The organism is Sphingopyxis sp. 2PD, assembly GCF_005503695.1.
Lineage (GTDB): Bacteria > Pseudomonadota > Alphaproteobacteria > Sphingomonadales > Sphingomonadaceae > Sphingopyxis.
Genome location: NZ_SCMU01000009.1, coordinates 55,442 through 110,692, shown reverse-complemented (window position 1 = coordinate 110,692; position 55,251 = coordinate 55,442). Strand labels below are relative to the sequence as shown.

58 protein-coding genes and 1 pseudogene (2 of these 59 only partly in view) are annotated in these 55,251 nt (G+C 65.4%); 23 read left to right on the top strand and 36 right to left on the bottom strand.

The window, feature by feature from the left end:
- From FFS18_RS09370 to FFS18_RS09315, 12 genes are all read right to left on the bottom strand, one after another.
- On the bottom strand, positions 1–1,106 hold the 5' portion of the coding sequence (locus FFS18_RS09370; protein WP_137870583.1) for an acyl-CoA dehydrogenase family protein. It extends 214 nt beyond the left edge of the window; 1,106 of the gene's 1,320 nt are visible here — the first part of the coding sequence; the start codon lies at positions 1,104–1,106; its stop codon lies beyond the left edge, outside the window.
- A 93-nt stretch (positions 1,107–1,199) separates the two neighbouring features.
- Positions 1,200–2,543, bottom strand: a complete 1,344-nt coding sequence (locus FFS18_RS09365; protein ID WP_137870582.1) for a phosphotransferase family protein — start codon at positions 2,541–2,543, stop codon at positions 1,200–1,202.
- Between the two features lie 110 nt (positions 2,544–2,653).
- A complete protein-coding gene (locus FFS18_RS09360) occupies positions 2,654–4,006 on the bottom strand; it encodes a DUF389 domain-containing protein (protein ID WP_137870581.1) in 1,353 nt (450 codons plus the stop codon).
- A gap of 13 nt (positions 4,007–4,019) precedes the next feature.
- Complete coding sequence (locus tag FFS18_RS09355; protein WP_137870580.1) at positions 4,020–4,949, bottom strand: electron transfer flavoprotein subunit alpha/FixB family protein; 930 nt, start codon at positions 4,947–4,949, stop codon at positions 4,020–4,022.
- Entirely contained in the window at positions 4,946–5,695 is a 750-nt protein-coding gene (locus FFS18_RS09350) for an electron transfer flavoprotein subunit beta/FixA family protein (protein ID WP_137870579.1), read from the bottom strand. Before FFS18_RS09350 ends, FFS18_RS09355 begins: the two co-directional genes overlap by 4 nt.
- A gap of 234 nt (positions 5,696–5,929) precedes the next feature.
- Positions 5,930–7,135, bottom strand: coding sequence for an ADP-forming succinate--CoA ligase subunit beta (gene sucC / locus FFS18_RS09345; protein ID WP_137870578.1), 1,206 nt, complete (start codon positions 7,133–7,135; stop codon positions 5,930–5,932).
- Between the two features lie 215 nt (positions 7,136–7,350).
- A complete protein-coding gene (locus tag FFS18_RS09340; RefSeq protein WP_120217254.1) occupies positions 7,351–7,656 on the bottom strand; it encodes a hypothetical protein in 306 nt (101 codons plus the stop codon).
- Positions 7,657–7,662: 6 nt separating this feature from the next.
- Positions 7,663–8,820 carry a serine hydrolase gene (locus tag FFS18_RS09335; RefSeq protein WP_137870577.1) on the bottom strand — a complete coding sequence of 386 codons (1,158 nt, stop codon included), beginning with the start codon at positions 8,818–8,820 and terminating at the stop codon, positions 7,663–7,665.
- 127 nt (positions 8,821–8,947) lie between these two features.
- Positions 8,948–9,637 carry a peptide-methionine (S)-S-oxide reductase MsrA gene (gene msrA / locus FFS18_RS09330; protein ID WP_137870576.1) on the bottom strand — a complete coding sequence of 230 codons (690 nt, stop codon included), beginning with the start codon at positions 9,635–9,637 and terminating at the stop codon, positions 8,948–8,950.
- Between the two features lie 368 nt (positions 9,638–10,005).
- A complete protein-coding gene (locus FFS18_RS09325) occupies positions 10,006–11,217 on the bottom strand; it encodes a pyridoxal phosphate-dependent aminotransferase (RefSeq protein WP_137870575.1) in 1,212 nt (403 codons plus the stop codon).
- 161 nt (positions 11,218–11,378) lie between these two features.
- Positions 11,379–13,202, bottom strand: coding sequence for an aminodeoxychorismate synthase component I (pabB, locus tag FFS18_RS09320; protein WP_171005270.1), 1,824 nt, complete (start codon positions 13,200–13,202; stop codon positions 11,379–11,381).
- A gap of 36 nt (positions 13,203–13,238) precedes the next feature.
- Positions 13,239–13,793: a hypothetical protein gene (locus tag FFS18_RS09315; RefSeq protein ID WP_137870574.1), complete on the bottom strand. Its 555-nt coding sequence runs from the start codon at positions 13,791–13,793 to the stop codon at positions 13,239–13,241.
- Positions 13,794–13,927: 134 nt separating this feature from the next.
- Between FFS18_RS09315 and FFS18_RS09310 the strand changes: the two genes are divergently transcribed.
- Positions 13,928–15,595 carry a long-chain-fatty-acid--CoA ligase gene (locus tag FFS18_RS09310; protein ID WP_137870573.1) on the top strand — a complete coding sequence of 556 codons (1,668 nt, stop codon included), beginning with the start codon at positions 13,928–13,930 and terminating at the stop codon, positions 15,593–15,595.
- A gap of 21 nt (positions 15,596–15,616) precedes the next feature.
- On the opposite strand, the gene FFS18_RS09305 is transcribed toward FFS18_RS09310, so the two are convergent.
- Entirely contained in the window at positions 15,617–16,612 is a 996-nt protein-coding gene (locus tag FFS18_RS09305; RefSeq protein ID WP_137870572.1) for a hypothetical protein, read from the bottom strand.
- A gap of 82 nt (positions 16,613–16,694) precedes the next feature.
- Between FFS18_RS09305 and FFS18_RS09300 the strand changes: the two genes are divergently transcribed.
- From FFS18_RS09300 to FFS18_RS09265, 8 genes are all read left to right on the top strand, one after another.
- Positions 16,695–17,129, top strand: a complete 435-nt coding sequence (locus tag FFS18_RS09300) for a MerC domain-containing protein (RefSeq protein WP_171005269.1) — start codon at positions 16,695–16,697, stop codon at positions 17,127–17,129.
- A gap of 123 nt (positions 17,130–17,252) precedes the next feature.
- On the top strand, positions 17,253–17,717 hold the full coding sequence (locus tag FFS18_RS09295; protein WP_120218314.1) for a Fur family transcriptional regulator: 465 nt from the start codon (positions 17,253–17,255) through the stop codon (positions 17,715–17,717).
- A 34-nt stretch (positions 17,718–17,751) separates the two neighbouring features.
- Positions 17,752–18,522, top strand: coding sequence for a hypothetical protein (locus FFS18_RS09290; protein WP_137870571.1), 771 nt, complete (start codon positions 17,752–17,754; stop codon positions 18,520–18,522).
- Positions 18,523–18,594: 72 nt separating this feature from the next.
- Positions 18,595–20,118, top strand: coding sequence for a fumarate hydratase (locus FFS18_RS09285; RefSeq protein WP_137870570.1), 1,524 nt, complete (start codon positions 18,595–18,597; stop codon positions 20,116–20,118).
- A gap of 90 nt (positions 20,119–20,208) precedes the next feature.
- Entirely contained in the window at positions 20,209–20,460 is a 252-nt protein-coding gene (locus tag FFS18_RS09280) for a type II toxin-antitoxin system HicA family toxin (RefSeq protein ID WP_137870569.1), read from the top strand.
- Entirely contained in the window at positions 20,457–20,687 is a 231-nt protein-coding gene (locus FFS18_RS09275) for a type II toxin-antitoxin system HicB family antitoxin (protein ID WP_137870568.1), read from the top strand. Before FFS18_RS09280 ends, FFS18_RS09275 begins: the two co-directional genes overlap by 4 nt.
- Positions 20,688–20,772: 85 nt before the next feature.
- Positions 20,773–22,308, top strand: coding sequence for a M20/M25/M40 family metallo-hydrolase (locus FFS18_RS09270; RefSeq protein WP_137870567.1), 1,536 nt, complete (start codon positions 20,773–20,775; stop codon positions 22,306–22,308).
- The gene (locus tag FFS18_RS09265; protein ID WP_137870566.1) at positions 22,305–22,763 is read left to right on the top strand and encodes a VOC family protein; all 459 of its coding nucleotides are present in this window, start codon (positions 22,305–22,307) and stop codon (positions 22,761–22,763) included. The genes FFS18_RS09270 and FFS18_RS09265 overlap by 4 nt, the downstream gene beginning before the upstream one ends.
- On the opposite strand, the gene FFS18_RS09260 is transcribed toward FFS18_RS09265, so the two are convergent.
- Positions 22,760–23,935 carry a DUF481 domain-containing protein gene (locus tag FFS18_RS09260; protein ID WP_249340352.1) on the bottom strand — a complete coding sequence of 392 codons (1,176 nt, stop codon included), beginning with the start codon at positions 23,933–23,935 and terminating at the stop codon, positions 22,760–22,762. The two genes, FFS18_RS09265 and FFS18_RS09260, sit on opposite strands and share 4 nt — an antisense overlap.
- Before the next feature lie 99 nt (positions 23,936–24,034).
- Here FFS18_RS09260 and FFS18_RS09255 point away from each other — a divergent pair, with 99 nt between their 5' ends.
- Positions 24,035–24,310 carry a hypothetical protein gene (locus FFS18_RS09255; protein ID WP_137870565.1) on the top strand — a complete coding sequence of 92 codons (276 nt, stop codon included), beginning with the start codon at positions 24,035–24,037 and terminating at the stop codon, positions 24,308–24,310.
- Positions 24,311–24,361: 51 nt separating this feature from the next.
- On the opposite strand, the gene FFS18_RS09250 is transcribed toward FFS18_RS09255, so the two are convergent.
- Complete coding sequence (locus tag FFS18_RS09250; protein ID WP_137870564.1) at positions 24,362–24,925, bottom strand: YqgE/AlgH family protein; 564 nt, start codon at positions 24,923–24,925, stop codon at positions 24,362–24,364.
- A 305-nt stretch (positions 24,926–25,230) separates the two neighbouring features.
- Here FFS18_RS09250 and FFS18_RS09245 point away from each other — a divergent pair, with 305 nt between their 5' ends.
- Positions 25,231–25,713 (top strand): peroxiredoxin, encoded by a 483-nt coding sequence (locus FFS18_RS09245; RefSeq protein ID WP_120218317.1) that lies wholly within the window; start codon positions 25,231–25,233, stop codon positions 25,711–25,713.
- Positions 25,714–25,896: 183 nt separating this feature from the next.
- The gene (locus FFS18_RS09240; RefSeq protein WP_137870563.1) at positions 25,897–27,378 is read left to right on the top strand and encodes an AMP nucleosidase; all 1,482 of its coding nucleotides are present in this window, start codon (positions 25,897–25,899) and stop codon (positions 27,376–27,378) included.
- Positions 27,379–27,612: 234 nt separating this feature from the next.
- Here the strand turns inward: FFS18_RS09240 and FFS18_RS09235 are convergent, their stop codons facing one another.
- Both FFS18_RS09235 and FFS18_RS09230 read right to left on the bottom strand, forming a co-directional pair.
- On the bottom strand, positions 27,613–28,422 hold the full coding sequence (locus FFS18_RS09235; RefSeq protein WP_137870562.1) for a hypothetical protein: 810 nt from the start codon (positions 28,420–28,422) through the stop codon (positions 27,613–27,615).
- Between the two features lie 117 nt (positions 28,423–28,539).
- Complete coding sequence (locus FFS18_RS09230) at positions 28,540–29,022, bottom strand: SRPBCC family protein (RefSeq protein WP_137870561.1); 483 nt, start codon at positions 29,020–29,022, stop codon at positions 28,540–28,542.
- Between the two features lie 48 nt (positions 29,023–29,070).
- On the opposite strand from FFS18_RS09230, the gene FFS18_RS09225 reads away from it, so the two are divergent.
- A complete protein-coding gene (locus tag FFS18_RS09225; RefSeq protein WP_137870560.1) occupies positions 29,071–29,397 on the top strand; it encodes an ArsR/SmtB family transcription factor in 327 nt (108 codons plus the stop codon).
- On the opposite strand, the gene FFS18_RS09220 is transcribed toward FFS18_RS09225, so the two are convergent.
- The 4 genes from FFS18_RS09220 to FFS18_RS09205 form a co-directional block, all read right to left on the bottom strand.
- Positions 29,394–30,170 carry a hypothetical protein gene (locus FFS18_RS09220; RefSeq protein ID WP_137870559.1) on the bottom strand — a complete coding sequence of 259 codons (777 nt, stop codon included), beginning with the start codon at positions 30,168–30,170 and terminating at the stop codon, positions 29,394–29,396. The genes FFS18_RS09225 and FFS18_RS09220 overlap by 4 nt on opposite strands.
- Before the next feature lie 68 nt (positions 30,171–30,238).
- Positions 30,239–32,086 (bottom strand): M2 family metallopeptidase, encoded by a 1,848-nt coding sequence (locus tag FFS18_RS09215; RefSeq protein ID WP_137870558.1) that lies wholly within the window; start codon positions 32,084–32,086, stop codon positions 30,239–30,241.
- A gap of 75 nt (positions 32,087–32,161) precedes the next feature.
- Positions 32,162–32,926, bottom strand: a complete 765-nt coding sequence (locus FFS18_RS09210) for an alpha/beta fold hydrolase (RefSeq protein ID WP_137870557.1) — start codon at positions 32,924–32,926, stop codon at positions 32,162–32,164.
- 42 nt (positions 32,927–32,968) lie between these two features.
- A complete protein-coding gene (locus FFS18_RS09205; protein WP_137870556.1) occupies positions 32,969–33,616 on the bottom strand; it encodes a 2-hydroxychromene-2-carboxylate isomerase in 648 nt (215 codons plus the stop codon).
- Between the two features lie 147 nt (positions 33,617–33,763).
- Here FFS18_RS09205 and FFS18_RS09200 point away from each other — a divergent pair, with 147 nt between their 5' ends.
- The 3 genes from FFS18_RS09200 (at position 33,764) to FFS18_RS09190 (ending at position 37,113) form a co-directional block, all read left to right on the top strand.
- Complete coding sequence (locus tag FFS18_RS09200; RefSeq protein WP_120217276.1) at positions 33,764–34,210, top strand: MarR family winged helix-turn-helix transcriptional regulator; 447 nt, start codon at positions 33,764–33,766, stop codon at positions 34,208–34,210.
- Positions 34,210–35,325 carry an HlyD family secretion protein gene (locus FFS18_RS09195; RefSeq protein WP_137870555.1) on the top strand — a complete coding sequence of 372 codons (1,116 nt, stop codon included), beginning with the start codon at positions 34,210–34,212 and terminating at the stop codon, positions 35,323–35,325. The genes FFS18_RS09200 and FFS18_RS09195 overlap by 1 nt, the downstream gene beginning before the upstream one ends.
- Before the next feature lie 198 nt (positions 35,326–35,523).
- A complete protein-coding gene (locus FFS18_RS09190; RefSeq protein WP_137870554.1) occupies positions 35,524–37,113 on the top strand; it encodes an MDR family MFS transporter in 1,590 nt (529 codons plus the stop codon).
- Positions 37,114–37,147: 34 nt separating this feature from the next.
- Here FFS18_RS09190 and FFS18_RS09185 read toward each other — a convergent pair whose 3' ends face one another.
- Positions 37,148–37,546: a hypothetical protein gene (locus tag FFS18_RS09185; protein ID WP_137870553.1), complete on the bottom strand. Its 399-nt coding sequence runs from the start codon at positions 37,544–37,546 to the stop codon at positions 37,148–37,150.
- 384 nt (positions 37,547–37,930) lie between these two features.
- On the opposite strand from FFS18_RS09185, the gene FFS18_RS09180 reads away from it, so the two are divergent.
- A complete protein-coding gene (locus FFS18_RS09180; protein WP_249340353.1) occupies positions 37,931–38,572 on the top strand; it encodes a hypothetical protein in 642 nt (213 codons plus the stop codon).
- Between the two features lie 185 nt (positions 38,573–38,757).
- Here FFS18_RS09180 and FFS18_RS09175 read toward each other — a convergent pair whose 3' ends face one another.
- From FFS18_RS09175 to FFS18_RS09125, 10 genes are all read right to left on the bottom strand, one after another.
- The gene (locus FFS18_RS09175; protein ID WP_137870551.1) at positions 38,758–39,363 is read right to left on the bottom strand and encodes a hypothetical protein; all 606 of its coding nucleotides are present in this window, start codon (positions 39,361–39,363) and stop codon (positions 38,758–38,760) included.
- A 3-nt stretch (positions 39,364–39,366) separates the two neighbouring features.
- Complete coding sequence (locus FFS18_RS09170) at positions 39,367–39,987, bottom strand: DUF2238 domain-containing protein (RefSeq protein ID WP_137870550.1); 621 nt, start codon at positions 39,985–39,987, stop codon at positions 39,367–39,369.
- A gap of 109 nt (positions 39,988–40,096) precedes the next feature.
- Positions 40,097–40,876 (bottom strand): dimethylarginine dimethylaminohydrolase family protein, encoded by a 780-nt coding sequence (locus FFS18_RS09160; protein ID WP_137870549.1) that lies wholly within the window; start codon positions 40,874–40,876, stop codon positions 40,097–40,099.
- Positions 40,877–41,118: 242 nt separating this feature from the next.
- A complete protein-coding gene (locus FFS18_RS09155; RefSeq protein WP_137870548.1) occupies positions 41,119–42,144 on the bottom strand; it encodes an aspartate-semialdehyde dehydrogenase in 1,026 nt (341 codons plus the stop codon).
- A 38-nt stretch (positions 42,145–42,182) separates the two neighbouring features.
- Positions 42,183–42,800 carry a DUF1287 domain-containing protein gene (locus tag FFS18_RS09150; RefSeq protein WP_137870547.1) on the bottom strand — a complete coding sequence of 206 codons (618 nt, stop codon included), beginning with the start codon at positions 42,798–42,800 and terminating at the stop codon, positions 42,183–42,185.
- A gap of 98 nt (positions 42,801–42,898) precedes the next feature.
- Positions 42,899–43,276 (bottom strand): 50S ribosomal protein L19, encoded by a 378-nt coding sequence (gene rplS, locus FFS18_RS09145; protein ID WP_120217283.1) that lies wholly within the window; start codon positions 43,274–43,276, stop codon positions 42,899–42,901.
- A 5-nt stretch (positions 43,277–43,281) separates the two neighbouring features.
- Positions 43,282–44,019, bottom strand: coding sequence for a tRNA (guanosine(37)-N1)-methyltransferase TrmD (trmD, locus tag FFS18_RS09140; RefSeq protein WP_120217284.1), 738 nt, complete (start codon positions 44,017–44,019; stop codon positions 43,282–43,284).
- Entirely contained in the window at positions 44,016–44,396 is a 381-nt protein-coding gene (locus FFS18_RS09135; protein ID WP_137870546.1) for a type II toxin-antitoxin system VapC family toxin, read from the bottom strand. Before FFS18_RS09135 ends, trmD begins: the two co-directional genes overlap by 4 nt.
- The gene (locus FFS18_RS09130) at positions 44,393–44,680 is read right to left on the bottom strand and encodes an AbrB/MazE/SpoVT family DNA-binding domain-containing protein (protein WP_171005268.1); all 288 of its coding nucleotides are present in this window, start codon (positions 44,678–44,680) and stop codon (positions 44,393–44,395) included. Before FFS18_RS09130 ends, FFS18_RS09135 begins: the two co-directional genes overlap by 4 nt.
- Before the next feature lie 57 nt (positions 44,681–44,737).
- On the bottom strand, positions 44,738–45,658 hold the full coding sequence (locus FFS18_RS09125) for a LysR substrate-binding domain-containing protein (RefSeq protein ID WP_137870544.1): 921 nt from the start codon (positions 45,656–45,658) through the stop codon (positions 44,738–44,740).
- Between the two features lie 103 nt (positions 45,659–45,761).
- Between FFS18_RS09125 and FFS18_RS09120 the strand changes: the two genes are divergently transcribed.
- Positions 45,762–45,941: a hypothetical protein gene (locus FFS18_RS09120; protein WP_137870543.1), complete on the top strand. Its 180-nt coding sequence runs from the start codon at positions 45,762–45,764 to the stop codon at positions 45,939–45,941.
- Positions 45,942–46,163: 222 nt separating this feature from the next.
- Positions 46,164–47,408 carry a GGDEF domain-containing protein gene (locus FFS18_RS09115; protein ID WP_137870542.1) on the top strand — a complete coding sequence of 415 codons (1,245 nt, stop codon included), beginning with the start codon at positions 46,164–46,166 and terminating at the stop codon, positions 47,406–47,408.
- Positions 47,409–47,524: 116 nt separating this feature from the next.
- Here the strand turns inward: FFS18_RS09115 and FFS18_RS09110 are convergent, their stop codons facing one another.
- The 4 genes and pseudogenes from FFS18_RS09110 to ffh all read right to left on the bottom strand — a co-directional run bounded on the left by FFS18_RS09110 (position 47,525) and on the right by ffh (position 52,003).
- Positions 47,525–49,033: a serine hydrolase domain-containing protein gene (locus FFS18_RS09110; RefSeq protein WP_137870541.1), complete on the bottom strand. Its 1,509-nt coding sequence runs from the start codon at positions 49,031–49,033 to the stop codon at positions 47,525–47,527.
- Between the two features lie 324 nt (positions 49,034–49,357).
- Positions 49,358–49,852: a ribosome maturation factor RimM gene (gene rimM / locus FFS18_RS09105; RefSeq protein ID WP_137870540.1), complete on the bottom strand. Its 495-nt coding sequence runs from the start codon at positions 49,850–49,852 to the stop codon at positions 49,358–49,360.
- 198 nt (positions 49,853–50,050) lie between these two features.
- Positions 50,051–50,506 (bottom strand): annotated as a pseudogene (rpsP, locus tag FFS18_RS09100) (30S ribosomal protein S16); the annotation flags it as partial.
- A 39-nt stretch (positions 50,507–50,545) separates the two neighbouring features.
- Entirely contained in the window at positions 50,546–52,003 is a 1,458-nt protein-coding gene (gene ffh, locus FFS18_RS09095; RefSeq protein ID WP_137870538.1) for a signal recognition particle protein, read from the bottom strand.
- A 249-nt stretch (positions 52,004–52,252) separates the two neighbouring features.
- Between ffh and FFS18_RS09090 the strand changes: the two genes are divergently transcribed.
- The 4 genes from FFS18_RS09090 to FFS18_RS09075 form a co-directional block, all read left to right on the top strand.
- On the top strand, positions 52,253–53,896 hold the full coding sequence (locus FFS18_RS09090; protein WP_137870537.1) for a putative bifunctional diguanylate cyclase/phosphodiesterase: 1,644 nt from the start codon (positions 52,253–52,255) through the stop codon (positions 53,894–53,896).
- 77 nt (positions 53,897–53,973) lie between these two features.
- On the top strand, positions 53,974–54,480 hold the full coding sequence (locus FFS18_RS09085; protein WP_137870536.1) for a DUF559 domain-containing protein: 507 nt from the start codon (positions 53,974–53,976) through the stop codon (positions 54,478–54,480).
- Entirely contained in the window at positions 54,429–55,235 is an 807-nt protein-coding gene (gene dapF / locus FFS18_RS09080; protein ID WP_137870535.1) for a diaminopimelate epimerase, read from the top strand. The genes FFS18_RS09085 and dapF overlap by 52 nt, the downstream gene beginning before the upstream one ends.
- Positions 55,232–55,251, top strand: partial view of a MiaB/RimO family radical SAM methylthiotransferase gene (locus FFS18_RS09075; RefSeq protein ID WP_137870534.1) — the 5' end (the start) only. Its footprint extends 1,318 nt past the window's final position; the window shows 20 of its 1,338 coding nt (coding positions 1–20); its start codon is at positions 55,232–55,234; the stop codon falls past the right edge of the window. Before dapF ends, FFS18_RS09075 begins: the two co-directional genes overlap by 4 nt.

Below are 55,251 nucleotides of genomic sequence, written 5' to 3'. Positions count from 1 at the left end.
TCGCAGCAGAGGCGGTTCGCCCAGTAATTGCACATGCTGACCTTGTCCGACAGCGTATGCTCGATCTCCTTGTGCGGGGTGTTGTCCATGTCCCACGCGGTTTTGCGGATCAGCAGGCGCAGCATTTCGGCCTGCGTCGCCAGCTCGACGAGCGGGAACTGGATCGCCTGGTTCTTCGCCAGCGCTTCGCCGAAGGGCTTGCGCGCACGCGCATATTTGACGCTTTCCTCAATGCAGAACACCGCGGCGCCCAGCGATGACGCCGCCTGCCGGATGCGGTTCTGGTGGACAAAGCTCTGCGCAATCGACAGCCCGCCGCCGACCGGACCAAGCCTTGCACTATCCGGTACCCACACATTGTCGAATGTCATCCGCGGATGGTCGGTCGGCATGTTGAAGGTCCACATATATTCGTCGACGCTCATCCCCGGCGTTCCCGTCGGCACCAGCAGGCAGGTGATCCCCTTCGCGTCGCCATCCTGACCGTCCGTACGGCAGAAGGTCGCACAGTGGGTCGCGACGTGCATGCCGGTGATCCACATCTTGCGCCCGTTGATCCGCCAGCCCTCGACCCCGTCGCGGTTTTCGCGGACGGTGCGCGTTTCCATATGCGTCGCGTCGCTGCCATGTTCGGGCTCGGTCAGCCCGAACGCGGTGCGGCGCTTGCCCTCGAACCCGCCGAGGATGAACTCCTGCTTCTGCTCCTCGCTCGTCGCAAACTGCTCGAACATCTCCACAAAGGGGAAATTGCCGACGATGCTGTGCTCGTTCTGCAGATCGTTGTGGAGGCCCAGCCCCTTGGCCGCGAAATGCTCGCGGATCACAGCCATCCACAGGTTCGAGCCGTCCTTGCCGCCATATTTCTGCGGCGCCGAAAAGCGCCAGTGCCCTGCCGCGTCCGCCTTGCGCGTCGCGGCGCGCAGAAGCTGTTCCCACTCGTGGCGCGGGAGCCCCTGATTGTCCCAGTCGGTGCGGCTGTGCTCGCGGCGGTGGTCGAAGAAACGGATATTGTCGTCGGCATCCTCGAGCGGCTTGATCTCCGCCTCGATAAAGGCATCGAGTTCGTCCAGATACGCCTGCAGGTCGGTCGGTATAGCGAAGTCCATGACGATCCTCTCTGTTCGATTCCAAGAGTGAACCGTAGCCCTGAGCTTGTCGAAGGGCGCCTATCCGATAAGCGCCCTTCGACAGGCTCAGAGCTACGGGGCTAGATCAACTGTCCACAGCGTTTCGGCCCGCGCGAGCGCAGCATATTTGGGGCTGTCGACCGCGCATTTATCGAGCACCGCGCGGCGCAGTCGTACGAGCAGGCCCGGTTCGGCGAGCGTCACCGCGCCGCCGAGCAAGCGATCGGCAAGCGCCTTGTCCTCCGCGCGCACGCCCGCGTCCAGATCGCGCATCACGATGCCGAGCGCATTCATCGCGACCGCGACCTGAAACTTGCCATGACCCTCTGCCGCCGGTTTGATCTCCTCGGCCAGCCAGTCGCGCACCGCCTGCACCATCTCGCGGCCGGTCGGCTCGCCGGTCGGCGCTGCGGCTGGCGGCGGCGCGGGCGGCAAGGAGCGGGTGCGTTCCGCCGCAGGCGCTTCGGTTTCCAGCAGCAACAACAGGTCCAGCTCCTGTTCGGCGGTGCGCCGGCCGACGACGACACGCTCGACCGTCGGATCGGCGCCGCTGCGCCAAGCCTGCCCCATCTGCAAGCAGCCGAGCGCCCACCACAGGGTGCGATAGACGAGCCAAAAGTGGAAGCGGTCGCGATCGACCCGCGCCCCGCCCGCGGCTTCATAGGCCGCGAAATAATCGTCGACGCTGCCGACGCCGAACGCCGGGTGATCGATCCGTCCGAACCGCCACACCGTCATGCATCCGAAGGCCAGATCTTCATGCGCATCGCCGCGATGCGCCAGTTCCCAGTCAAGCACGACGGCCAGCCCGTCCGCGTCGACCATGACATTGCCCATCCGGTAATCGCCATGCACCAGCACCGGGTCGGCGGGCGGCGGCAGATGATCCTCGCACCATTTGATCGCGAGCGCGATCACCGGCCGGTCGCCGCCATAGTCGGCATAGCGCGCTTTCAGCTCGGCCAGCGCCGCGGCGGTGTCCATCAGCGGGATCGCGGCGGGCATGGTTTCGGCAGGAATGGCGTGGATCCGCGCCAGCTCGCGCCCCAAGTCGGCCAATAGCGACAGCGGCGGATCGGCCAATATCTTCGCCGGGCTCACCTCGGCAATCACCCGCCGCATCACATAGCCGGTGCCCATGCCGTCACCATCGGACAACACGCCGACAACCTCGGGCGCCTTCACCCCTGCCGCATGGGCGGCGATCACCAGCGCCGCCTCGTCGGCATGGCCATAGGGGCGCCCGGCCATATAATCCGCCGACGGCGCGCGCCGCAGCACATAAGCGCCGCCCGCCCACTCGAACGCCCAGCTTTCCATATTCGCCCCGCCCGACAGGCGAACGAGGCCGGCCAATTCACCGGGACCGGCAATGCGGCGCATGAAGCCCGACAGCGCGTGACTCAGGTCGATCATCGGGCAATAGTGCTTACAGTTTACGTAAACGGCAAGCTGCCATTTGTGCCAAGGATCGGCTTCGGCCCACAGACGATTGCGGCCTTGGCGCGAACAGCGCGCGCTCGGCGCTACTCGGCTACGGCCTCCGCGGCTGGCGGGCTCTCGGCCGCCGTCAGGGCGCCATTCTGGATCAGCCATTGCGGAAAATCCGCCTGCACCGACGCGATGATCCGATCGATCGCGTCGGCGACCTGTTCGCCCTCCGCCTCGCGATCGCGCTGGACGACGACGCGGCGCGCCTGCGCGTCGATCAGCACCCGGTCGCGGCGGACGAGTTCGCCAACGGTCAGCCCGGACAGGATATTCCGGCTGTCGGCCTCGCGCTGTTCCAGCGTCGCAATCCGCTGGTTGAGTCGCTCCTCAAACTGCACCGCGGCATTGGTCTGCTGGCGCAGCTGGACGATATTGACGCGCACATCGCGGTCGAGCTCGCTGCGGACGTTACTGGCCAGCCGCTGATTCAGGCGCGCGGCATATTGATCGACCAGCACGACCCCATCGACCGCGATATCGTCATTGTCGACCCGCACGGTCAGCGTATCGATCCGGTCGCCGTCGCCCAGCAGGCCATCCAGCTTCGCTTGCACCGTCGTACGCGCGCGCAGTTCGCGCGCGATATTGTTCAGCGACAGCGCCAGCGGGATCGACAATATGCTCAGCGTCACGATGATCCCGATCACCTGCATCGCGGTGTGCTGCGGGGTCAGCGACGGCCCGAAGCGGTTGAGCCGCGCCACGGCGGTTGCGGCAAAGGCGATCGCCAGCGTGTTGGTCAGGAACAGCAGCGCGGCGCCCAGCGCAAAGTCGAAACGACCGGTGGCCAGCCCGAAACCGACGGTCGACAGCGGCGGAACCAGCGCGGTCGCGATCGCGACCCCGACCATCACCCCCGACAATTTGCGCATGATCGCATAGACGCCCGCGATGCCGCCGACGACCGCGACGCCGAGGTCGAGCAGGGTCGGCTGCGTCCGCGCGCGAAGTTCGGACGTGACGTCCTGGATCGGAGACATCCAGATGATCAGCATCGCGACGATGATCGCGACCGCCATGCCCGCGGCCATCGTCACCAGCGACCGTTTGATCAGATTGGTTTCGAGCGTCGCCAGCCCAAAGCCGACCCCCATGATCGGCCCGAGCAGCGGCGATACGAGCATTGCCCCGATCACCACCGCCGCCGAGCTTTGCAGCAGGCCCAGCGTGGCGATCGCCGACGATAGCGTAATGAGCAGCAGGAATTTCTTGTCGAGCCGCGCGTCGCGCGCGACGCTGGCCAGCGTCAGCGAGCGACCGTGGGTTTCGTCCTCGGCGGACGGATCTTCGTCGTCGACACCGCCCGGCGCGGCGCGCGTGGACCGGCGACCCCCGGCATTGAACGGGGCGTCGCCGAGTCCAGGCACTCCGGGATGGTCGCCGGCCATCGGCAGGGCCGTTTTAGATCTTGCCGGTCAGTTCAGGGACGGCGCTGAACAGATCGGCGACGAGGCCGAAGTCGGCGACCTGGAAGATCGGGGCGTCTTCGTCCTTGTTGATCGCGACGATTGTCTTGCTGTCCTTCATTCCCGCGAGATGCTGGATCGCGCCCGAGATGCCGATCGCAAAATACACCTGCGGCGCGACGATCTTGCCGGTCTGGCCGACCTGATAGTCGTTGGGGACGTAGCCCGCATCGACCGCGGCACGGCTGGCACCGAGCGCGGCGTTCAGCTTGTCGGCGAGCGGGACGATGACTTCTTGATATTTCTCGGACGAACCCAGCGCGCGGCCACCCGACACAATGATCTTCGCCGACGTCAGCTCAGGACGATCCTGCTTGGCGATTTCGGCGCCAACGAAGCTCGAGATGCCGGCGTCGCCGCCCGCACCCACGGCTTCGACCGTACCCGAACCGCCCGAAGTGGCGGCCTTGTCGAACGCGGTGCCGCGAACGGTCAGGACCAGCTTCGCGTCCGACGACTCGACGGTTGCGATCGCGTTGCCGGCGTAAATCGGGCGGGTGAAGGTCTTCGGACCCTCGACCGACAGGATTTCCGAAATCTGCATCACGTCGAGCAGCGCAGCGACGCGCGGCGCGATATTCTTGCCGGTGGTCGTCGCGGGCGCGAGGAACGCGTCATGCGACGCCATCAGCTCGGCAACCAGCGGCGCGACATTTTCGGGTAGATTATGATCGAAGGCGGCGTTGTCGGCGACATGCACCTTGCCCACACCGGCAATCTGCGCGGCTTCCTGGGCCACCGCATCGACGCCGCTACCGGCGACGAGCAGATGGACTTCGCCGAGCTTCGACGCGGCGGTGACCACCGCGAGCGTGGCGTCCTTGACGGCCTTGCCGTCATGTTCGACCCAAACCAGAGTTTTCATGAGTGCACTCCCATCGCCTTGAGCTTGGCAACCAGTTCATCGACATCGGCGACCTTGACACCCGCCGAGCGGACGGGCGGCTCCGATACCTTGACCGTCTTGACGCGGGGCGCGGTATCGACACCGTAATCGGCCGGGGTCTTGGTATCGAGCGGCTTCGATTTCGCCTTCATGATGTTCGGCAGCGACGCATAGCGCGGCTCGTTCAGACGCAGGTCGGTGGTAACGATCGCGGGCAGCTTCAGCTTCACCGTCTCGAGACCGCCGTCGACTTCGCGGGTGACCGACACATGGTCACCCTCGACGTTGACCGCGCTGGCAAAGGTGCCCTGCGCCCAGCCGGTCAGCGCGGCGAGCATCTGGCCGGTCTGGTTGTTGTCGCCGTCGATCGCCTGCTTGCCGAGGATGACCAGGCCGGGCTGCTCGGCGTCGGCGATCGCCTTGAAGATTTTCGCGAGCGCCAGCGGCTCGACGTCGTCGTCGGTCTGGACGAGGATCGCGCGGTCGGCGCCCATCGCGAGCGCGGTGCGCAGCGTTTCCTGCGCCTTCGCCGGGCCGACGGAAACGGCGACGATCTCGGTCGCAACGCCCTTTTCCTTGAGGCGGATCGCCTCTTCGACACCGATCTCGTCGAACGGGTTCATCGACATTTTGACGTTCGCCAGATCGACGCCGGTGCCGTCGGACTTCACCCGCGGCTTGACGTTATAATCGAGCACCCGCTTCACGGGGACGAGGATTTTCATGGGCTCAAAGCTCCTCTCAACAAATTGTGCACTGCGCCATAATTCGCGCTTACGTAAACGTCAACCAGCAGTCCCACCTCTCCCGCTTGCGGGAGAGGCAGCGAGACTTGCGGACTTTGTCCGCTTAGTCGCAGCGGAGTGGGCAACCGCTCCGGCGCTGGCCCACTCCAAGTCCGACTAGGCGGCAAGCCGCCAAATCTCCCTATCCTCTCCCGCTTGCGGGAGAGGAGTAGTTCAAGCCGCGCGAACCTCGGCGACAATCTTCTTTGCCGCGTCGCCCAGATCATTTGCCGCGACGATCGGCAGCCCCGAATTGGCGAGGATGTCCTTGCCCTGCTGGACGTTGGTGCCTTCGAGGCGGACGACCAAAGGCACCGACAGATTCACTTCCTTCGCCGCCGCGACGATGCCGTCGGCGATGATGTCGCACTTCATGATGCCGCCAAAGATGTTGACGAGGATACCCTTCACCGCGGGATCCTTCAGGATGATCTTGAACGCTGCGGTGACCTTTTCCTTCGAAGCGCCGCCGCCGACGTCGAGGAAGTTGGCGGGGAATTCGCCGTTGAGCTTGATGATGTCCATCGTCGCCATCGCCAACCCTGCGCCGTTCACCATGCAGCCGATGTTGCCGTCGAGCTTGATATAGGCGAGGTCATATTCCGACGCCTCGACCTCGGCGGGGTCTTCTTCGGTCAGGTCGCGCAGCTCGGCAATGTCCTTGTGGCGGAACATCGCATTGCCGTCGAAACCGACCTTGGCGTCAAGCACGAGCAGTTCGTCGCCATTGGCGCCTTCGCAAACCGCCAGCGGGTTGATTTCGATCTGTTCGGCATCGGTGCCGAGGAAGGCGGCGTACAGCCCCGCCAGAACCTTGGCCGCCTGCTTCGCGAGATCGCCCGACAGGCCGAGCGCCGCGGCGACGCTGCGGCCGTGGTGCGGCATCAGGCCGGTCGCGGGGTCGATCGTGATCGTGTGGATCTTTTCCGGCGTGTCATGCGCGACGGTTTCGATGTCCATCCCGCCTTCGGTCGAGGCGACAACCGCAATTCGGCTGGTCGCACGGTCGACGAGGAGCGCGAGGTAGAATTCCTGTTTAATGTCGGCGCCGTCGGTGATGTACAGGCGGTTGACCTGCTTGCCGGCTTCGCCGGTCTGGATCGTCACCAGCGTGTTGCCGAGCATGTCCTTCGCGTGCGCTTCGACTTCCTCGATCGACTTGGCGAGGCGGACGCCGCCCTTCGCATCGGGGCCAAGCTCCTTGAACTTGCCCTTGCCGCGGCCACCCGCATGGATCTGCGATTTCACCACGTAAAGCGGCCCGGGCAGCTGCTTCGCCGCTGCGACGGCTTCCTCGACGCTCATCGCGGCAATGCCCTTGGGCACCGCGACGCCGAATTTCGCGAGCAGTTCTTTCGCCTGATATTCGTGGATGTTCATGAGGTCTGCCGGGCCTTTCGAGTCTTGGGGCGGGGAGAATTGGCGCCGCCTAAGCACAAGTCGGCGGGCAAGGCTAGTCCCGGGGCAGCAAGAGATTCTATCCGCCGCGGCGAGCAAGCTTATCCCTTCGTCATCCCGGCGAAGCCCGGGATCTCATCGTTGCGTCCTATCGCGAGGTCGAGATCCCGACCGCCGCCCGGATGACGACAGCGGTTTTAGCGAAAAGCGCAGAGCGCCGCCGAGCTGGTGGTCACCGTCAAAATCTCCGGGTCTTTCAGCGCACGAACTTTGTGAAGGAACTGGTTCAGCGACAAATCGCTCATCCTTTTGTCCTTCAACGTCGACAGCGAACCGAGGCGGCGCAGTTGGAGCAGCGACAGCCGGTCGACCATGCGTTCGGCCATGCATGCCGCGATCGGCTGCGACAGCCCGGCGTTGACCAGCCCGGTACGCAGCCGCGCTTCGGGCGTAGCGCAAGCCGCCAAGGCAAACAGCGACAGCGATAGAACAGCAAGACGCATCAGCGATTATCTTCCATGAAATTCGGCGACCGCGCTCGACACCGCCTGCATCAACGCCATGCGCGCCGGGATCGGCGACGTGGTGGTCCCCATCATGACGACGATGGCATAGCGGGTGCCGTCGGGCGCGGTGGCGATGCCTATATCGTTGTAGCCCGCGGTCATGCCACCCAGATTCTGGCCTGTTCCCGTCTTGTGCATGAATTTCCAGCCCGGCGGCAGCCCGGCCTTGAGCCGCTTCGGTCCGCTCTTGGTACGGCTCATCACGTCCAGCAGATATTCGGTCGATTCGGGCGAGAGCAACGTCCCGCGCGCCAGCCGGGTGAGCGCACTGGCGATTGCCGTCGGGCTTGCCCCATCGATCGGATTGGCGAGATAATTGTCCATCGCCGCACGGCGCGTCGCCGGCGCCAGCGCGCCGCGCGCGGTTTCGAAATTGCGCCCGACCGAATAGCTTTGCTGCCAGCCCATTCCGGCAATCCCGCTTTGCAGCGAGCGTTCACCGGGGCCAAAGCGGATCGCGCCCAGATCCTTCTTCGCCATATAGGCCCGCACCGCACCCGGACCGCCGACCGTGCGCAGCACGCTGTCGTTCGCGGTATTGTCGCTTTGGGTGATCGCGGTTTCAATGAGCTGCCGAAGCGTCATCGTGACCGAACCCTGGGCGCGGACGCGCGCCGCGAGCGGCTGGTAAAACAGCGTCAGATCCTCGGGGCCGATCCGCACCTGCTGGTCGAGCCGCACGCGGCCCTGATCGACGGCATCGAGCGCGGTCAGCGCCACCCACAATTTCGACACGCTCTGCTGGGGAAACAGCTCGCCGCCACGCTCGGCAATCGCCCATTCGCCGTCGATGCGCTGGACCGCGATCCCGGTCTTGCCCGGAAAGCCGCGCCACAGGAAATTGATCCGCTCGGCTAGACCCGCGGGCGGACGGCGAAAGCCGGGATCGAGCGGACCCGCGGGACGCGGCATCGTCGATCGCACCGGCTGGCCGATCGGCACGGTTACCGATCCCGCCGGGCGCGGCGTGGCCGCCGGGCGCGGTGTGGCGGCCTGGGTCCGCGGCGTCGGGACCACCGCCGCGCTGCTGACGCAACCGGCGAGCACCGCGGCGCTCATCGTCATGGCGAGAAGCGGCCGACCCGAGAACGCAAACTTCATGAAAACCCCGCAACCTGCGACTTGTACAAAATCCCCGAACCATCTGGTCTCGCAGGCGGGCAAGGCGGGCTAGTCGTTTGCGACGAATGATTCCTCCCGCGCGACGAGTGGCGGAACCATGGGGACGTCAGGGCGCCGGGGTGGCGCGCACCATGGCCGGAAACAACCGCTTGAACGCCGCCAGCTTGGGGGCATCCCAGCGCATGATATAGCCGTTCGACGGGTTGCGGCGCATGAAATCCTGGTGATTGGGCTCGGCGCGATAGAAACGCTTGTAGCTTTCGACCGGGACCACGATCGGCCGCGCGAAATATTTTCCCTTGCCGATCTGCGCCAGATAAGCGATCGCGACCTGGCGCTGGGTCGCATCGAGCGGGACGATCGCGGCGCGATATTGCGATCCCACGTCAGGCCCCTGACGGTTCTTCAAGGTCGGGTCGGCGATCACCGAAAACAGGACGCGCAGCAAGCTGCCGTAGCTGACCTGCGTCGGATCATAGACAATCCGCACCGCTTCGGCATGGCCCGACTTGCCGTCATGCGTCAGTTCATATTTCGCGGTCGCGGCGCTGCCGCCATGATAGCCCGATTCGACCGAGATCACGCCTTTGACGTTGGCAAACACGCCCTCGACGCCCCAGAAACAGCCGCCCGCCAGCATGGCGGTGGCACGCTTGCCTTTGACCGCAGGGTCGACGACAGCGGCGGGTAGTTTGACGACGCTTTCGGCCTGCGCCGGGGCGCATTGGGCGACGAGCGCGCCCGCTGCAAGCGCCGCAACGATTCGATAGAAAGGTGCGCCGCCCGTTTGCTTCATGCCGGGATCGGCAGCGCGGGCTGATTCAGCACGATGTAGGTGGCGCCGATCGCAAAGCCGGCGAGCATCGACAAAAACCAGTCGGAGCGGAAAAGATTGAGCATGGGGAGCCTCTTTTTTCATTTATAGCGTTCGCGGCCAACGCCGCTTTGGTTACACCGACGATATGGCGCGCCCCGACCAGCCGTGCAGTGATGTCCGTCACCCTAAACAGGATGGCTTACTATCCGGTGAACCGGGCGCTTAACCGCCGTTCAGGTGCAGATAGGCTCCGCCACCGGCATTACAAGACCGGTCGGTACAGAATTCTCGTGCGGGTGCATTTTTCGTCATCCCGGCGAAGGCCGGGATGACTATAATGGAGAGCGTCAGCGCAGCGCGGCGCACGCCTGCTGGATGCGCACGCAGGCTTCCTTGAGCACCGTTTCCGACGTTGCATAGGAAACGCGGAACGCGGGCGACAGGCCAAAGGCGGCGCCATGCACCGCGGCGACCTTGGCGCTGTCGAGGAAATAGTCGATCAGCGCTTCGTCGCTGTCGATCAGCTTGCCGTCGGGTGTCGTCTTGCCGATGCAGCCGCTGGCGTCGGGATAGACGTAAAAGGCGCCGTCGGGGGTCGGGCAATTGAGCCCCGGCGCATCGTTGAGCATCGCGACCACCATGTCGCGGCGTTTCTTGAACGCCGCATTGCGGTCGTCGAGGAACTGCTGCGGCCCGCCGAGCGCGGCGGCGGCGGCGGCCTGCGCGATCGAGCAGGGGTTCGACGTCGATTGCGACTGCAATTTGCCCATCGCCTTGATCAGCCAGGCCGGACCGCCCGCGTAACCGATGCGCCAGCCGGTCATCGCATAGGCTTTCGAACAGCCGTTCACGGTCAGGATGCGGTCGATCAGGTCGGGGCAACGCTGGGCAAAGGTCGAAAATTCGAAATCGGCGTACCAGACATGCTCGTACATATCGTCGGTCATCACCATCACATGGGGGTGGCGGCGGATGACTTCGCCCAGCGCGTCGAGCTCCTCACCCGAATAGGCCGCGCCCGACGGGTTCGACGGCGAATTGAGCATCACCCAGCGGGTTTTCGGGGTGATGGCGGCGTCGAGCTGCGCCGGGGTGATCTTGTAATTCTGCGCCGCGCTGCCCTCGATGACCACGGGCTTGCCGCCCGCGAAAGCGACAATATCGGGATAGCTCACCCAATAGGGCGCAGGGATGATGACCTCGTCGCCCTTGTCGACGGTCGCGACCAGCGCGTTGAACAAGGTGTGCTTGCCGCCGACGTTGACCGTGATCTGGTCGAGCCCGAAATCGAGCCCGTTGTCGCGGCGGAACTTACCGCGGATCGCTTCCTTCAGCGCCACCGTGCCATCGACCAAAGTATATTTGGTTTGGCCACCCCGGATCGCCTCGATCGCTGCTTCCTTGACGAAATCGGGGGTGTCGAAATCGGGCTCGCCCGCGCTGAGCCCAATCACATCGACGCCCGCGGCTTTCAGCGCCGATACGCGCGCGGTCATCGCGAGCGTCGCCGACGGCTGGATGCGGTTGAGGGCAGCGGAGATATGCGGCTTCAGCGACATGGGACTTCTTTCCGTGGCTTGCGCGGACAGGCGGCGATTTGACAGGGAATTGCGCGCGGCCGCGCCTAAAGCCTCCGCCCCGAATTCGCAAGCGCAGCGTGGGACAAATTAGCTATGCAGCGTCAAAAAAGCCCCTCCCCTTCAGGGGAGGAGTTGGCGCTTCAGCCTTCGGCCTCGACCAGCCGCGCCGGGACGAGCCCGCGCAGCGAATTGCCGATAAAGAAGCCGTTCGCCAGATCGGCCAGTCGCAGATGCGATTCGACCGCGCGGCCCTTGTCGATCAGCTCGGCGCGCAGCACGCCGGGAAGCAGCCCCAATGCCAGCGGCGGGGTCAGCAGCTGGCCGTCGCGTTCGACAAAGATATTGCTCCAGCTGCCCTCGGTGACAAAACCCGGTTCGTCGACAAACACGACCTCGACGGCGCCGCTTTCCTTGCGTGCATCGTCATAGGCGGCGCGCTGGCTGGTCTTGTGATTCAGGCGAAAATCGTCAGCCGCCAGCGGCGCCGGGCACACTGCCACCGGCACCGGCAGTTCGGCCAGTCGCGGCAGCGGCGACACCTCGACCGCCAGCGCGCCCGACGGCGCCAGCCGCATCCGCACCCGCGCCGCGCTGCGCAAGCGAAAGGTCGCCGATTGCAGGCTGTTGCGCGCGCCGTGCCGGTCGAACCGGAAGCCCAGCGTTTCGGCGCTCGCCTTCATCCGCGCCAAATGCCCTTCCAGCCGCTGGACCCCTTCGACGGGATCAAAGAACATGGTTTCGATCAGGTCGAAATGCGCCCCCGCTGCCCCCACAAACTCCCCCTTTGCCAGACATTCACGCCATTCGTCAGCCGGCCCGCTGTCGGCAACAATTCCCGAACCCAATCCCAGCGTGGCGCGATTTGCGCCTTCTTGCAAGCCATTGGCGCGGGGGAACACCAGCGTGCGGATCGCCACATTGAACGCCGCGTCGCCGCCCGGTTCGATAAAGCCGATCGACCCGGTGTACAGCCCGCGTGCCCCCACCTCCAATTCGTCGATGATTTCCATCGCCCGGACCTTGGGGGCGCCGGTGATCGACCCGCACGGAAAGGCGGCACGCAGGACATCGACCGCGCCAATGCCTTCGGGAAGGCGCGCGCTGACATCGGACACCAGCTGGTGGATCGTCGGAAAGCTTTCGACGCGAAACAGGTCGGGAACCGCCACCGAACCCGGCACCGCGACGCGCGACAGATCGTTGCGGATCAGATCGACGATCATCAGATTTTCGGCGCGTTGCTTGGGATCCTCGGCCAGCGTGCGCGCCGCTGCCGCGTCGGCATCGCTATCGGGCAGCCGCGCCGCGGTGCCCTTCATCGGCCGCGCCATCACCTGGCCGTCGCGCAGCACGAAGAACAGCTCGGGCGAATGCGACACGATCGCGCGGTCGCCGGTCCAGATCACCCCGCCATAGCCCGCGCGCGCCGTCTGCCGAAGCCGCGCATGGATCGCCAGCGGATTGCCCAGCACCGGCACGTCGGCGCGAAAGGTCAGGTTCGCCTGATAAATGTCGCCCGCGGCGATATAGGCGAGCACCGCTTCGACCGCGGCGATATAGTCGGCGCGCGCCACCCGCGGCATCATCGCGCCGATCCACGCGCTGGCGGGATCAGGCAGCCGCCCCGGCACTGCATCGGCATCGATCCGTTCGACCGTCTCGAACAACCCAAACCAGCCGAGCGGCCCGTCGCTCGCGCCCTCAACCTGCGGTCCCCGCCACGCGGTGCTGAGCCCCTGCCCGGCTTCATACGTCAGATAACCGGCGACATAGAGACCCCGCGCCGTTGCGCGCTCGATCGCGCCCAGCAGCGCCGGGACGTCATGCGGCTTTTCGGCGGCCAATAGATCGACCGGATTGGTGAACAGCCGCGCCGGCGCCGCGCCGCGCGTCCGGGCATCGTCGAGCAGCACGAACGGCGACGCGCCGACACCCGGCGTGGGGATGGCAGCACTATCCGGCATCGGCGCCCGGCCAATCGCAGCTATGGGCGATCGGCGTCAGCGTTCGCGGCGCATGCGGAACGGCCGCTGTCCCTCGATCTTGGCAAAATAGCTGCCCATCGCCGCCGCCTTGATGTTGATCTTGTCGCCGACGCGCGGTTCGCGGACCGATCCGACGCCGTCGATCTGCACCCACACCGCGCCGCCCTCGACCGTCAGCCGATATTTGCCCGATCGATCCATCGACACCGATTCGATCGTCGTGTCGATCGCGGTGATCTTGTCTTCGTCTTTATCGTCGTCATCATCACCGCCGAACAGGCTGCCGAGATTGGGCAGCGAAAAACCGAACAGCCCGCGCCGCGCCTTTTTCATCGTTGCGCGGTCCGCAAAGGTGATCTCGCGCGCCGTATCGGCAGCCGACAGTTCGCCGACCTCGCGGTCGAAACAGGCCAACCGCGCGGCGGCATCGGCGATGTCGCGGCACGCGTAAAGTTCCTGGATCTGCGCCGGGCGCGGCGGCGGCGCCTTGTCCTTCGCGGCCGCAGGCAGCGCCGCGGCACCGGCAAGGATGGCGAGTGATACGGCAATGCGCGACGACAGCTGCAACATGGCAAAACCCCTGGCGAGAAAGATGGCCCTGCCTAGCGGCGCCGACCGCGCGCCGCAAGCACGCCCGGTTGCGATGTCGGCTTACTGACCCTAGTGTCAGGAAAGCCATCAGGATGAGAGGATTTTTACCGGCGATGCCTAGCGAATATTCCTGGTCGACCGACTATCAGCATCCGACGGCCTGGGACCAGTCATTCGCGCCGCTTTCGCTTCCCGACATGCTCGCCGCCAGCGTGGCGCGGCGCGGGGATGCCGCCATGCTCGACTTCATGGGCCGCCGCTTCAGCTATGCCGAAGTCGCGCGGGGCGCGGCGCGGGTGGCGCGCGGGCTGCAGCAGCTGGGGATCGCCAAGGGCAGCCGCGTCGGGCTGTTCCTGCCCAATGTGCCGCATTATGTCGCGGCCTATTATGGCGCGCTGGCGATCGGCGCGACGGTGGTCAATTTCTCGCCGCTCTACACGGCGCGCGAGCTCGAGGATCAGGTCGAGGATTCGGGGACCGACACGCTGTTCACCGTCAGCGCCGCGGCGCTGCTGCCGACCGCATTGAAAGTGCTCGACGGGTCGAGCCTCCAGCGGCTCGTCGTCGGCTCGGTCGCGGGCGGTCTCTCCGCCGCCAAATCGGCGCTCTACCGATTGTTCAAGCGCGCCGACATCGCTCCCATCCCCGCCGATCCGCGCATCGTCCGTTTTTCGGCGCTGATCGCCAACGACGGGCGCCCCGATACGGTCGCGATCGATCCCGAACGCGACATCGCACTGATCCAATATACCGGCGGCACCACCGGCACCCCCAAGGGCGCGAAGCTGACGCACCAGAATCTCACCGCCAACGCGCGGCAGGTGAATGCAATCGATCCCGACCATGATGCCGACGATCGCATCCTCGGCGTCCTTCCCTTCTTTCACGTCTTTGCCAACACCTGCGTCCTCAACCGCACTGTCCTCAACGGCGGCTCGATCACGATGCTGCCGCGCTTCGACGCCAAGCAGGCGCTGGCCGCGATCACCCGCACGCGCACCACTGCGCTGCCCGGGGTGCCGACGATGTATCAGGCGCTGCTCGACCATCCCGACCTCGCCAAGACCGATTTTTCGTCCTTGCGCATCTGCATTTCGGGCGGCGCGCCGATGCCCGCCGAACTGCGCGAGAAATTCACCGCAGCGACCGGCGCCTCGCTGGTCGAGGGCTATGGCCTGACCGAAAGCTCGGGCGTCGTCGCGACCAACCCCTATGACGGCCCGGTCCGTGCCGGCACGATCGGCCAGCCCCTCCCCGCCACCCACATCCGCCTGCTCGACAAGGAAGACCCCGCCAAAGCTGCGCCGGCGGGCGAACCCGGCGAGCTCGCGGTCAAGGGGCCGCAGATCATGCAGGGCTATTGGAACCGTCCCGACGCCGATCTCGACAGCTTCACCGCCGACGGCTGGCTGCGCACCGGCGACGTCGCGGTGGTCGAGGAGGGCGGCTATATCCGCATCGTCGATCGGCTGAAGGACATGATCGCGGTCGGCGGGTTCAAAGTCTATCCGAGCGTGATCGAGGCGCATCTTTACGAACATCCCGCGGTCAAGGAAGCGATCGTGCTCGGCGTCCCCGACGCCTATCGCGGCGAAGCGCCCAAGGCGTTCGTGACGCTGGAGGAAGGATATGACGTGTCGGGCGAGGCGCTTGCCGCCTGGCTCAACCCGCAGCTTGGCAAGCATGAGCGCGTGAAAGCGGTCGAAGTCCGCCTCAACCTGCCCAAGACGATGATTGGCAAGCTCGATCGCAAGGCACTCAGGGCCGAGGAAGGCGCCTGACCGCCTCCGCCGTCCGCTGCATCAACGCGCCCGCGCCGTCGCCCGCACCTCCGTCGCCGCGCACCAGCGCAGCGTCTCTTCGCCGAATTCTGGGTCGCCGACCGCGATGCGGTCGACACCGAGCACGCGCAGGGTCTCGCCGGTCGCGGCATCGGTGACCCACCCGGCGCCGCGCCGTTTGACGCTTGCAGTCGGGTTCATGCGATTGGGGTTGAACGGCTGGACATCGATCCAGCCCGTCCGCTTGCCATCGAAATAGAAAATCAGCTCCATTTTTGACGCGCATGCCGCCGCGGCCGGGAGATAATGACCTGGCCGGATGTTGAACGGAGCCAACGGTGCCGGGATCGCCGATGCCGCCGTCGCCGAAGATGCCGTCGGCGCCGCGCGCCCCGCAAGTTGCGGTCTCGCCGACCGGATTGCGGCCTGCATCGGTTTCGGCAACTGGCCGAACTCGCATTTGGAATAGGGCGTATCGGTCACATCGACACCGCCGCTTACATTGCGGAAACTGACGTCGCGCAGGGTCATCTTACCCGGCGTCCCGGCCCGGACCGCAAGACTGCCATACAGACCGCTGTCGTCGGCCGTCCACGCCAGCGTAAAGCCCCGATAGTGATGGCTCGTCCCTGCATATTGGCGCCCGGCAGGGGGCGGCCCGACGCGCTGGATCGCGTTCACCTGCGCGTTGGCGGCGTATCCCGGTCCCCCTTGGTTCACCCGGCCGAAATTCGCGCCGTCATAGAAAAAGACGCTGCTCGCCTTTGCGCATCCCTCAAAATCATCTGCATAAAGACCCTGCGCAATCGGCAGATCTTGCGCGGCAAGGGCTGGCGAGGCTGTCGCCGTCGCCAGCAAGACCAGGCCGACTGCCGCGAACGGATATTTGATTAGCAAAATACTCTCCCCCGACAGATTGCTAAGCCATATTAATTGCATAGCTTTGCGCAGCCGCGCCAGATATTTCTTGCCGATCGCGCTCATCCGAAGCAGCAGCCCGAAAAGCGGCGTTGCCATGGAAAAAGCGCACAATGAGACATTGTAACCTTTGTCATGTTATGCCATATCCGGCATCGCAATTGCCCCAACGGAGAATCGGGTGACCCAAGTCGCCAGCCCTGCCCCTGTCCTGACGCGCCTCGGCGCGATGGTTCGGGCTGCGCGCGGCGCACGACCGTTGACGTCACTATCGGGCGACCAGCTGGCGATGGGCTTGTCGGGACTGTGCCTCGTCCATTGTCTCGCGACGACGATTTTCTTCGCCTCGGTCGCTTCGGTCGGCGGAGTGTTTCTGGACAATCATCTGTTCCACGAAATCGGGCTGATCATCGCGATCGGCTTTGCGCTGATCACCCTCGTCTCGGGTGTGCTCAGCCACGGCTATATGATGCCGTTTGCGGTCGGCAGCTTCGGGCTGGGCATGATGGCGGGCGCGCTGTCGCGGCCGCATGACGGCAGCGAAGTGCTCGCGACGATGATCGGCGTTGCTGTCGTCGCACTGGGCCACGACCTCAACCGCCGCGCGCGGCATTAATAACGTAACGCCCGCGACCCTGGCGCCGGAATGGACCGGTCCGCAACTTGCGGACACCCCTCAAACAGCCTACATTCTCTCGACGAGTTGGCGCGAACCAGCGCGCAGCACAAGGAAGCGCCCATGGGCAAGCATGATCATCCGCACGTCGAGGCCAGCGGAGCCTCGCTCGCCAAAGCGGCGCAGACCGCGCTCGAGGGCGCGGGCGAAGCATGGACCGACATGCGTGCGCAGATTTTCGAAGCCGTCGCCGCGATCGGCAAGCCCGCCAGCGCTTATGAAATCGCCGACATCGTGTCGCAGAAGCGCGGCAAGCGGGTGGCGCCGAACAGCGTCTATCGCATCCTCGACCTGTTCGTCGCGAACAACCTGGTCCGCCGCGTCGAGAGCGCCAACGCCTTTGTCGCGAACAGCCACCCCGGCTGCCTGCACGACTGCATCTTCCTGATCTGCGACGAATGCGGGACCGCCGTCCATGTCGATGACGACAAGCTTTCGACCGGGGTTCGCGCCGCCGCCAACGCCACCGGCTTTGCCGCCGAGCGCCCGGTGATCGAGGTGCGCGGCAAATGCGCCGAGTGCCAATAAGGTGAGCTGCCGCGCTCCGCCGGACATCTGAGCGATGGTCGGGGGGCTTCAGCAATGGATCGAGGCACAGCGCGAGCGCCCGCCCGCACCGACGCGCGTGTGGCTGTGGACGCTGGCGTTCGGCATCGCGGTGCTGCTGTTCGGCCTCCACCTGACGCAGGTCTTTCCGCAGACCGGCCATGACATCGCCCCCGGCTATGGAGCGCCGGTGCTGGCGTTCGAATTTGCCGGCAGCCAGACCGACCTAGAGGCGATCTTCGGTTTCTTCACCGACCCGCAACAGGTCACGCGGCTCGCCGCGATGCGCGCGGGGAATGAGCAGGATTATCTCTACATGTTGCTCTACGCGGGCTTCCTCGCCAGCGGCTGCCTTGCGCTGTGGCGCGAACTGCGCCTCCGCCCCCTCCTCGCCGCGGCGGCGCTCCCGCTCGCCGCGGCGCTGTGCGATGCTTGGGAAAACTGGCTGCTGTTCGACATCCAGGCCGCCTTCACCGCGGGCGACTATTCGCCCGCCATGGCCAGCCTCCCCTATCCGGTGGCGGCGAAATTCCTGCTGCTTGCGGCGACCAATGTCGTCATTGGCGTAGCGGCGACACAGCTCGGCCGCGGCTGGGCCTTGTTCGGAACCGTCGCGATCCTCGCCGCGATCCCGACCGTGATGGCGATCATCACCCCCGCCGCCTTCGCATGGGCGCTGATCCCCTCGGCAGCGGGCGGCTGGATCCTGCTGCTTGCGCTCGCCGCGGCGGGCAGCTGGCGCGCACTGGTCGGCAAACGCCCGCTCGCCGATTTGGACTACGCCTGACCCCTTTTCACTCCGGGCCTGCGGGTCTAGGGAAACCCCCGAATCCCGCGAACAGGGCGAAAGGCTGCATCCATGAATAGCGTCATCATCCGCGAAGACGACCTCATCGAAACCATCGCCGATGCGCTCCAGTACATCAGCTATTTCCATCCGATGGACTATATCCGCGCCCTGGGAGCCGCGTACGAGCGCGAGGTGTCGCCCGCCGCGAAGGACGCGATGGCGCAGATCCTGTCGAACAGCCGCATGTGCGCCGAGGGGCATCGCCCGATCTGCCAGGACACCGGCATCGTCACCGTGTTCATCAAATGGGGCATGGACTGCCGCCTCGACAGCCCGCGCAGCCTGCAACAGGTTGTCGATGAAGGCGTCCGCAAGGCCTATCTCCATCCCGAGAACAAGCTCCGTGCCTCGATCCTTGCAGACCCGGCGTTCAGCCGTGTGAACACCAAGGACAACACGCCCTCGGTGCTCAACGTCGAGATGGTCCCCGGCAACAAGGTCGTGATCGACGTCGCCGCGAAGGGCGGCGGCAGCGAGAATAAGTCGAAGTTCAAGATGATGAACCCGTCGGACTCGATCGTCGACTGGGTGCTCGAAATGGTGCCGCAGATGGGCGCCGGCTGGTGCCCTCCCGGCATGCTCGGCATCGGGATCGGCGGCACCGCCGAAAAGGCGATGCTGCTCGCCAAACAGTCGCTGATGGACCCGATCGACATGACCGAGCTGCTCGCGCGCGGGCCGAGCAATCCGACCGAGGAACTGCGCATCGAGCTCTATGAAAAGGTCAACGCGCTCGGCATCGGCGCGCAGGGCTTGGGCGGCCTCGCCACCGTGCTCGACGTCAAGATCGCCGACTGGCCGACGCACGCCGCGTCAAAGCCCGTCGCAATGATCCCCAACTGCGCCGCGACGCGCCATGCGCATGTGACGCTCGACGGCAGCGGCCCCGCTTTCCTCGAACCGCCGGTGCTCGCCGATTATCCGCAAATCGACTGGGCACCCGACAAGGCGGCGATCCGCGTCGATCTCGACAATCTCACCCCCGAAGTCGTCGCGAGCTGGAAACAGGGCGACCGCCTGCTCTTGAACGGCAAGATGCTCACCGGCCGCGACGCCGCGCACAAGCGCATCGCCGACATGCTCGCGAAGGGCGAAGAGCTGCCCGTCGAGTTCAAGGGCCGCGTCATCTATTATGTCGGCCCGGTCGATCCGGTGGGCGAGGAAATCGTCGGCCCCGCGGGTCCGACGACCGCGACGCGCATGGACAAGTTCATGGACATGATGCTGGAGCAAGGCCTGCTCGCCTGCGTCGGCAAGGCCGAACGCGGCCCCGCCGCGACGCAATCGATCGCCAAGCACAAGAGCGCCTATCTGATGGCGGTCGGCGGCGCCGCCTATCTCGTCGCGCGCGCGATCAAGGGCAGCAAGGTGGTGGGCTTCGCCGACCTCGGCATGGAAGCCATCTACGAGTTCGAGGTCAGCGATTTCCCGGTGACCGTCGCGGTCGATAGCGAAGGCGAGAACGTCCACGTCAACGCGCCGAAGCTGTGGCAACAGCGGATCAAGGATAAGGGGTTGCTGGCGGGGGTGTGAGCCCCGGCGACCGGAGGATTACGAACATTTAATTTCGAGCGCCATTGCCTCGTCTTTTACGAGTGAAGCTCCTCAGACGGAGCTTTTCTCGTGACCGGCATTACCAAACTCTACACCCGAATCCGCCTGAATGGCCGCGCCAATTTCAAGGATTTGTGCCGCGTCGCTGAAGCCTTCGGTTTCGAACTCAAGCGCACAAGTGGCAGCCACCACATCTTCCAGCATCCCGATGTACCGGGCAATCTGAACCTTCAGCCAAGCGGCAAGGACGCCAAGCCCTATCAAATCCGGCAACTGCTTGATATGATAGACAGCAACGGACTGGATTTTATCAAGCGATGAACATTCATTATCACATCAATCTGTTCTGGTCGGCCGAAGACGACTGCTGGATCGCCGATGTGCCCGACCTCAAACATTGCAGTGCGCATGGCGCCACCGCGGAGGAGGCCGCGCGCGAGATCGAAATCGCGATGCGGCTGTGGCTGGAAGTCTCCGCCGAACGCGGCGAGACGCCGCCCGAACCGCGCTACCGACCCGCCAATTATGCGGTTCGCAACGCCGCTTGACCACCGGCCCGCGTGAGCGAGCCTTGCCTTCGACGTATAATCCGCCAACACTCCCTGCGACACCGACACCGCAGGGGGACAAGCCATGGATTTCCGTAATGTCGACCGACCGAACCGCCGCGACCTGATTCGCGGCGCCGCCATGCTCGGCGCGGGCGCTGCGGTCATGGCGCCCTTCCCCGCCCTCGCCGCGAGCAGCCAGAGCGCCGCGATCCGTAAGGCCGCCGAAGCGGGCAAGGACGCGTCGATCAAGCGCATCCGCGACTGGATCGCGCTCCCCTCGATCGCCGCCGAGAATCGCAACATGGCCGAGGGTGCGGCCTATATGGCCGAGCTCGCACGCGACGCGGGGTTCAGCAATGTCGAGATTGTGCCCACCGACGGCCATCCCGGCGTGTTCGGCACGATCGACGTCGGCGCCCCGCGCACGCTCGGCATCTATTTCATGTATGACGTTAAACAGTTCGACCCGGCCGAATGGTCGTCGCCACCGCTCGAAGGCAAGATGGTCAAGCGCCCCGGATTCGGGCAGGCGATCATGGGCCGCGGCGCGGTGAACCAGAAGGGGCCGGAAGCGGCCTTCCTCGCCGCGCTGCACGCGATCCGCGCCGCCAAGGCCAAGCTGCCGGTCAACATCGTCCTCGTCTGCGAAGGCGAGGAGGAAATCGGCTCGCCGCATTTCCGCCAGATTGCCACCAAGCCCAACGTCCTCGCTGCGCTCCGCAAATGCGACGGCATCTTCATCCCTTTCGCTTCGCAGGGGCAGAACGGCAACGTCACGGTTAACCTAGGCTCAAAGGGGATCATCGAGCTTGAGCTCGTCGCCAGCGGCGAAAAATGGGGCCGCGGGCCGAAGGGCGACGTTCATTCCAGCCTCAAGGCGATGGTCGATTCGCCCGCATGGCGGCTGGTGCAGGCGCTCCAGACGCTCGTCACCCCCGATGGCAACAAACCCGCGATCGAGGGCTGGTTCGAAAATGTCCGCCCGCTCACCGACCGCGAAAAGAGCCTGATCCGCGAAGCCGCGAAGGCAGGCGACGAAGCGCAGCAAAAGGCGGCGCTCGGCGTCACCCACTGGATCGACAATCTCGCCTATGACGACGCGCTGATCCGCCTCGCGCAGGAACCGACGGTCAACATCGAGGGGCTCGTCGCGGGCTATACCGGCCCCGGCGGCAAGACGATCCTGCCCGGCCGCGCGGTCGCCAAGCTCGACCTGCGCCTCGTCCCCAACCAGACCCGCGCCGAGGCGACACAGAAACTGCGCGCGCATCTCGACAAACATGGTTTCAAGGATGTCGAGGTCAATGTGTCGGGCGGCTATGATCCGACCGAGGTGGCCGAGGACAGCCGCCTGATCCGCACCGCGCTCGCGACCTACAAACAGATGGGGGTCGCGACGAACCTCAACGCCCGGCTCGCGGGCAGCTGGCCCGGCGCGACCTTTACTGCGCCGCCGGTGTCGATCCCGGCGGGGCATTTCGGCACCGGCCACGGGTCGGGCGCGCACGCTCCCGACGAATATTATCTGATCGATTCGACCAATCCCAAGGTCGCCGGGCTCGTTGACGCGACGATGGGCTTCGCCGAATTTCTCTACACCCTCGCCGCGATCAAATGAGCGGCGACCTCAACGGGGTCGCGCATGTCATCCTGACCGCGGGCGACTTCGCGCGCTCGACCGCATTCTGGCGCGACATGATCGGCTATCTGGGGCTCAAGCTCGTGCTCGACAGCGACGCGATGCTGTATGGCGTCGGGGGGCGTACCGCGATCGGCATCCGCACGCCGAGCCCCGACAATGTCGGCAAGCGCTTCGACCAGGGTGCGCCGGGGCTGCATCACGCCTGTTTCCGGATGCGCGACCGTGCTGCGGTCGATCGCCTCCATGCGTTTCTGAAAGACCGGACCGACATCCAGATCGTTCACGCTCCGCAGGAAGAGCCGTGGGCGCCCGGCTATTATTCGATACTGTTCGAGGATCCCGACGGCATCCGCATCGAATTCAACCATGTCCCCGGTACCGGACTGCTCGCGGAAGGACGCGAAATCGGCGGCGCCGAAGCCTTCGATTAAAAGCCGTACACCAAAGTGAAGCGCGTCTGGGTGTCGACGCTTTCGATCCCCGGCGGCGGGCTGGTGTCGATCTGCGCCGAATAGGCGACGCGCGCCGACAGTGCGCCGGTCAGCTTGGCGTTGAGCGCGGTGAGCGAGCTGGTCGAACTATTCGCTTCGCCGATGATCGTCGAGGCCACCTGGGTCAGCCGCAGCGTCGGCGAAATCTGCCACCCGAAATCAACGCCCGCGAGCGCGGTCAATTCGGTGTCCTTCCCGCCCTTGACGAACTGCGTATGGCGGAACGCCGGGCCGCCCTTCAGGCTGAGCGACAGCTTCGGCTTGTCGAGCAGCTTGTATCCCAGCCCCCCCGACAGGTTCCAGCGCGTGTCATAACCCAGAATCCGGTCATGCTCCCACCGCGCCAGACCAAAGGCGAAGCTGCGGTCGTCGATCCGGTGCTGCGGTTCCAGCTCGGCAACATAGCGTTCGACCGAGGTGCGGCCGTTAGTGCGCTGGTAATCGGCCTGCGCCCGCAGCTTGTGGGTCCAGTCGATCCCCTGCCGGGCCAGCGCGATCCCGGCGCTCAGCCCCGCCGATTTGGTGTTGCCGCTGCTCTGCGACGCACCGATCTGCCCCTCGCCCTTCCAGTTTTGCCAGAAACGCGCGGCCGCCAGTTTGGCGCGCGCTGCTGCCGCCGCTTCATCCTTCAATCGCTGGCGTTCGGCACGATAGGCGGCCAGCCGCGTCTCGATTTCGTCCGCATCGGCGGGCCGCGTATTCTTCGCCAGCTGCCCGACCGCCTCGACATCGGCATCGCGGCCGCTCGCCATCGCGGCGGCCAGAATTTCGCCGATCGGATCGGGCGGCGGCGGATGGCCGCTGCGGTAATAGGCGAGCAACGCGTCGATTTCGCCGACATTCGCGGGATGGGTCTGCCGCGCAAAGCGCGCGACCGCTTCGACCGCCTGCGTCTCGCCGCTGGCAAAGGCGGCGTCGATCATCGCACGCACCGCATCGGGCAGCGGCGGATCGAGCGGCACCAGCGCGGTCGGGATCGGGTTGGCCAGCACCGGATCGGCGAGCGCCGGATTGGGCTGCGGCGGGTTTGCCGGTTCCTGCGCGGCGGATGCGGGCGGCACCGCGAGGGCGAACGACAGGCAAAGCACGGCCGGACGGGGGAGAGCGATCACCGATGACGTCCTTCCTGGGGGAACGAAAGTGCGGGCGAGGCGCGGCTATAACCCGAAAGAGGCTGGCATTTCCACCCCGCCTCCCCCATTTGCGAACCTATGGTTATAGCCCTCATCGCTATTTTCTGTGCCGGTATCGCCAATTTCGCGATGCACCGTGCCTTCATGGAAAGCGACGATCCGCTGATCCAGCAAATGGTCAAACCGCTCGCCGACAAGGCGGGGCCGCACATCACCTATATATTCGAATTCCTGCTGCTCGTCGGCGCGATGGCGATTGCGACCCGCGCCTGGTTTACCGCGCTGATGCTCTATGGGCTCTACACGATTTTCAACGCGATGGCGTTCAGCTGGATCATGCAGCGGCGCGATTGAAGCGCGGCGGTTGGGGTGCAAGCGCCGCGTTCGGCGCGGCGCCGATGACGACTATGCCCGGCCGCCTTCGGTTGTCAGCAACCGAGCGTCCACGCCCGCTTCGGCAAACGCCGCCTGCCACCGCTCGGCGGGCGGTGTATCGAACAACAGTGCGTCGCTGCCGGGGGTGACGTGCCAACCGTGACGCACCATCTCGCCCTCCAACTGCCCCGCCGACCATCCGGCATAGCCCAGCGCGACCAGCCATTGGGCAGGACCGCGCCCCGCGCCGATCGCGCGCAAGATGTCGTGCGAGCTCGACACCATCCAGCGATCGCTGACCTGCACCGCTTCCTGCCCGCCCCAATCGCGGCTGTGCAGCACAAAGCCGCGCGATGGTTCGACCGGGCCGCCCAGAAACACCGGCTGGTCGAGCGGATCGTCGTGCGCGATTTCCAGCTGATCGAGCACCGCGCCGACCGTCATCCCCGAAATCGGATCGGAAATGCCGATCCCCATCGCGCCCTCATCGTCATGGCTGACCATCGCAATCACCGAATGTTCGAAGCGGGGATCGCCGATGCCGGGCAGCGCAAGCAGCAGCTGGCCGGTGAACCAAATGGGGTCTGTGTCCATCACGCCATCATGGCGCGGCGGGGCCGGGTGGTCCAGCATCTTTGGTTCTGGGACTGGTTTGGGGTGGGGAGCGGGCGTTCAAACAAACCGTCGCCCCCGCAAAGGCGGGGGCCGCTACCTGCATTGTCCTTCATCGCTGCGTAAACCGACAGCGGCCCCCGCCTTCGCGGGGGCGACGACAGGCTTCGCTCACAACCGGCAGTCGCCAAAATCCGCTGCCCGCTCGCTCACCAACCTTGACTCCCGCGCCGCCCGACCCAATGTCTCGCCGACCAGAAATCCCCTCAACGAAAAGGATGCCGACCATGACGATCCAGCCCGGCGACAAGCTGCCCGACGCCACCTTTGTAAAGGTCACCGAAAACGGCCCCGAGCAGGTCAGCACCGCCGATTATTTCAAGGGCCGCAAGGTCGCGCTGTTTTCGGTTCCGGGTGCCTTCACCCCGACCTGCTCGGCCAAGCATCTGCCGGGCTTCGTCGACAAGGCCGACGAACTGAAGGAAAAGGGCGTCGATGAAATCGTCTGCACCGCGGTCAACGATGCGTTCGTGATGGGCGCGTGGGGCAAGAGCGCCGGAGCCGGCGATGCGGTCACCATGCTGTCCGACGGCAATGGCGATTTCGCCGAAGCGGTCGGCCTGACCATGGACGGCAAGGCGTTCGGCATGGGCAAGCGCGGCCAGCGTTTCTCGATGATCGTCAATGACGGCGTCGTCGAACAGCTCAACGTCGAAGCGCCGGGCGAATTCAAGGTGTCGAGCGCCGACCATATGCTTGAACAGCTCTGAAGATCGGGAGGGGCGGCACGAAAAAGCGCTGTCCCTCCACTCTTCGTCATCCCGGACTTGATCCGGGATCCACGAGGACGCTGAAGTCATGGATTCCGGATCAAGTCCGGGATGGCGAGCGCAGGGGTCCGCGGCATTGCGACCCTCTTCCCTTTTGTCACAATTTCGTGCAACAGCGTCGCGATGACGTCCAACGCATCACACGAAACCACCGATCCCACCGCCCTCGTCCACGGCATCATCGCCGAACTGCAGGACCGGTTCCGCACTTCGGTCACCAACCTCAAATCCGCCATCGCCGCCTATGTCCGCGATCGCACCCTGCCGCCGGCCGATGCCGCGGCGACTGGGCTGTTCGACTATCCGGCAATCCGCCTGACCACCACCGGCGAACAGCGCGAAGGGCAAACGGGGCATAATCTCGCCTTCGGCCAGTTCGAGCGCGCGGGCGAATTTGTCACCACCGTCACCCGCCCCGACCTGTTCGCCGACTATCTGCGCGACCAGCTCGGCCTGCTCGCGCGTCATTATGACATCACGCTCGAAGTTACGCGCACCGGGCAGCAGATCCCCTTTCCCTATGTGCTCGACGCCAGCGACGGGTCGGACATGGGCGGGGTCACCCCGCTCGAACTCGCGCGCCACTTCCCCACCACCGAGCTTGCCGACATCGGCGACGAGCTCGCCGACGGCCTGTTCGGCGCCGATCCCGCGAAGTCGCAGCCGCTGGCGCTGTTCGACGCGCTGCGCACCGACTTCAGCCTCGCGCGCCTCCGCCACTACACCGGCACCGCGCCCGAGCATTTTCAGCGCTATATCCTGTTCACCAACTATCACCGCTATGTCGACGAGTTCGTCGCCTGGGCAGGATCGCAGGTCGGGCAGGGCCGCTACACCGCGCTCGCCGGGGCCGCAGGGCTCTACGTCGACCAGCCGGGCGTCAACGCCAGCGCGCTCGTCGCCGACAGCGCGTGGCGGCGGCACCAGATGCCCGCATACCACCTGATCGCGCCCGACGGCGGCGGCATCACGCTGGTCAACATTGGCGTCGGCCCGTCGAACGCCAAGACGATCTGCGACCATCTGGCGGTGCTGCGGCCCGAGGCATGGCTGATGATCGGCCATTGCGGTGGGCTGCGCCCCAGCCAGCGCATCGGCGATTATGTGCTCGCCCATGCGTATCTGCGCGACGATCATATCCTCGACAGCGTCCTGCCCCCCGAAATCCCGATCCCGCCGATCGCCGAAGTGCAGGTCGCGCTCGCCAGCGCCGCCGAAGCGGTGTCGGGCGCCACGGGCGCCGACCTCAAGAAACGCATGCGCACCGGTACCGTCGTCACCACCGACGACCGCAACTGGGAACTGCGCTATACCGACAGCGCGCTGCGCTTTTCGCAGTCGCGCGCGATCGGCATCGACATGGAATCGGCGACGATCGCCGCGCAGGGCTACCGCTTCCGCGTCCCCTACGGCACGCTGCTCTGCGTCAGCGACAAGCCGCTCCACGGCGAACTCAAGCTGCCCGGACAGGCGAACCGCTTCTACGAAGAAGCGATCGCCGCGCACCTCCAGATCGGCATCCGCGCGTGCGAAACGATGCGCGACGAAGGCGCCAAGCTGCACAGCCGCAAATTGCGCGCGTTCAACGAGCCGCCGTTCCGGTAGGGCGATCGCTGCCAACGCGACGGCCTTCGGTACGAACGCTGGCGACCGAAGGCCGATCTCATCACAATCGTCATCCCGGCGAAGGCCGGGATCTCGCCGGTACGTTAGTACGGGAGGGAGAGATCCCGGCCTTCGCCGGGATGACGAAAATCGGAAGCTGCGGCTTGCATGACGCCAAAGGCCAAAAAAACCCTCCTCTTCAGAGGAAGAGGTAGGCGCGCCGCTCCGATCCGTTTACTTGACCGGCCGGCAATCCTTCAACCACACCGACGACAGCCCATAATCGAGCTCATCGAACGTGCCCGTCAGCTCGACATGCTTGTTGGGTTTCAACTGCAGCGCATAAACGCTCTGCCCCGGGGCGAGGATGCAGTTGACCGAAAAACCCGCCGACGCGCGGCCCGGGACGATGTCGGTCAGCACGCTGGACAGCAATTTCCATTCGACGCGATAGCTGCCGCTCGCCGGCCCCACATAGGACACCGGCCCATAGAGGGTGAACTGCCGCCCCTCATAGCGTTTCTGCACCGCCGCATTATTCTTGTCCGCCTGCCCGGTGATGTCCTGCGAGAATCGCAAGACGCTCATGCGAACCGGAGCGCCGGGCGCACTGGTTGCGCCCAGCCCCTTCGCCGCGAGCGCTTCGCCCGCCTTGCCGCCTCTGAGCTGGGCCAGGATGCCGCACATTTCGGCCTTGGCCGCGGCATCGGGGATGCCCATTCCGGCGCGCAGCTTTGCCTCCATGCGCACCGTCCCCGCGCCGTCAGCGGCAATCTCGATCGGGAACGGGCGCGACTTGCCGGTGGGCGGCGGTTCGACCAGCATCGCGCCGCCGTCGGGTTCGACCGCCAGGATCGCATAGCCTTTTGCCGCGACGATGCCGTTGAGCTGTCCGATCGCGCTCCGCATGCTCATGTTCGGCACGGTCGTGGTCGCGACAAAGCGCAGACCGGTCACCGGATTGCCCTTTTTGACAAAAGTGTCGTCGCAGGTCGCGGCCTGCGCGGTACCGGCGCTCAGTAACAGGCCCGCGGCCGTCAGCATGACACGCTTCACTCGATTGCCTTTCCTTGCATCAAAGGCAAATAGCATCGCCGCGCCGGTGCTTCCGCGCCACTGCAAAGATGTACCGGGTATCTCGCCGCCGGATCGCGGCGATATTCAGCGATACATGCCCTCGCGCAGGTTGATGCCATGCTCGAGCCAAGCCTTGAGCGCGCACAGCATTTGCGACCAGCCCTGGCAATTGCCATAGCTCGCGCCCAGCGCGTCCTGATTTTCGCGCCAGCCCTCCTCGGCGATCTCGACCAGCGTGCGGCCATCGTCGAGCGCCTTTAAACTCATCGTCACGCGCGTCCGATAGTCGGCATCCTTGGGCTCGCTACCTTCGACATTGTGCGCTTCACCCTCACTCGCCTGCCATTCGAGCACGATCTTTTCGTCTGCCACGACCTCGATGACATGGACGGGGAAGGCGCCCGGGAAATCGGCAAAATCCCATGTCACCGTCGCGCCGGTCTCGAGCCGCCCCTCGGCGCCGCCGGTGGTGAAATATTCGGACAGCTGCGCCGGATCGGCAACCGCTTCGAACACTTGGTGAACCGGCTTGGCAATCCGCGCCGCAACCCGAAATTTCAGCTCCATCGACACTCTCCGCTTGATTCGCGTATCATTATGTTATATTTTTATAACATGTCAATTCACGAAGAATATGATAAGGTTTTCAAGGCACTGGCGTCGCACATCCGCCGCCAGATCCTCGACACGCTCAAGGACCAGCCCCTGACGACCGGGACGCTGTGCGGCAACTTCGCCAACATCGACCGCTGCACCGTGATGCAACATCTGAAAGTTCTGGAAGATGCGGGGCTGATCATCGCCGAACGCCGTGGTCGCGAGCGCTGGAACCACCTCAACGCAATACCGATCCAGGACATCCACGACCGCTGGATCGGCCCGCACGCGGCAGCGGTGAGCGCGCGCTTGGCGCGGTTCAAGCAATCGGTGGAGGCAGATTAATCTGTGACAGTAGGCAAACGGCTTTTGGCCTGCGCCGCCTCACACGCATCGATCGCCGCATAAACGGGCGCCAAATGGTCATACACGCTTCGCTGATCGCCCGTCACCGTCACAAATCCGGTAGCGGTGCGGAGCCGCAAAAAGTCTTCGCGGCGCACCGAATGAGGCGGCGGCGCGGCGACAACGCGGTCGTCGGCAACGGTCGTCATATCGATCGCAAAGCGCATTTCACGTGTCTCCAGCCGGGTCAATTCGTCGCGCATCGCGGGACACTGCGCCGAATCGACCTGCGTGATTTGGGCATTTTCTCGAAGCGACGGCACGGGCGAACCGAGCGAAGCAAAAACCGCATCGGGAGGCGCGCGCCATAGGTCAGCATCGCGCGCAACAGCCTTTGCCTTCAGCCCGGCAACAAGCTTGGCCGGATCAAACGACCGGCGCATATATTTACCAAGCGGACCATCGTCATCCAGAACAGCGAATGGGATATTGATCTTTCGCGATACGATCAGGCAGTCACTGGGATCAGACCGCCAATCGTCAATCACCCGGCAATAGCTTCGAATTTCGCCGGACTGATAGTGGCCATAATCGACGAATTTCCGGTAGCCGACGATGGGGTCCAGCGCCCTATACCCATCGATAGCGGGAATTTCCGCCATCAGGACGTCGATCACTGGCCCTTTCTGAGCCTCCAGCCAGTAGGAATAGCGACTGTAATACCCCGCGACGTCATAGCCATCGAGCACCCGCGGCAGATCGTCAGGGTGCAACGGAGGCGGAGGCGGCGCGGCAATCGCAGGGATCGCCGCGCCGAATGCCAGCAGCAGTAATGGAGCCCTCACCACCCCGTTGGTTTGCCCTTATTCTGTTCGTCGAGCCATGTTTTCAGCGGCGCAAAATAATCGGCCATCGCCTTGCCTGACATCTCGCGGGTGCCGGTGAAGGCTTCGAGCGCGTCGGGCCAGGGTTTCGACGCCCCCATTTCGAGCATCGCATTGAGCTTCGCGCCGACCTCCTTGTTGCCGTAGAAGGAGCAGCGGTGGAGCGGCCCGGTCCAGCCCGCCTGCTTGCACGCGGCTTCGTAGAACTGGAACTGCAGGATGCGCGCGAGGAAATAGCGGGTGTAGGGCGTGTTGCCGGGAATGTGGAACTTCGCACCCGCGTCGAACGCGTTCGCCGGCCGCTCGCCCGGCGGCACGATACCCTGATATTGGGTGCGCAGCTGCGTCCACGCCTTGTTGTAATCGGCGGGCTTGATCGTGCCGTCGAACACACCCCAGCGCCAGCGGTCGACGAGCAGGCCGAACGGCAGGAACGCGACCTTGTCCATCGCCTGCCGCAGCAAGAGGCCGATGTCCTTGTCGGCGCTCGGCACCTTCGCCGTGTCGAGCAGGCCGATGTCGACCAAATATTGCGGGGTGATCGACAGCGCGACGAAATCGCCGATTGCCTCGTGGAAACCGTCATTGGCGCCGTTCAGATACAGGAACGGCTGCTTGTTATAGGCGCGCTGGTAATAATTATGGCCGAGCTCGTGGTGGATGGTGACGAAGTCGTCGGCATTCACCTTGATGCACATCTTGATGCGGATATCGTCCTTGTTGTCGACATCCCACGCCGACGCGTGGCAGACGACCTCGCGGTCGGCGGGCTTGGTGAACATGCTGCGCTTCCAGAAGGTTTCGGGCAGCGGTGCCATCCCCAGCGACGAATAGAAATTCTCGCCAATCTTGACCATGTCGAGCGGCGACTTGCCCTGCGCGGTCAGCAGTTCGCCGACGTCATAGCCGAGGTCGCCGGACCCCGCAGGCGCAACGAGCGGGTAGATATTGCCCCATTCCTGCGCCCACATATTGCCAAGCAGGTCGGCGCGGATCGGGCCGGTCTTCGGCTGCACCGCGTCGCCATATTTTTCGTTGAGTTTCCAGCGCGTGTAGGTGTGGAGCGCCATGTAGAGCGGCTTGACTTCCTGCCATAGGCGCTCGGTCGTCTTGGCGAAATCTTCGGGCGACATATCGTAACCCGAGCGCCACATCGCGCCGGTGTTAGCGAAGCCCAATTCCTTCGCGCCCTCGTTGGCGATGCCGACCAGGCGGGCATAGTCATCCTTCATCGGCGCACCGACATTGTCGTGCCAGCTGGTCCACATCTCGGCGAGTTCGGCGGGGGTCCGCTCGAGATTGCCCATCTCGGCCTCGATGTCCGAACCCGAGATTTCCTTGCCGCCGAGCGTGCCGCGGCCCTTGCCATATTGCGATTGCAGGTCGGTCGCGATCTGGTTGAGTTCGGTCGCCGCACCGGGCTTGGTCGGCGCGGGCAGGACGAGGCCGGTGCGCAATATGTCGAGCTTGCGCTTCGTGTCGACGCTCAGCCCTGCCACATCCTTATATTTAGCGGCTTCGAGGGCGTATTTGACCGCCTTTTCGGTCCCGACGGCGTTGATCCGCGAGGCCATCGCGTCGGTGTCTTCGGTCAGATAGGTGCTGTTGACCCAGTTCACCTGGCTCGCCTCGACCGTATAGTCGAACAAATCCTTTTCGACGGCGGCGATGAAGGCGTCGGCGTCGGCGGCGGTAGGTTTCGCAGTCTTGGCAGCCGAGGCCGGGGGCTTTTGGTCCGCCGCAACGGCGGGGCCGGCAACGGCGAGCGACAGGGCAAGCGAAAGGCTTGAAATCATGGCTTTCATGGGGCGCGTCCTCTGGATGTTATCGCAGCGCTCTCTGGCGCAATGCCAACAGCTAGGCGCTTGGCGCGAGTCCGGTCAAGCGGTCAGGAAGGCCGCGATCGCCTCGCCGAGTTCGGGCTGCGTCACGCTCGACATATGCGTTCCCGGAATCGTCGCGAGCCGCGCGTCGGCGAGCGCGGCGACGAGTTCGGATGCCGAGCCATTGTCCTGATCGTCGGCGCCGCACACCACGAGCGTCGGCATCGTGATCGCCGCGAGCATGTCCGGTGTGGTGTCGGTGAAGCTGTCGAGGAGGTGGCCCGCGGCGATGCGGTCGACCCGCATGGTTTTCATGAACTGGATCGACAGCCAGGTGTCGTCGCCGCGTTTCGCAGTTTCATATTCGGCGATGACACGTTTGAAGAAACGCCCGCGCCGCTGCCAGCCTGCGAGCCCCGCAAGGCCCATGCCACCGAGGATCAAGCGCCCGGGCCGCATGCCCGCAACGACGGCGCGCGCGCTGGTCCGTGCACCCAGCGAGAAGCCGCCGAGGTCGAAGTCGGCGAGGCCCAGCTGCGCCACAAGATCCTCCAGGTCGCGCACCAGCACATCAGCGGGGTAAAATTCGTCCTCGTGCGGTGCGTCGCTCGATCCGTGGACGCGCAGGTCGGGCATGATGACTCGGTAGCCTTCGGCCGCGATCCGTGCGGCGGTGCCGAACTTGATCCAGTTGATCTCGCCGCTCGAAAACAGGCCGTGGAGCAGGATCAGCGGCCTGCCGCCCCCCGCCTCCGGCCCGATCTCGCGCCAAGCCAGCCGCACGTCGTCGCGCGCTTCGAAAAATTTGGGGTCGATCGTCATGTCCGGCCTATGCCCCTGCGGCGGCTGGTTGAGCAAGGGCGTTCAGCGCGGGCGCAGCCCCTTTTGCTCCATCCGCCACTTCGCCATCTCGATCCGGTCCTGTCCGAAAAAGGGCTCGCCCTCGAAAACCAGCGTCGGAACGCCCCAATGGCCGGCGATCTCGAGCGCGACCTGATTCGCGGCAATCTCATTGTCGAGCAGCTGCGCGTCCTTCTCCGCCTCGGCGTCGAGTTCGGCGAGGTCGAGACCTGCGCGCTGCGCCGCTCCCGCCAGATGGTCGCCGAGATGCCAGTCCTGCGCGCCGCCCCAGATCAGCTGCGCCGTCTCATGCGCAAACGCCAGGCTCTTGCCGCGGCGCGACGCCGCCTGGCCGAGCCGGGTGAGGCGATAGATATAGGGTTGGTCGGCGGCAATCTCGCGCGTCATCACATTCTGGACGATCGGGTCGGGGCGCGGCGGGCCGAAGGGGATGCCGTGAAACTGCGCGACGCGGATCATGTCGCGCATCGTGTAGCTGAGCCAATTGGGGTGGTTGCGCTCGAAAAAGTCGGGCTGGCGGATCGCGAGCGGATAGACGGGACGCAGGTCGATCGACAGGTCGTGGCTCGCTGTGAGCGCGCGGTAGCGGCCGATGGCGAGGTAGGAATAGGGCGAGCGGAACGACCAGAAGAGGTCTGCGGTCAGGGTCATCGGGCCATCCTGCGGAAATGACGCCACTTTGCAAGCATTGTCGGGGAAATTTACACCAAGGTGGATCGATTTCGCGGAAGGTTACGAAAGTGCCGCACAGCGTGGGGTCGCTTGCAGTTAATAGCAATTGCTATTATATCGCATGCCATGAGTGACACGATCGGATTCCTGCTGAACGACACCGCGCGGCTGTTCCGCCGCGCCTTCAACGCCCGCACCCGCGACAGCGGGATCACCGCGCTGCAATGGCGGCTGCTGATCTACCTGCGCCGCCATGAGGGCATCCGGCAGGGGCCGCTCGCCGAGCTGATCGAGGTCGAACCGATCACGCTGTCGCGGATGATCGACCGGCTGGAGGAAGCCGGACTGGTCGAACGCCGCGCCGACCTGAGCGATCGCCGCGCTTGGTTGCTCTATCTGGCGCCGGGCGCCGAAGAGCTGCTGACCGCGATGCGCGCCACCACCGATGCGCTGAACGCCGAAGCGACCGAGGGGCTGACCGCCGCGGAGCGCGAGCAGCTCGCGGCGCTGGTCGAGCGGGTGCGTGCCAATTTGTCGCGCCGCGAATGCCTGAAAGAAGAGGAGGCCGCCTGATGGACCAGCTGTCGCCCGCGCGCCCTGCCGCCGATGACACCAAACCCGCGCCGCAGGCCGACCCGGTGCCGCCTCCCACCGCCGCCGCGCCCGCCCCCAAGGACGCGCCGAAGTGGCGCACCCGCTTGTTGATGTTCGGCCTGCCGGCCTTGCTGATCGCCGGGGGCGCTGGCTGGTGGCTGACCAGCGGCGGTTCGGTGTCGACCGACAACGCCTATGTCCAGATGGACAAGGTATCGGTCGCCGCCGAAGTGGGCGGACGGATCACCGAAGTGGCCGTGCGCGACGGGCAGCAGGTCGCCGCGGGGCAATTGCTGTTCCGCATCGACGGCGAACCCTATGCGTTGAGCGTCGCGCAGGCCAATGCCGCGATCGACGCCGCGCAGGTCGACGTCGGCAATCTGGCGGCGAGCGCCCGCACGTCGAGCGTCGATATTGCCGCCGCCCGCGAAGATGTCGCCTTTGCCGAGGTCAATTTCCAGCGGCAGGCGGCACTGATGGAGAAGGGCTTCACCACCCGTGCCGCCTATGACGCATCGCGCCATGCGGTCGCGCAGGCGCGCGAGCGGGTGCGGCAGGCCGAGGCCGCCGCGGCCGAGGCGCGCACCAAGCTGGCCGCAGGTCCCACGAGCGGGGTCAATCCGCAGATCGAAGCGGCGCGCGTCCAGCGCTCGCAAGCCGAGGTCAACCTCGCCCGCACCACCGTCCGCGCACCAAGCGCCGGGCGCGTCGCGCAAGCGGACCGGTTGCAGATCGGCCAGATGATGGTCGCAGGGCTGCCCGCGGTCACGCTGGTCGACACGGCACACCCGTGGGTCGAGGCCAATTTCAAGGAAACCGACCTCGCCAATATGCGCGTCGGCCAGCGCGCCGAAGTGAGCTTCGACGCCTATCCGGGGCTGAAGGTGCGCGGCCATGTGCTGACGATCGGCGCGGGAACGGGCAGCGAATTTTCGGTGCTGCCGGCGCAGAATGCGACGGGCAACTGGGTCAAGGTGACGCAGCGGGTGCCGGTGCGGATCGCCTTCGACGAAAAGCCGTCGCGCGAGATGATCGCCGGGCTGTCGGCGGAGGTGCGGGTGTTTACCGGCGGTGGTGCGGTGACGGGGAAGTAGGGGTGGGCTTGCGGCTTTGCACAACCCCATCCCTCCCCTTCAGGGGAGGGCAGCGAGACTTGGGAACTTGTTCCCTAGTCGCAGCGGGTGGGGGTCAGCGGCGTTGCGCTGCTCCGCATGCGCCCACCCCGCTGCGACTAGGCAGCAAGCTGCCAAGTCTCACTGCCCCTCCCCTAAAGGGGAGGGGTTAAACTGGCCATGGCCTCGCGCTCGCTCCCCCGTCGCCCCGCCGCGACCGCGCTGCCCGCCGACGACAGCGTCCCGTTGCACGAGCGCGTCCGGCACCGCGCGCTGTTGACCGTCGCGGTGATGGGCGCGTCGATCATGCAGATCCTCGACACCACGATCGCCAATGTCGCGATCCCGCACATGCAATCGGCGCTCGGCGCGACGAGCGAGACGGTGACGTGGGTGCTGACCAGCTATATTTTGGCGAGTGCGGTCGCGATGCCGATCACCGGCTGGCTGGCGGATCGCATCGGGCGGCGCGAATTGTTCCTGATCGCGATTTTCGGCTTCATCGTCGCATCGATGGCGTGCGGCGCGGCGCAGTCGCTGGAACAGATGGTCGCCTTTCGCTTTTTGCAGGGGGTGTTCGCCGCCTTTATCGGCCCGCTGTCGCAGGCGGTGATGCTCGACATCAACCCGCCCGAACGCCATGCGCGCGCGATGTCGATCTGGGGCATGGGGATCATGATCGGGCCGATCCTGGGGCCGGTGCTGGGCGGCTGGCTGACCGAGCAGGCGAGCTGGCGCTGGGTATTTTACGTCAACCTGCCGTTCGGGGTGCTGACGCTGGCGCTGATGTGGGCGCTGCTGCCCGCGACGCGCAAGACCGACCGGCGGTTCGACCTGTTCGGTTTTTCGATGCTGGCGCTGGGGCTGGCGGCGCTGCAATTGATGCTCGACCGCGGCGCCCATGCCGACTGGTTCGAAAGCGTCGAAATCTGGATCGAATGCGGTGTCGCGATCGCGTGCCTGTGGATGTTCGTCGTCCATATGGTCACCGCGCGCGCGCCCTTGTTCAGCCGCGCGATGCTGACCGACCGCAATCTGGTCACCGCGATGGGATTCATGGTCGTCGTCGGGGTGGTGATGTTCGCGTCGATGGCGCTGTTGCCGCCGATGCTCCAGAACCTGTTCGGATGGCCGGTGATCGACACCGGGCTGGCGCTGGCGGTGCGCGGGATCGGCATCCTGATCAGCATGGCGGTGGCGGGGCGCCTGCTGGGCAAGGTCGACCCACGCTGGCTGGTCGGCACCGGCCTCTCCATCGCCGCCTTTTCGCTGTGGCAGATGAGCCACTGGTCGCTGGACATGGGGATGCAGCCGGTGATCGTCAGCGGGCTGATCCAGGGGCTGGGCATGGGGCTGATCTTCATCCCGCTCAACACGATGGCGTTCGCGACGATCCAGCCGCAGTTTCGCACCGACGGGTCGAGCCTGCTCAACCTGTTCCGCAGCCTGGGCGCGTCGATCGGCATTTCGATCGTCACGACATTGCTGGCGTCGAACACCCAGACGAGCCACGCCGACCTGGCGGCGCATGTGACGAGCAGTTCGGTGAGCGTCATCGACCCGTCGACCGCCGACCGCTTCGGCATCGCGGGCGAAACCGCGCTGGCGCTGGTCAATGCCGAAATCACGCGGCAGGCGGCGATGGTCGCCTATATCGACGATTTCTGGGCGATGATGTGGATGACGCTGGCGGCAGTGCCGCTGGTGCTGTTGCTGCGCCCGCCGGGGGCGGGGGCGCCGAAGGCGTCGGCGGCGGATATGGGGCATTAGGGATTGGGTGGTTTTTTTGGGTGGGAAGCGGCCGTCAGCTCTCCACTCGAAATGGATGGGTCGGATTATCAGCGATGAACTTGGCTACGTCGCGAAACTGTTCCGGATAGGGTTCGACCTCTCGCCAGCCGGTATTGGGCAAGAACCGAAACCCGGCGCGCCACAGCGCCTCGACCTTTTTCCACTGATCAACGTCAGTTTTCTTGGGCGCCTTGAAAGCTCGTCCCATCCAGTTCGCCGATTTTCCGCACTGCGGACAAGTTCCGGTGCTTTCCTCCGGCAGCTTCCACGATTTTCGACAACCGAAACAAGCGTGAGCTACAAGATAGTCCGGGCCGCGATGATAAGGCGGAACATAGGGACCAGCGATGACCCTATTCCCGATCGCCTTGCGTAACTCCATGCGTTCAGATTTGGACGGTGAAGGTTTCATTCGCCGAATAGTGCCGCAATCTTCCAACGTCCACAATCGGTCGTTTCCTGCCATTTCCTATTTTCGTCAGCCCTGCGGGCTGCCACCTCCCCATCGCAAGTCGATGGGGAGGATCGTTGACGGCAACTATCGGGTTCCTTTTGCCATAAGCGAGCGCACCTCAGCCACCAGCCCCGTCCATCCGCCCGCCCTTGTCAAAGCCCCAGCCTCCCCCTATCCCCGCGACCGTGCCTTTGCGCACCCGCTGCCGGGTGCCGTCACCAAAGATCGCTTCCGCTGCCCCCTGCTCCCGCCACCCCCTATGTCGCACAGCTCAGCATCGGCGCGGGGCGGCGGACGCTGGCGATCGGCCTCGCCGTCCTGATCCCGGCGCTGCTGCTGTTGATGCTGCTGGCCTTTGGCGTCGAAAAGCCGCCGGTGGTCAAAGAGGAGTGGGTCAGCGTCGTGAGCATCGCCGCGCCGCAGGCCTCCGAAGAGGCTGGTGAAGCGAGCCCGCACACCGAGACCAAGCCGCTGCCCGAGCCGCCGACGCCCGACGCGCCGGTGCCGCCGCAAGTCGCCGAGCCGATCGCCGCACCGGCGCCGCCCGCGCCGCCCCAGCCCGTGCCGCCGCCGCCGACCGTCCCGCGCATCGGGGTGCGCCCGCCGGGCGGCCAGGTTTATGGGCCGCCGAATATCGGGGGATCGTCGTCGTCATCCCGCGACACCGAACGCGTCGGGACGGCGCCCAATGGCGAGCCGCTCTATGCCGCCGCCTGGTATCGCGAGCCGAGCGACGGCGAGCTGCGCGGTTACCTGTCGACCGCCGACGGCCCCGGCTGGGGGCTGATCGCGTGCCGCACCGCGCCCGATTTCCGGGTCGAGGAGTGCGTCGGGCTGGACGAATATCCGACCGGATCGCGGATCATGCGCGCGGTGCTGGCGGCGGCGTGGCAGTTTCGCGTGCGACCGCCGCGGCTGGGCGGCAAGCCGATGGTCGGCGCGTGGGTGCGGATCCGGATCGATTATGGGGTGCGGCGGCGGTAAGCTGGTGGGAGTGGCTCAGCCGATCCTCCCTGCGGCGAAGCCGTGGGGAGGGGGACCGTCGCCGCAGGCGATGGTGGAGGGGCAGCGACGTCGCGCTAGTGCCCCTCCGTCAGCGCTTCGCGCTGCCACCTCCCCATGGCTTCGCCACAGGGAGGATCAAAGCCAGCTTCCGATCGCGTCGCCCATCACCGGAAGAAACAATTCACCCCCGCGAACAACGCGTCGATCTTTGCCGCGGCGCCGGGCGCGGCGAACATCCCGCCGATGGCGTTGTCGCCGGTGCCGATGCTGAATTCCTCGCCCAGCGTGCTGTCCTCGACATCGACGATCGACACCGACTCGCCCGCCTTGGCGCGGGTCGTGCCGATCGCGATGCCGCTGGCCGTTGAATAGGCCGCCGCGCCGGGTTCGTTGCCAAGGAACCAGCCGACGAATTTGTCGTCCTGGAAATTGAGCGTCATCGCGTCGTAGCGGGTGAATTGCATCGGACCGGCGCCGCATTCGTCGTTGGTGCTGCGGTCGTCGGCCTGCCCCGCGACGTTGGCGAGCGCGGTTTCGGCCTGCGCGCGGGGGACGCCGAAGGCGAGCAGGCTGGCCTTGCCGCTGCTCTTGTCGATGAAGCGCAGCCCCTCGCCGTCGAGGCTGACCGCGGTGGTCGCGGCGGCGGGGCCGTCGGCTTTGGCCTCGGGCACCGGGGGCGCGGCCGTTTCGGGGGCGGCAGGCGCCTTGTCCGCCGCGGGTTTGCATGCCGCGAGCAGCGCCACCATCGCGAGGGTCGTGAACTTGCGCATCGCCTATCTCCTGCCTCTGACCGCCATCACCAATATCGCGCCGAGCGCCGCCAGCGCCATATCCTTTTGCGCGTCCCAGATGTCGCCTTGCTGACCATTATAGCGGTCGGCGGTTTCGCCCGCCGCGACGATGGTGAGCAGCCATTCGAAGATTTCATAAAGGCAGGAGGTGGCCAAGACCCAAGCAAGCACGGTTAACGCCGCGCCGCGCGGTCCCAGCCCGCCCCAGCGGCGGGCGATTTCGGCGACGGGGATGACCGACAGCGCGCCGAAGGCGAAATGCACGAGGCGGTCATAATGATTGCGCGTCCAGCCGAAGGCGTCGGAGAGGCCGGTACCGGTCAGCGCGCGCGCCCAGTCGTCATAAGGGACATTGCTATACGCATAACGCCCGCCGAGGGTGTGGAGCGCGAAGAAGGCGATAATGCAGGCGAGCGCGGGAGTCGAAAGCGGCCAGCGGCGGAGCAATGGGGGTGCCGCGACGATCAGCAGCATCGTCGGGATATGCTGGAGCAGCGCGATTTCAGGATAGGGCTGGTCGATCTGCGCGGCGAGCAGCAGCGCGGCGAGGAGGCCGAGCAGGGCTTTCTGCGCGCGCCCGAGGGCGGCGAAGGCTTGGATCATGCGCGCCCCCCTCTCCGTTCGTCCCGAGCGAAGTCGAGGGACGTAAAGCCGGGCGCAGGCGTGTCTCGACTTCGCTCGACACGAACGGGAATTGGGTTTGAAACCGCGCTCACCAGCGCAGCGACATGCAGCTGAGCCCCGCGTCGATGCGCGCAATCTGGGCCGTCGCGAGCGGGCGGATCGCGAGGCCGCGCGCCGCGAGCAGCGCGTGGGTCGCGGGCCAGCGGTCGCCGACGAGGATCGTGTCGTTGATGCGCAGCAGGTTGGCAGCTTCTTCTTCGCCGGGCGGGGTGGTGACAACCTCCAGCCCGGCGAACTGCGGACAGCGCGCCAGTGCCGGGACCGCGAGGATCGTGCCCGCGTCGATCAGGCCGCAGCCGGTCTTGAAATGGAGGACGTCGGGCGGGGTTTCGGCGATCTCGGCGCTGTAACCGACTTGGCCGAGCAGACCGGCAAGCTCCTCGGCCCCGGCGCGGTCGGTGCGCGCCGAGAGGCCGATGATCACCCGGTCGGCGAGGCGCAATATGTCACCGCCGTCGGCGTATCCGGGGCCGGTCATTTCGAGGAGGCGCGGATGGAGCGCAGCGAGCGCGGCGCGGATATGCTGGACCTCGCCCGCGCGGCTCGGCGCGCCGGGGCGGAGCAGGATCGCGCCTTCGGGAAAGGTCAGCGCGACATCTTCTGTGAACAGCGCGTCGGGGAAGGCGTCGAGCGGGTCGAGGACGTCGACGATCAGGCCGAGGGCGCGCAGCGCCCTGACATAGGCTTCATGCTCGGCGAGGAGGCCGGTGAAATCGGGGTCGGGACCGCCGTTCGCGCGGATGCCATGGATGGCCGAGGGCGCGGGGGCGCGGCAGAGGGCGTGGGTGAAGGCGTAGGGGGCGGTCATGGCAGCGGCATAGCTTGAATGCTCCGGCAACGCCAAGCGATCCTCCCTGTGCCGCAGGCATGGGGAGGTGGCAGCCTCGAAGCGGCTGACGGAGGGGCTTTGGCGCTGTCGTCGCGGCCCCTCCACCACCGCTACGCGGAGTGTCGGGTCGTCCAGTCCCCCGGACTGGACTTGGATTGCCGGGGGCAATCCAACCCTGCACTCCCCCTCCCCATCGCTTCGCGACAGGGAGGATTTCAGATTCAGCCCTTCTTCAGGTGTCGCCGCCCGAGCAGTTCGGCGATCTGCACCGCGTTCAGCGCCGCGCCCTTGCGGAGGTTATCGCTGACGCACCAGAGGTTGAGGCCGTTTTCGACCGTCGGGTCTTCGCGCACGCGGCTGACGAAGGTCGCGAAATCGCCGACGCATTCGACGGGGGTGATATAACCGCCGTCCTCGCGCTTATCGTGGAGCACCACGCCGGGGGCTTCGCGCAGGATGCGCTGCGCGTCCTCGGCCGACAGTTCGTCCTCCATCTCGATATTGATCGCTTCCGAATGGCCGACAAAGACGGGGACGCGGACGCAGGTCGCCGTCACCTTGATCTTGGGATCGAGGATCTTCTTGGTCTCGACGACCATCTTCCATTCCTCCTTGGTCGAGCCGTCGTCGAGGAATTTGTCGATGTGCGGGATGACGTTGAAGGCGATCTGCTTGGTGAATTTTTGCACGTCCTTTTCGTCGCCGACGAAGATCTGGCGGGTCTGGTTCCACAGCTCGTCCATGCCCGCCTTGCCGGCGCCCGACACCGACTGGTAGGTCGACACGACGACGCGGGTGATCTTGGCAGCGTCATGCAGCGGCTTCAGCGCGACGACCATCTGCGCGGTCGAGCAGTTCGGGTTCGCGATGATATTGCGCTTGGTATAGCCGTCGATCGCGTCGGGGTTCACCTCGGGCACGATCAGCGGCACGTCGGGGTCCATGCGATAGAGCGACGAGTTGTCGATCACGACGCAGCCCGCCGCCGCGGCCTTGGGCGCGTGGATCGCGGTGGCGTCGCTGCCGATCGCGAAAATCGCCATGTCCCAGCCCGACCAGTCGAAATTCTCGATATTCTGGCATTTCACGGTCTTGCCGGTGTCGCCGATCTCGATCTCGTCGCCCTGGCTGCGCGACGATGCGACCGCCGCCAGTTCGTCGTAGGGAAATTCGCGCTCGGCGAGAATGGCGAGCACTTCGCGCCCGACATTGCCCGTCGCGCCGGCGACAACGATACGATAACCCATCTACTCACTCCTCGGTACAAATTTGAATAAAAATTCGGTCAGACTTTCCAGCGAAAATGGCCGGTCAGCGGGTGGTCGAAGAGCGCGTCTTCCTCACGCGCGCCGCGGCCGATATTGTGGATCACAAGCGGGCGCCCCGCTGCCGTAGTTCGGTCGGAGACGATGCCGGTGTGCGGAAAGCGTCCGCCGGTCATCGAGGTGAAGATGTCGCCGGGCCGCCAGTCGGCGGGGTCGGTCGAAACGGGCAGCCGCGCACGCTGGCGCGTCCAATAGGTCGCCAGATTGGGTACGCGGCGATGGTCGATGTTGCGGTCGGGGCGTCGGAGCCCCCAGTTGCGGGGATAGGCCGCAAAATCGCGCTTCATGTCGGCGTTGACGAGCGCCTGCAGGTCGATGCCGAGCGCGTCGCGATAGGCGCGGATGATGACGTCGGTACACACACCCTTCGCCCGGTCGACGTCTCCGCCGGGGAAGGGCAGCACGCTGTAGGCGGGGTCATAGGAAAGCGTCACCCCCACCTGCCGCCGCGCCGCGGCTACGAGCCGTTCGGCGTTTGGCGCCGCGAATGCGCCGCGCCCCAGCCCGAACGCCCCAAAGCACAGCCCCGCGCCGAGAACGGCGCGCCTGCCAAGTTGCTGGGAGAGGGACGCGTGCATCAATTTCGCTTTGCCCAAAAGAAAACGACCGGCTCTGCCTGTTGGCGGAACCGGTCGTTTTTGAAAGCTGTTTCGGCTTTGTAGAGGAGAAGCTCTCCTTAGCCTTCGCCGGCTTCCGACCGGTAATCGCGGCGCTCCGCAATACGTGCCGATTTACCAGTGCGCCCACGCAGATAGTAAAGCTTCGCACGACGGACAGCGCCCTTGCGGACGACGGTAATCGAATCGATGTTGGGCGAGTACAGCGGGAACACGCGCTCGACACCTTCGCCGAACGACATTTTGCGCACGGTGAAGTTGGAGCCCATGCCCTTGTTCGAGCGGGCGATGCACACGCCTTCGAAATTCTGGACGCGGGTACGTTCGCCTTCGACCACCTTCACGCCGACCTTCAGCGTGTCGCCGGGGCGGAATTCGGGGACCGTCTTGCCAGCCTTGGCAATTTCTTCGGCTTCGATCGTCTGGATGAGGTTCATGTCCTCTAGTCCTTTTCTTTTCGCCGCGCGCCAGAGGCAGGTCGGGCCCGAGCGCCCTCATGGCGCTCCCAAAGGTCCGGCCTGCGTAACCGTGTAATCTCCTCCGCCTGTTGTTTCCGCCAGGCGGCGATCTTCGCATGATCCCCCGATCGCAGCACTTCGGGGATCGTGCGCCCTTCCCATGTCACAGGTCGGGTATAGTGCGGATATTCGAGCAAACCGTTCTCGAACGATTCGTCGTCTCCGCTTGAAGCCGCGCCCATTACGCCGGGAAGCAGCCGAATGCAAGCGTCGAGGAGCAGGAGCGCGCCCATCTCGCCGCCCGACAATATGATGTCGCCCATCGACACTTCTTCGATCGGGCGCGCGTCGAAGATGCGCTCGTCGAATCCCTCGAACCGGCCGCAGAGGATGATCGCCCCCGGCCCCGCCGCCAGTTCGCGCACGCGCGCCTGCGTGATCGGGGTGCCGCGCGGGGTCATGGCGAGGATCGGCAGGCCCGGATACGCAGCGACCGCATGGTCAAGCGCCGCCCCCAGCACATCGGCCTTCAGCACCATCCCCGCCCCGCCGCCTGCGGGGGTGTCGTCGACGGTGCGATGCCTGTCGGTCGCAAAATCGCGGATCTGCACCGGCGCACACGCCCATGTCCCGCTTTCGAGCGCGCGCCCCGCCATGCTGTGGCCAAGCGGGCCGGGGAACATGTCGGGGTAGAGGGTGAGCGGGACGGCGGTGAAGGTCATGGCAGCGTCCAATTCTCGACCCTCAAGCCCGGCACGTCCGCAAAGTCGGATTCGTTGTTGGTGATGACTGTTGCGCCGATGCTGAGCGCGTGGGCAGCAAGCAAGCGGTCGAAGCGCGCGCGTTTGAAAGGCAATCGCGCATATTCGCGCGCCGCCGCTTCGTCGAATGATAAAAGCGGGATGGCTGCCACGAAGGCATCGAGTATTTCGGGCGGCGGCGGCTTGCCGACATAAGTGCCATAAGCAACCTCGGCATAGCTGACGGTCGACATCGCAATCTCGCCGGGTGCGTGATCGGCGATCCGGGCCGTCAGCACCTCATGCCCGTCATCCATAGCATAAACTGCCGAGTTGGCGTCGATCAGATAACGGATCACGCCTTCTTAGCCGCCTCGGCAAGTTCCGCCGCCTGACGTGCAGCAATTGTGCTCGGGCGTTCCTCGAAATCTGCCCGTGGAGCTAGCTTTAGGCCTGGCGCCTTCCCAGCAAAGCCGCTGATGTCGATCTTCGCTTTTGGCCTGTCGGCAGGCTCGAAACGGAACTCGCCGCGCTCCTCGCGGACGATCATCTCGGTGCCCTCCTCCAACCCCAGCGCCTTGGGCAGGCGCAACGCGAGTGAGTTGCCCGATTTAAAAACTTTGGCGCGATATTCTTTGGTCATGGCAGGCTCCGTATATACATCATGTATATACATTGCACCATTGGCTGTCGAGGCGATTCAGCCGAGCGGTTCCCACAATTCATCCGGCAGCCGGTGGCGATCCTTCTCCAACTCAGCGTACAGCCATTCGCGGAAGCGCTCGATCTTGCGGACGCCGACGCGGTTTTCGCGGTGGACGAGATAGTGGGAGGTGCCGGGTTGGTAGAGCGTGTCGAACGGCTGGACCAGTCGCCCTGCGTCCAGTTCGGCGCGCCATAGCAGCGGCGTCATCAACGCGATGCCGTAACCGCTCTGCACTGCGCTCGCCTCCTGCAACTGGCTGTCGAGCTCGATCCCGCTGCGCCGCGGCGCCGGCACGGTGGCGACGCCCGCAGCGGCGAACCAGCCCGCCCACCAGGGATCGTTGGGCGCCAGACGGTCGACGTTCAGCAAATCGGCCGGCGCCGCGATATGGTTGGCGTCGAGAAAGGCCTGCGCACAAATCGGGGTGACGTGGCTGCGGTACAGAAAATCGGCGCGCAGCCCCGGCCATCCGCCGCGGCCCACCCTGATGGCGACATCGACATTGGTGGCGTTGAAGTCGACCAGATCATTGTTCATCAACATGCGCACCGCAAGGTCGGGATAGGCGAGCTGGAACCCACCAATCCGCGCGCTGAGCCAGGTGCCGCCAAAGGTCGTCATCGCGCTGATCGTCAGCACATCGGCCTCGTCATTGCCCAATGCGGCGAACGCATCGCCCATCGCGCCAAAGGCGCCCGAGATCGCCGGGAGCAGCCGCTGGCCCGTCTCGGACAGCCGCACGCGCCCCTTTTCGCGCACGAACAGCGCGCGGCCCAGCCGGTCCTCCAATTGGCGCACCTGATAGCTGACCGCCGCCTGCGTCAGCCCCAATTCCTCGGCCGCGCGCGAGAAATTTTGCAGCCTTCCGGCGGCTTCGAAGGTCCGGATCGCGGCAAGAGGCGGCAGCTTGGGCATCGCCATTATATAAGCCATACTTATGATATGACGCAAAGCTTTTGTTGGCGGCGAGCGTCGCAAAGGCGCATCTGTTGACCATCGGATCAGCAGGAGATGAGCGATGAAAGACGAGATTTGGATGCGGACATGGAACGACGGCCATCCGCATTTCAGCAATGATTTGCACCGCGGACTGGTGTGGCTGCTCGCGTCGTTCCGCAGCATCGGCGGCCGGGTTGCGCGGCCTGCCCCCATGTCGGGCGCACAGCCTTTGCCGGTGATCCAGCGCGATGCCGGATGACCGTCAAGCACAAGGCTGGTTAATGATGACACTGCACTCGCCATAGCCGCAAGCTGGCCGAAGGGAGTCCCCGCCCGAAGGTTCCCCCCTCTCTTACCTGACAGGTGCCCTTCGTCCAGCTTGCGGCTATGGTTTGCAAAAGGCCGCCGATTGCCAACGCTCCGTTAACCAAAAATCAGCCGCTCAGCGCCTAGCCTTCCCTGTTGGACAAATGGGGGTCGCATGGCGCGAGGCGCGCGAATATTGACGTTGGGCGCGGGGCTGTTGGCCGCCGCAGCACCGGCGCGCGCGCAATCTTCATTCGCGGCGGCAACCAGCATGACGTGGGACGGAGTACTGACCGGCATCTTTCTGGGCCTGCTGCTGTTTTCGCTGGCCTATAATGCGGTCTTTTACCGGCTGCTGCGCGAACGCTTTCTGATCTGGCAGAGCGTCCGCGCGCTGTCCTATTTTGCGCTCGTCATCGCCCTGTCGCCGCTGGCCATGGGGCCATGGCTGGCCCCCGACAGTTTTGCGCGGCAGGTGTGGATCACGATATTCTTTGACCTGAGCCTGGTCGTGTCGGGCGTGTTCCTGCGGTCTTATCTCGAACCCGGGATGATCGATCCGCGGCTGCATCGCTGGCTCGGCTGGCCGCCGGTCCTGATCCTGCTCACCACCCCCGTAACGGTCATGCCCGACGCGACCACCTATTTGATGCTGCGCAGTGCGGTGCTGGTCGCGATGCTGGCGCTATGTGCATCGGCGGTGGTGATCGCACTAACGCGCGGCAGCCGCACCGCGCGTTATCAGGCGGCGGCGTGGAGCGGCATCGGCGGGGTTTATGGGGTCAGCCTGTTCCACGACCTTGTCCTTGGCCAGCCGTTCGACAATTTCCTGTTCCTGCTGTTTCCCGCGCTCGGGCTGGAAGTGATGCTCACGGCGCTCGGCATTCTTGACCGCCTCGTCCGGCTGCGCCGCGAGCGGCAGGAAGCGCGCGCTCAAGCCGAGGCGATGCGGATCATCGCGCACACCGACCCGCTGACCGGCCTCGCCAATCGGCGGGCGATCGAAGAAAGTTTCAACGACGAGCCGCCGGTCGCGATCGCGCTGGTCGATCTCGACCATTTCAAGGCGATCAACGATCATCATGGCCATGATGTCGGCGACCGGGTGATCTTTGCCGCCGGGGTCGCACTGGGTTCGGGTTCGGCGCTGGCGGCGCGGGTCGGCGGTGAGGAATTTGCGCTGCTGTTCCGCGGCGCCCCCGCCGCGGTCGCGATCGAGGCCGAGCGGCTGCGCCAGCGGATCGGCGCTTATGTCGCGCAAATGGTGCCGCTGCTCGAACGCCCGGTCACCGCGAGCATGGGGCTGGTCCATATCGGCCGCAACACCAGCTTTGGTGCGGCGATGAAGTCCGCCGACATCAACCTGTACGCCGCTAAGGAAAGCGGGCGCAACCGGGTGGTGTTTATCGAGGCGGCGTGATCCGCGCACGCGAGCAAAAGCAATCGAACCGCAGCCCTGAGCCTGTCGAAGGGCGACTATCGCCGACAAGCGCCCTTCGACAGGCTCAGGGCTACGGCGATGGAACGGAGCACAAGCTACGGCGTCACAACACGAAAGCGCAGCGCCTGCACCGTTGCCGGGGTGGTCGGCGCGAGCAGCAGCGCCCCGTCGAGCTGGCCCTTGCTGCAATTGAGGCGGAAGGTCGCCGACATCGCACCGGTCGGGTTCAACGGCTCGGCGGTCGGGCAGTCGCCGACCGCGGCCTTCAGCCGCGCGAATTCGGCGGCCCAGTTCGCCGCCGAGCGGTCGAGCAGGAAATTCATTGCCAGCTTGCCGTCCAGCGGGGCCAGATTGCCCGCGACATAAGCGGCGCGCGCCGCGGCATAGGCATCCGCCACGGCGGGGGAGATCGGCACCGCGCGTCCGGTGAGCAATCCCGCCTTGTCCATCGTAACCGCGCTGTCCCACGCCGGAGCCGACGGCCCAGCATAGGTGCGGTTCGACAGCGCGAATACCCCGACCCCATGGTCGGGCATCAGCATCACATGGCTGCCATAGCCCGGATAGCCGCCGCCATGCGCGAGCGTGAGCCCCAAGTCGCAGTCCTGTGCGACGCGCCAGCCCATCGCATAGGCGGCGGCCTGTTTACACGCCGTCGCACCGCTGGCGCCGATACGGTTCGCCACCGTTACGAAGTTCAATCCCTGCGCCATTTCGCGCACCGTCGCGCGCTTGATCGGGCCGGTGTCGGCGTCGTCGCGCGCGGGCCATGCGGCGAGCAGGAAGGCGATCCATTTGGCATAGTCGTTGGCGCTGACCTGCATCCCGCCCATGGCGTTGAAGGCGCCATCGATCATCTCGGGTTCGGGCGACCAGGCGTCATTTTCCCAGCGATAGCCGCGCGCATAGACCGCCTTTGGCGTCTTGGTGACGTCGAAACCGCTGCTCGTCATGCCGAGCGGGGTCAGGATCGTCCGCTGGATATAGTCGGTGTACGCCATGCCCGACGCGTTGGCGATGATCCGGCCGAGCAGCGCATAGCCGTAGTTCGAATATTCATGGGCGGACTGCGGGACGCGGCTGAACGGCACCCCGGCGGCGATCATCCTGGTAAAATCCGCCTGCGGCAAGATCTGTTGGCGGTCGCCCCATGGATCGTCGGTGACCAGCCCGCCGACATGGTGGAGCAGGTCGCGGATGCGGATGCGCGGGCTGTCCTTGGTGGGATAGACCCAGCCCTTCATTTCGGGGACATGATCCTCGGCGAGGTCGTCGAGGCGCAGCTTGCCATCGTCGCGCAGTTTCAGGATCGCAAGCGCGGTGAACGCCTTGGTCATCGATGCGATGCGGAAGCGGCTGTCGGCGGTGACGGCGCTCTTGTCGTCGAGGTTCTGGACGCCGACGCCTTTTACATAGGCGAGCTTGCCGTCCTTGACGAGGCCATAGACCATGCCGGGAATATGCGCGTCGGCCTGATATTTGGCGAACAGCGCGTCGATTTCGGGGGTGATCTGGTCGAGGGTTTTGGGTTTGGCGTCCTGCGCCAGCGCGGGAGCGGCGACCCCAAGCATCAGAGCGAAAACGAAACCCGATTTCCAGCGCATAGTCCCTCCACAGCAATCGCAGTCAGGCTAACAGCGCCGGGAGCCGCCGACAATCAGCGATGCGCGTTGTCGTCTGGAAACGAGCGATTGCGGACATAGCCGATCCTCCCCCACCGGGGGAGGGGGACCACCCGAAGGGTGGTGGAGGGGCACAGGCGGCTTACGCAGCGCTGGGCTGGAAGAGCCAAGCTTTCCAAGAACTTAGAATCGGCGCACGACTTTGGCGGCAAGGCAAACCGATGGTGCCCCTCCACCAGCTTCGCTGGTCCCCCTCCCCGTTCCGGGGAGGATCGGCAACGTCCGCTCCCCAACCCAAAGCCGTCGTTACTCGACGAATGCCGCGTTTATAGTGATGCCGTCGTCGTTCCACGCCGGGACCGCCCGAGCATTCATCGGCACCATGAAGCGCTTGCCGCCGGGCTTTTCGATTTCGAGGATGTCGCCCGCGCCGAAATTTTCGACGGCGACGACCTGGCCGATCGCGGCGCCGTCGGTCGACACGCAGGCGAGGCCGATGAGGTCGTGGTGATAATATTCGCCCTCGCCGAGCGGCGGCAGCGCCGAGCGCGGGACGGTGAGGACGGTACCGCGAAGCGCTTCGGCGGCGCTCCGGTCACCCACCTCGGCAAAGGTCGCGACCGCGCCCTGATTGGCCGGTCGCACCGATTTGAGGGTCAGCGTGCGGTCGCCCGCGTTGAAAACGGAAAAGGCGCGGAGAGCCTCCGCGCCTTCGCCGAACAGTTTGAGCCGCACCTCGCCCCGCACCCCGTGCGCGCCGGCGATGGCGGCAAGGGTGACGGGGCGATTCGCGTCGGACAAGGTTTAGCCTTCGGCCTTTTCTTCGCCAGCTTCAGCAGCCGGAGCTTCTTCGGCTTCGGCAGCGACCGGGCCGCCTTCGGCGACTTCTTCGGCGATCGCGGTCGCGTCTTCGGCGGTCGCGTCGGCGGGGACTTCGTCGGCGACGGCTTCGGCCACCGCTTCGGCGGTTTCTTCGCTCTTCACCGAACCGGTCGCATCCGATTCTGCGGCCTCGGGGGCAGCAGCTTCTTCGGCGGCCACTTCCGGAGCTGCTTCTTCAGCAGCTTCGGGTTCCGGCGCCGGAGCGGCGGCGGCAGCGGCAGCCGCTTCGGCGGCATCAGCGATCTTCTGGGCCTTTTCTTCGGCGCGTTCCTTCGCCTTTTCGCCCGGGACACCCTTGTTCGGGTTGTTGCGTGCAGCGCGTTCCTTGACGCCCGCAGCGTCGAGGAAGCGGGCAACGCGGTCGCTCGGCTGGGCGCCGACGCTCAGCCAATGCTTCGCGCGGTCCGCGTCGAGCTTGACGCGCTCGGGATTATCCTTGGCGAGCAGCGGGTTGTAGCTGCCGATACGCTCGATGAAGCGGCCATCGCGCGGGCTGCGCGAGTCAGCAACGACGATCTTGTAATAGGGACGCTTTTTCGAACCGCCGCGAGCGAGGCGAATGGAGGTTGCCATGATATTTTCCTTTTTCTTGTAACTGAAATTCGGGTTTAATTACTTCTTTTTATTCATCAAATTGGCAAGTTCGGGCGGGATCGATCCGCCTCCACCAAGGCCGGGGAGGCCGCCGCCGCCACCCAAACCGCCTGGGCCGCCCATGCCGGGAATGCCGCCGCCCTTGCCGAACAGCGCGCCGAGCCCCTTGAGGCCGCCCATCTTGCGGATCTTCTTCATCGCGCTGGCCATTTCCTGATGCATCTTCAGCACCTTGTTGACCTGTTGCACGGTGGTCCCCGACCCGTTGGCGATACGGATCTTGCGCTTCGCGGTCAGGATTTCGGGCTTCGCGCGTTCCTTGGGGGTCATCGACCCCATGATCGCGTCGAAATGAATGAGCATCTTGTCGTCAGCGCCGCCCGCAGCCATCTGGGCCTGCGCCTTCTTGATGCCGGGGATCATGCCAGCGAGCGCGCCGAGGCCGCCCATGCGGCGCATCTGATTGAGCTGGGTGCGGAGGTCGTTGAGGTCGAACTGGCCCTTGGCCATCTTCGCCGCCATCGCCTCGGCCTCTTCGGCCTGGATCGTTTCGGCGGCGCGTTCGACGAGGCTGACGACGTCGCCCATGCCGAGGATGCGGCCCGCGATGCGCGACGGCTGGAAAAGTTCCAGCCCGTCGAGTTTCTCGCCCGTACCCGCGAACTTGATCGGCTTGCCGGTGACCGCGCGCATCGACAGCGCCGCACCGCCGCGCGCGTCGCCGTCCATGCGGGTGAGCACGACGCCGGTGAGCGGCACCTGGTCGGTGAAGCGCTGCGCGACCTGCACCGCGTCCTGGCCGGTCAGGCTGTCGACAACGAGCAGGGTTTCAGCGGGGTTCGCGGTGCGCGACACCGCCTGCATCTCGTCCATCAGCTGCTGGTCGACGTGGAGGCGGCCCGCGGTGTCGAGCATCAGCACGTCGAAGCCCTGCAGCTTCGCCGCCTGCATGGCGCGCTGCGCGATTTCGACCGGCTGCTGGCCTGCGACGATAGGGAGGGTCGCGACGTCGATCTGGCTGCCGAGGATGGCGAGCTGTTCCTGCGCGGCGGGGCGGTTGACGTCGAGCGACGCCATCAGCACCTTCTTGCGCTCCTTGTCCTTCAACCGCTTTGCGATCTTCGCGGTGGTCGTGGTCTTGCCCGAGCCTTGCAGGCCGACCATCATGATCACGGCGGGCGGGGCGACGGCAAGATCGAGCTCGGCGGTTTCGGAGCCGAGCATTTCGGTCAGCGCATCGCTGACGATCTTGACCACCTGTTGCCCCGGGGTGACCGAGCGCAGGACGTTCTGGCCGATCGCAAGTTCGGTGACCTGATCGACGAAGCTGCGCACGACGGGCAGCGCGACGTCAGCCTCGAGCAGGGCGATTCGCACTTCGCGCATCGCGGCGCGCACGTCGGCCTCGGTCAGCGCGCCGCGGCCGCGGAGCTTCCCGAAAACATCGCCAAGCCGATTGCTCAGACTGTCGAACATGCGCCTCAAATCCTTCGTTTCGACGCCCGCAACGCAAAAGACGCCGGTGAGCGAAACCTCGCCAACCAGCGGCTATCCGTGGACAGACTTTCCGTCGCGGACATCGATATGTTCGCTCGCAAGACGCGGTCGAACGGCGCGCCAATACACCGATCACCCGGCAAAGGCAAGCAAGCGACGCCGGGCCCGACTTAACCCAAATTTCACCGCTTTGCGTGCATTACAGCCGGGATGGTGGGGAAAAGCCAAATGATCGATACGCCGAAACAGCCGGACCGCAGCACCGGGGCCAAACGCGACATCGTCGCCGGCGGCATCGTCGTTGCCGCGATCCTGTTGTTCGTCGGCACCGGCAGCACGGTGATGCAGGCGATCGTCAACACGATGGTCGGAATCGGCGGCGGTCCTGACCGCGCGCTGGCCGCGGCGATGGTGCTGAACGTCGCGCTGATCCTGTTCGGCTGGCGCCGCTATGACGATCTGCACCGCGAGATTCGCGAGCGGACCGAAGCCGAGCAGCGCGCGCGCTATCTGGCCGATACCGATCCGCTGACCGGCTTCCTCAACCGTCGTTCGCTGCTCGCCACCGGCCAGCAGCAGATCGCCGATGCGATCGCGGGCAAGCGCCATGTCGCGCTGTTCCTGCTCGATCTCGATCATTTCAAGACCGTCAACGACATCCACGGCCACGCCGCGGGCGACCGCGTCCTGCAGGTCGCCGCCGAACGAATTTCGGCGATCCTGCCCCCCAATGCCACCAAGGCACGGCTGGGCGGCGACGAATTTGTCGCGATGCTGGCGTTCGAGCCGTCCGCGCGCGCGACGATCGACGCGCTCGCCGCCGAACTGGTGGCCGCGCTCGAAAATTCGGTTGCCCATGATGCGCAGCAGATCCGCATCGGCGCGTCGCTGGGCATCGCGCTTGCCGACGATGCCAGCGTGACGATGGAAACCATGGTCCGCCAGGCCGATATCGCGATGTATCATTGCAAGGACGAGGGGCGGAACCGCTTCTGCTGGTTCGAGGCTGGAATGGAGATGGCGGTGCAGGTCCGCAACCAGATCGAAACGGGGATCCGCGAGGGCATGCCGCGCGGCGAATTCGTGCCGCATTTCGAACCGCAGGTCGATATCGCCAGCGGCCGCTTGGTCGGGTTCGAGATGCTGATGCGCTGGGAATCGCCCGAATATGGGATGATCCCGCCCGAACGCTTTATTCCGGTGGCCGAAGAAAGCGGGCTGATCGGCGAATTGTCGCTTCAGGTGATCCGCCAGGCGATGGAAATCGCCAAAAGCTGGGATCCGTCGATCATGCTGGCGGTCAATATTTCGCCGCAGCAGCTGAAGGATCCGTGGTTCAGCCAGAAGCTTACCAAGCTGCTCGTTGAAACGGGTTTCCCCGCCGCGCAGCTCGAGGTCGAGATTACCGAAAGCTCGCTGTTCGAAAATCTGCCGCTCGTCCGTTCGATCGTCACCAGCCTGAAGAATCAGGGCGTGTCGCTGAGCCTCGACGATTTCGGCACCGGCTATTCGTCGCTGTCGCACCTGCGCGCGCTGCCGTTCGACCGGATCAAGATCGACCGCAGTTTTGTTGCCGCGATGCGCGGTAGCCCGGATGCGCAGGCGATCGTCGTCGCGATCGTGCGGCTGGGCGAAAGCCTGGCGATGCCGATCACCGCCGAAGGCGTCGAGGATGAAGCGACGGCGATCGAACTGACGCGGCTGGGCTGCGCCAAGGGTCAAGGCTGGTATTTCGGGCGCGCCGCATCGGCCGCCGACACCGAACGCCTGCTCGCCGACCGCGGCTTGCTCCGCACGCCGATGCTCCCGCCGACGAGCCCCGATACGGGGTCGGACACGGCGGGCGCCGAGCCGCTACGCAAGACGGCGTAGTGCTTCTTCTCCCCTCCCCTTCAGGGAGGGGTCGGGGGTGGGTTGGCGAGCGCAGCTCGCCGTTCTACGTTCGGCTAATGCACCGCATCCCACCCTTCATGACCGAACGCGCGAGGCAATTGCGGCGCGATTCGACCCCTGCAGAACGCAAGCTATGGCGACTGTTGTCACGTTATCGACCACCGTTCACCCGGCAACTTGTCGTGGGCCACTATATTGTCGACCTAGCTTGCCGCGAGGCCAAGCTCGCAATCGAACTCGACGGGAGCCATCATCTAGACCGGCAACCCTATGATGAAGACCGCACCGAGTATCTCGAAAGTATTGGCTGGCAGGTGGTCCGTCTCTGGAATTCTGACGTCATTGCCAACCCGATCGGTGCGGCGGAGTTTGTCCTAGGCCGCGCCGCCGAGTGCCTCGGCGGCACCCACCCCAGCCCCTCCCTTCCAGGGAGGGGAGAGAGCGGAAGCCACGGTCGCGCCCTGACCCGCATCGCTAGACTTCCCTGCCCCGCCCCCTTACATGCGCGATCATGGCGGACCGCTTCACCAAGATGCACGGGCTGGGCAATGATTTTGTCGTGATCGACGCGCGCGTGGCGCCCGTCGAGATGACGCCGGCGCGTGCGCATGCGATCGCCGACCGGCGCCATGGCATCGGGTGCGACCAGCTGATCCTGCTCGAACCGTCGGCCAGTGCCGACGTCAAGATGCGGATCTTCAACGCCGACGGCGGCGAGGTCGAGGCGTGCGGCAATGCGACGCGCTGCGTCGCCACGCTGATCGGCCAGCCCGCGGTGATCGAGACGCTGGGGGGGATGCTGCGCGTAACGCCGGCTGATGGTGGTGCCGAGGTGGTGCTGGGCGAGCCCGTGTTCGACTGGGAACATATCCCGCTCGCGATGCCGATGGACACCCGCGACATGCCGGTGGCGTGGGACGAATTGGAACATGGCGCCGCGGTCAATGTCGGCAACCCGCACATCGTCTTTTTTGTCCCCGAGGCCGACGCGGTCGCGCTCGACGCGCTGGGGCCGCGGATCGAGACCGACCCGCTGTTTCCCGAGCGCGTCAACGTCAATGTTGCGAGCCTCGACGGCGACAACCAGTTGCAGTTGCGCGTGTGGGAGCGCGGGGTCGGGCTGACGCAGGCGTGCGGCACCGGCGCCTGCGCCACCGCGGTCGCGGCGATACGCGCGGGCCTCGTCCAGTCGCCGGTGACCGTTGCGCTGTCCGGCGGCGACCTGATCATCCGCTGGGCGCCGGGCGAGCCGATCGTGATGAGCGGCGCGGCGACGCGCGTTTACGAGGGCGAGACCGACTGGGCGCAGTTCGGATGAGCGCAGCAGTCGTCGA

Bases quoted from the DNA above. Each gene is read 5' to 3' on its own strand.
- FFS18_RS09365 (WP_137870582.1), bottom strand. From the start codon at position 2,543: ATGATCGACCTGAGTCACGCGCTGTCGGGCTTCATGCGCCGCATTGCC.
- FFS18_RS09360 (WP_137870581.1), bottom strand. From the start codon at position 4,006: ATGGCCGGCGACCATCCCGGAGTGCCTGGACTCGGCGACGCCCCGTTC.
- FFS18_RS09355 (WP_137870580.1), bottom strand. From the start codon at position 4,949: ATGAAAACTCTGGTTTGGGTCGAACATGACGGCAAGGCCGTCAAGGAC.
- FFS18_RS09350 (WP_137870579.1), bottom strand. From the start codon at position 5,695: ATGAAAATCCTCGTCCCCGTGAAGCGGGTGCTCGATTATAACGTCAAG.
- sucC (WP_137870578.1), bottom strand. From the start codon at position 7,135: ATGAACATCCACGAATATCAGGCGAAAGAACTGCTCGCGAAATTCGGC.
- FFS18_RS09340 (WP_120217254.1), bottom strand. From the start codon at position 7,656: ATGCGTCTTGCTGTTCTATCGCTGTCGCTGTTTGCCTTGGCGGCTTGC.
- FFS18_RS09335 (WP_137870577.1), bottom strand. From the start codon at position 8,820: ATGAAGTTTGCGTTCTCGGGTCGGCCGCTTCTCGCCATGACGATGAGC.
- msrA (WP_137870576.1), bottom strand. From the start codon at position 9,637: ATGAAGCAAACGGGCGGCGCACCTTTCTATCGAATCGTTGCGGCGCTT.
- FFS18_RS09325 (WP_137870575.1), bottom strand. From the start codon at position 11,217: ATGTCGCTGAAGCCGCATATCTCCGCTGCCCTCAACCGCATCCAGCCG.
- pabB (WP_171005270.1), bottom strand. From the start codon at position 13,202: ATGCCGGATAGTGCTGCCATCCCCACGCCGGGTGTCGGCGCGTCGCCG.
- FFS18_RS09315 (WP_137870574.1), bottom strand. From the start codon at position 13,793: ATGTTGCAGCTGTCGTCGCGCATTGCCGTATCACTCGCCATCCTTGCC.
- FFS18_RS09310 (WP_137870573.1), top strand. From the start codon at position 13,928: ATGCCTAGCGAATATTCCTGGTCGACCGACTATCAGCATCCGACGGCC.
- FFS18_RS09305 (WP_137870572.1), bottom strand. From the start codon at position 16,612: ATGGCAACGCCGCTTTTCGGGCTGCTGCTTCGGATGAGCGCGATCGGC.
- FFS18_RS09295 (WP_120218314.1), top strand. From the start codon at position 17,253: ATGGGCAAGCATGATCATCCGCACGTCGAGGCCAGCGGAGCCTCGCTC.
- FFS18_RS09290 (WP_137870571.1), top strand. From the start codon at position 17,752: ATGGTCGGGGGGCTTCAGCAATGGATCGAGGCACAGCGCGAGCGCCCG.
- FFS18_RS09285 (WP_137870570.1), top strand. From the start codon at position 18,595: ATGAATAGCGTCATCATCCGCGAAGACGACCTCATCGAAACCATCGCC.
- FFS18_RS09275 (WP_137870568.1), top strand. From the start codon at position 20,457: ATGAACATTCATTATCACATCAATCTGTTCTGGTCGGCCGAAGACGAC.
- FFS18_RS09270 (WP_137870567.1), top strand. From the start codon at position 20,773: ATGGATTTCCGTAATGTCGACCGACCGAACCGCCGCGACCTGATTCGC.
- FFS18_RS09265 (WP_137870566.1), top strand. From the start codon at position 22,305: ATGAGCGGCGACCTCAACGGGGTCGCGCATGTCATCCTGACCGCGGGC.
- FFS18_RS09255 (WP_137870565.1), top strand. From the start codon at position 24,035: ATGGTTATAGCCCTCATCGCTATTTTCTGTGCCGGTATCGCCAATTTC.
- FFS18_RS09250 (WP_137870564.1), bottom strand. From the start codon at position 24,925: ATGGACACAGACCCCATTTGGTTCACCGGCCAGCTGCTGCTTGCGCTG.
- FFS18_RS09245 (WP_120218317.1), top strand. From the start codon at position 25,231: ATGACGATCCAGCCCGGCGACAAGCTGCCCGACGCCACCTTTGTAAAG.
- FFS18_RS09240 (WP_137870563.1), top strand. From the start codon at position 25,897: ATGACGTCCAACGCATCACACGAAACCACCGATCCCACCGCCCTCGTC.
- FFS18_RS09235 (WP_137870562.1), bottom strand. From the start codon at position 28,422: ATGCTGACGGCCGCGGGCCTGTTACTGAGCGCCGGTACCGCGCAGGCC.
- FFS18_RS09230 (WP_137870561.1), bottom strand. From the start codon at position 29,022: ATGGAGCTGAAATTTCGGGTTGCGGCGCGGATTGCCAAGCCGGTTCAC.
- FFS18_RS09225 (WP_137870560.1), top strand. From the start codon at position 29,071: ATGTCAATTCACGAAGAATATGATAAGGTTTTCAAGGCACTGGCGTCG.
- FFS18_RS09215 (WP_137870558.1), bottom strand. From the start codon at position 32,086: ATGAAAGCCATGATTTCAAGCCTTTCGCTTGCCCTGTCGCTCGCCGTT.
- FFS18_RS09210 (WP_137870557.1), bottom strand. From the start codon at position 32,926: ATGACGATCGACCCCAAATTTTTCGAAGCGCGCGACGACGTGCGGCTG.
- FFS18_RS09205 (WP_137870556.1), bottom strand. From the start codon at position 33,616: ATGACCCTGACCGCAGACCTCTTCTGGTCGTTCCGCTCGCCCTATTCC.
- FFS18_RS09200 (WP_120217276.1), top strand. From the start codon at position 33,764: ATGAGTGACACGATCGGATTCCTGCTGAACGACACCGCGCGGCTGTTC.
- FFS18_RS09195 (WP_137870555.1), top strand. From the start codon at position 34,210: ATGGACCAGCTGTCGCCCGCGCGCCCTGCCGCCGATGACACCAAACCC.
- FFS18_RS09190 (WP_137870554.1), top strand. From the start codon at position 35,524: ATGGCCTCGCGCTCGCTCCCCCGTCGCCCCGCCGCGACCGCGCTGCCC.
- FFS18_RS09185 (WP_137870553.1), bottom strand. From the start codon at position 37,546: ATGAAACCTTCACCGTCCAAATCTGAACGCATGGAGTTACGCAAGGCG.
- FFS18_RS09180 (WP_249340353.1), top strand. From the start codon at position 37,931: ATGCTGCTGGCCTTTGGCGTCGAAAAGCCGCCGGTGGTCAAAGAGGAG.
- FFS18_RS09175 (WP_137870551.1), bottom strand. From the start codon at position 39,363: ATGCGCAAGTTCACGACCCTCGCGATGGTGGCGCTGCTCGCGGCATGC.
- FFS18_RS09170 (WP_137870550.1), bottom strand. From the start codon at position 39,987: ATGATCCAAGCCTTCGCCGCCCTCGGGCGCGCGCAGAAAGCCCTGCTC.
- FFS18_RS09160 (WP_137870549.1), bottom strand. From the start codon at position 40,876: ATGACCGCCCCCTACGCCTTCACCCACGCCCTCTGCCGCGCCCCCGCG.
- FFS18_RS09155 (WP_137870548.1), bottom strand. From the start codon at position 42,144: ATGGGTTATCGTATCGTTGTCGCCGGCGCGACGGGCAATGTCGGGCGC.
- FFS18_RS09150 (WP_137870547.1), bottom strand. From the start codon at position 42,800: ATGCACGCGTCCCTCTCCCAGCAACTTGGCAGGCGCGCCGTTCTCGGC.
- rplS (WP_120217283.1), bottom strand. From the start codon at position 43,276: ATGAACCTCATCCAGACGATCGAAGCCGAAGAAATTGCCAAGGCTGGC.
- trmD (WP_120217284.1), bottom strand. From the start codon at position 44,019: ATGACCTTCACCGCCGTCCCGCTCACCCTCTACCCCGACATGTTCCCC.
- FFS18_RS09130 (WP_171005268.1), bottom strand. From the start codon at position 44,680: ATGACCAAAGAATATCGCGCCAAAGTTTTTAAATCGGGCAACTCACTC.
- FFS18_RS09125 (WP_137870544.1), bottom strand. From the start codon at position 45,658: ATGCCCAAGCTGCCGCCTCTTGCCGCGATCCGGACCTTCGAAGCCGCC.
- FFS18_RS09120 (WP_137870543.1), top strand. From the start codon at position 45,762: ATGAAAGACGAGATTTGGATGCGGACATGGAACGACGGCCATCCGCAT.
- FFS18_RS09115 (WP_137870542.1), top strand. From the start codon at position 46,164: ATGGCGCGAGGCGCGCGAATATTGACGTTGGGCGCGGGGCTGTTGGCC.
- FFS18_RS09110 (WP_137870541.1), bottom strand. From the start codon at position 49,033: ATGCGCTGGAAATCGGGTTTCGTTTTCGCTCTGATGCTTGGGGTCGCC.
- ffh (WP_137870538.1), bottom strand. From the start codon at position 52,003: ATGTTCGACAGTCTGAGCAATCGGCTTGGCGATGTTTTCGGGAAGCTC.
- FFS18_RS09090 (WP_137870537.1), top strand. From the start codon at position 52,253: ATGATCGATACGCCGAAACAGCCGGACCGCAGCACCGGGGCCAAACGC.
- FFS18_RS09085 (WP_137870536.1), top strand. From the start codon at position 53,974: ATGCACCGCATCCCACCCTTCATGACCGAACGCGCGAGGCAATTGCGG.
- dapF (WP_137870535.1), top strand. From the start codon at position 54,429: ATGGCGGACCGCTTCACCAAGATGCACGGGCTGGGCAATGATTTTGTC.